Genomic DNA, 57,671 nt, shown 5'->3' with positions numbered 1-57,671 from the left:
GTGTCATTTTAGGAGAAGGCGTTGGCATGGTTCTCGTCAAAACCGTCAGCCAAGCGCTTGAAGACGGAGATTCCATATATGCAGTCATTAAAGCCGCTGCGATTAATAATGACGGAAGAACGGCAGGCCCATCATCTCCGAATCTAGAGGCGCAAAAGGATGTCATGCTGACAGCGCTTGAAAAAAGCGGAAAAAGGACAGAAGAGATCAGCTATCTTGAAGCGAACGGATCGGGGTCGGCAGTAACAGATTTACTTGAATTAAAGGCGATTCAATCCATTTACCGTTCTGAATCAAAGGCTCCGTTAGGGCTGGGATCGGTGAAACCTAACATCGGGCATCCATTATGTGCAGAGGGAATCGCGAGCCTGATTAAAGTAGCTTTAATGCTGAAACATAGACAATTGGTTCCATTCCTGTCTGGTAACGAACATATGCCGTACTTTGATATAGAAAAGACAGATTTGTATTTCTGCAGATCACAAGCCGAATGGAAGGAGACAACGCCTGCTGCGGCAATTAATTGTTTTGCCGATGGCGGAACGAATGCCCATCTCATTGTAGAAGGTTGGAAAGACTCTTCTGAGCGTCCAATTAGAAGAAAACCTCTGCCTTTGCCGGAATTAAATCGACAGCCGATTTTAACAAAACCATTGGCTCAAAACGTGCAGAAAAAAGTGCTTTTAGACACAGGGGCTTCTAACGAAATGTTTTGGAAAACTTTCAAATAAGAGAGGAGTGGGAAAATGATAACTGAACAACTGCACATTTCATTAAAAAATCCAATCATGTCCAACCACAAGGTATATGGACAGGCGTTATTACCCGGCCTTGCTTATATAGATTTGATCTATCAAGTATTCCAAGAACATGGTTATGCATACCAAGAGCTTGAATTAAAAAACCTGACCATTTTTAACCCTTTGATCGCAGATGAGTCATATGACATTGCCCTGACCATTCACGTGTCTGAAAGAAAGGAAGGGACATGGTCCATCACCATCGACGGACAAAAACAGCATGGAGAGTCGCTATCTGACAAGAGACAATATGTGACTGCTGACATGCAGCGTAAAGAGCAAACCGCTTTTGCAGAATCAATAGACCTTAATCAGTGGAAACGTACAGCTGACAGGATTCTGAATTTAGATGAAATATATGAACAATGCCGATCTCAAGAATTAGTGCATACCGGCATGATGAAGGCGGAAGGGCAGATTTATGAGACCAAAGAGGGTGCTTTAATTGATTTAGCAGTCGGACAGGAGGCGCTGCGCCATTCTGATGCTTTTCTGTTTCATCCCACGCTCATTGACGGGAGTGGTATAGGGTCAAGCTGCCTGCTCTCAGATCAAACGATGTATCTGCCATTGTGTTATGAATCGTTTTCAGCTTCAGAACGATTGCAAAAAGGATGTACAGCACGGATTCTCTCCTCATCTGTGCGCCAGAAGAAAGAGCTCACTTATATGACGATTGAATATTTTAATTCATCAGGACAAAAAGTGGCCGAGCTGAGACAGTTTGCAGGCAAGTCTGTACGGAATGGGTCAGCTTTTCACTCTGCAAAAGAAATTCAAGAAGAAAGAGCCGCTGTCTCTCAGCACACCAGTCGAGACTATCACGCATTTGAAACGTATTTGCGTCAATTGCTTGCTGAGCAGCTTGAAAGGCCGGCAGAACAAATGGATATCCACGCTGGGTACTATGAGCTTGGTCTGGATTCACCGTCGTTGCTTACAGTGGTTCAGGAAATTGGAGATAAGGTTGGAGCGGATCTTGCTCCAACACTGCTGTTTGAATTCACAACAATTGCAGAACTGGCTGCACATCTTGCTGATCACTATTCAATTAGAGAGGCGGACGATGCTGTCCGCCAATCTCCTTCACAAAAGAAGGATTATTCAGAAGGTGCTGCCTCTTCAATGAAGCTCGGGGAGGACATTGCCATTATCGGGATGGCAGGCCGCTATCCTAAGGCAAAAAACATTCAGGAATTTTGGGAACATCTTAAAGCTGGTACCGACTGCATCACAGAGATCCCGAACTCACGCTGGGAATGGAAAGAAAACGATGGTCTGGATTCCCCTGCAGGCAAGCCGCTCTCGAAATGGGGCGGGTTTATCGAGGAAGCTGATTGCTTTGATCCTCAATTTTTCAGAATCTCTCCTCGTGAAGCGGAAATGATGGACCCTCAGGAGCGGTTATTTTTAGAGACGTGCTGGGCAGCTATTGAAGATGCGGGTTATACACCTGAGACAATTGCTTCGCCAAAGGGAGAAAATAAAAGGCAGCATGTCGGAGTGTTTGCCGGTGTTATGCATAAGGACTATTCGCTTATAGGGGCGGAAGCTCTATCAGAAAACAATCCATTTCCTTTATCGCTGAATTACGCGCAAATAGCCAACAGGGTCTCTTACTATTGTAATTTCCACGGCCCAAGCATGGCGGTGGATACGGTCTGCTCTTCCTCATTAACTGCGGTTCATTTGGCAATAGAGAGCATCCGGAATGGAGAATGCGAGGCCGCGCTTGCCGGAGGCGTCAATTTGTCACTGCATCCGGCTAAATATATCAGCTATGGCAGTGTAGGGATGCACTCAAGTGACGGTTATTGCCATACTTTTGGCAAAGGCGGGGATGGCTACGTATCTGGAGAAGGTGTCGGCACAGTATTGCTAAAGCCGCTTCGAAAAGCTGAACAAGACGGTGACCGAATCTATGCTGTCATCAAAGGCAGTGCGATAAATCATGTAGGAAAAGTAAGCGGAATTACAGTACCGAGCCCGGTAGCCCAAGCTGATGTGATTGAAGCATGCCTAGAAAAAACAGGAATTGATCCGCGCACCATCAGCTATGTTGAAGCCCATGGCACGGGCACCTCATTGGGAGATCCGATTGAAATACAAGGATTAGTAAAAGCTTTCAGCCGCAATACGCAGGACAAGCAATTCTGTTCAATCGGTTCTGTGAAATCAAATATTGGCCATGCTGAAGCGGCAGCCGGCATTAGCGGTTTAACGAAGACAGTCCTGCAGCTGCATCATAAAACATTGGTGCCGTCATTACACTCAGAAGAGCTGAATCCTTATTTGCAGCTCGATCAAACCCCATTTTTTGTTCAGCATGAAACAAAGGAATGGGAGCAGCCATCTTTTGAAGAAAACGGGATGGACATCACATTTCCCCGCCGCGCAGGTTTAAGTTCGTTTGGTGCTTCAGGATCAAATGCGCATCTTATTTTGGAAGAATATATTCCTGCAGAGAGCCATTCAGAGACGATTTTAACGAAAAATGAAGGAATAGTGATACCTTTGTCCGCTAGAAACAAAGATCGTCTGCAGGCTTACGCTCTTAAACTTCTGGATTTTCTTAGCGAGGACGTCAATCTTATAGCGTTAGCTTATACCATGCAGACAGGACGGGTTGAAATGGAGGAGCGCGCAGCTTTCTTCGCAAAAGACAAAAAAGATTTAGCTGCTAAACTTCAGGCGTTTGCCAATGGCGAAGAAAAGATCGAGGGCTGCTGGACCGGACAAGCCAAGGAAGATCAAATGGCGGCTGGACCAACGTCGGTGAATGCGCTGAAAAACAATTTGATCACAGACAGTGAAATGAAGGAAATGGCGAAATCATGGGTTCAAGGAAAGCGGGTCACCTGGGACGATCTATACGGCGATCGCAAGCCGTTTAAAATCAGTGCTCCGACCTATCCGTTTGCAAGGGAACGCTACTGGATCCCAGCTCCTGAAACGAAAACCAGCTCTGTGAATCACATCTTACATCCGCTGGTGCACCGCAATACATCAGACTTTACTGAGCAGCGCTTTAGCTCTGTATTTACAGGCAAGGAATTTTTCCTGTCTGATCATGTTGTACAGGGACAGAAGATTTTGCCTGGCGTTGCCTATTTAGAAATGGCAAGGGAAGCAGCGGAAAAAGCTGCAGGCGACCTGGACAGCGAACAAAGAATTGTGTCGCTTAAAGACATTGTGTGGATACGCCCTATCACGATAGAAAATGACCCAAAAGAAATACATATTGGCCTTTATCCTGAGGATAACGGAGACATTTCCTTTGACATTTACAGCAGCTCTGAGCAAGAGAAAACCATGACGATATACTGCCAAGGCCGCGCAGTCATTTCAGATGAAGCGGATACTTCTGTTTTAAACCTATCATCAATACAGACAGAATGCAGTCTGGACACAGTGACGTCAGAACAATGCTATGCAGCGTTTCGAAAGATTGGGCTTGACTATGGAAAGGGCTATCAAGGGATTGAAAAAATCTATGTCGGCAAAGATCAATTGCTTGCAAAAATCTCGCTACCCGCTTTTCTAAAAAACGATAAGCAGCATTTTGCGCTCCACCCGAGTTTAATGGATTCCGCATTCCATGCCACAGTCGGTTTTATCGTTAGCTCAGTCAATGCCGCTGGACAAGCACAGACGCTGTCTCTTCCATTTGCGTTGCAGGAGGTTGATATTTTCAGCCCGTGTCCAGAGGAGATATGGTCTTATATTCGATACAGTTCAGACAGTAAAGCGGAGGACAACGTCAGAAAGTATGATATTGATTTATGCGATGAGAACGGCAATGTTTGTGTGCGAATGAAGGGTGCCTCAATGCGGGCGCTTGATGGAGAGCGGCATTTAAGGCCTCAAATAGTAACTGCTTCTCAGCTGACCGGGCATACGATGATGATCCCCGTCTGGGAACCAGTCTCTCCAGAAGCGGAGGATAATGCTTCGTTTGCTGGTACAAGAGCTGTTTTATGCGGAGTTGCTGAAGCTGATCGGACTTTCATAAAGCAGCATTATCCGCAAATTTCCTTTGTCGATATCCGCCCTGCAGATGACATTGAGGCAATAGCGGACAAACTGCAAACGTACGGAAGAATTGACCATGTCTTGTGGATTGCCCCGTCAGACCTGGAGAATAGTGATAGACAAGGAGAAGCTGTTCTTCACTTATTTAAACTTGTGAAAGCCTGCCTGCAATTAGGCTATGGCGAGAAACAACTTGAATGGTCTCTTGTGACAATCCAAGCGCAGCCGGTTACGCAACATGAGACAGTACAACCCGCTCATGCAAGCATTCATGGACTTGCCGGCACAATGGCAAAGGAATATCCTCATTGGAAAATCCGCCTTCTTGATCTGGAAAAAGACTGCACATGGCCGGTATATCAAATGTTTACGCTCCCTGCTGACCGTCTCGGACACGCTTGGGCCTATCGGAATCAGCAATGGCATCAGCAGCAATTGATCCCGTATCGGCACTCACCGGCAAATGACACGCTTTATCGAAAAGGCGGGGTGTATGTGGTCATTGGAGGCGCCGGGTACATTGGAGAGGCATGGAGTGAGTACATGATCCGCCGCTACCAGGCGCAAATTGTTTGGATTGGACGCAGTCAAATCAATGCTGCCATCCAGTCGAAAATAGACCGTCTTTCGGCGCTTGGCCCTGAGCCTTTCTATATTGCAGCCGATGCTGCCGATAAGCATTCATTGCAGCAGGCATATGATCAAGTGAAAAAACGCCATCCTCATATTCACGGGATTGTTCACTCTGCGATGGTTTTATTTGAACAAAGCCTGGAAAATATGACGTTTGAAGAATTCACCGCCGGACTGGCGGCGAAGATCGATGTCAGTATTCGGATGGCCCAAGTGTTCCGCCGGGAGAATGTAGATTTTGTTTTATTTTTCTCTTCGCTTGTGGCACATATCAAAAATGTGAAGCAAAGCCATTATGCCTCTGGCTGTACATTTGCAGATGCTTTTGCTCACCAGCTTTCCCAGAGCTGGGCATGCCCTGTAAAAGTCATGAACTGGGGATATTGGGGGAATAGTGAAGCGGCTGAGGATGAACATTATGTACAGCTTATGAATCAAATCGGCTTAGGTTTAATTGAGCCTGCGGAAGCTATGAAGGCGCTGGAAGCACTGCTTTCTGGGCCAGTCGGCCAAACGGCTTTCATTCATACGACAAAGCCTGTAGCAGTCGAAGGCGTGAATCAGAATGAATGCATCACTCTATATCCCGAGCAACCTTCAGCAGATGCAGAGAGCCTGATGGAGCGTCTGCCGAAAACGGGACGAATACAAAGAGCAACACATGAAGAACTAGACGATCTTCTTTACAGGCTGTTGTTAGGACAGCTGCAAAAGGCTGAACTGTTTGATGGCCATACATTATCGGTTGAACGTCTTCGACAATACAAAACTCGTGAATTTTATGAAAAATGGCTTCGGCAAAGCAGCGAATTTCTTTTGCAGCATGGCTATCTTAAGAAAGATGGAGATTCATTGGTGGGGAAGGTTCAAGCAGAGGATATCGAGCTGCTTTGGCAAGAATGGAACGCCAAAAAAGAAAAGTGGCTGAAAGACAGCGAGACAAAGGCGATGGTTGTCTTAGCAGAGGCCATGCTAAAAGCACTACCGGATATTTTGACAGGGAAAGTCCCGGCAACAGATATCATGTTCCCGCAATCCTCGATGGAATTGGTGGAAGGCATTTATAAGCATAACCAAGTGGCAGACTATTTTAATGAAGTGCTTGCCGATACATTATTAGCTTATCTGGATGAACGTCTGAAGCAAGATCCTGAGGCATCAATTCGCATTATGGAAATAGGTGCAGGCACAGGCGGCACGAGTGCCGGAATCTTTGAAAAACTGAAACCATATCAAAAGCATATCAACGAATACTGCTATACAGATCTGTCGAAAGCATTTTTGCTGCATGCAGAAAAGGAATATGGGGCGGAAAATCCGTATCTGACGTATCAGCTATTTGACGTGGAAAAAACGGTTGACCAGCAGGAAATCGAGGCTGGCGGCTATGATGTCGTCATTGCGGCTAATGTCCTTCACGCGACAAAAAATATCCGTCAAACCCTGCGGCATACAAAAGCAGTGATGAAAAACAACGGAATGCTGCTGCTGAATGAAATGGCGGGAAACAGCCTGTTTCCTCACATCACCTTTGGTCTTTTGGAAGGCTGGTGGCTGTATGAAGATCCTGCAGTGCGGATTCCCGGCTGTCCAGGCTTACATCCTGACAGCTGGAAAGCGGCACTCGAAAGCGAAGGCTTTGAATCTGTCTTTTTCCCGGCCGAGGCGGCTCATAATCTGAGTCACCAAATCGTCGCAGCCTCAAGCAACGGGCTGGTTCGCCGTATAATGAAAAATGAGCTCTTGCCGGAGAAGGATGTTTCACAAGCGTCTAATCAGGAGCCAGCCTGCATTCAATCCATAGATTCAGAGGGATCAGGACAATCTAAACATGCTCTCCTAAGAGAAAAAAGCACAGATTATATGAAAAAACTAATCGGAGAAACGTTGAAAATTCCTGCAGGTAAGATTGATTCATCTGAACCGCTTGAAAAGTACGGTATTGATTCTATCGTTGTTGTCCAGCTGACGAATACATTGCGTAAAGAATTTGACCATGTAAGCAGCACTCTATTTTTCGAGTACCAGACCATTGACGCATTAGTGGAGCATTTCATCAAAACAAAAACAGAAGCGCTGATGAAATTAACAGGTCTTGACCGTCAAGTTCAACAACAGACACCGGCCGAAAGCAGAACCCAATCTTCACAGAAACCTGATGGGGCCGCTAAAAGAACACGGCGATATCGCAAGCTTGGCTTCAGCAGGGAAAAAGAAACACCGACAAACGCTCTTCCAAGCCGTGACGTTGCCATTATCGGCATTTCTGGACGCTATCCTCAGGCGGAAACAGCAGAAGACTTTTGGAACAACCTAAAAGAAGGAAGAAATTGTATTGAGGAAATTCCGAAAGAACGCTGGGATTGGAAAGCTTATTACGATAAAGAAAAAGGAAAAGAAGGATCGATTTATACGAAATGGGGCGGATTTATCAAGGATATGGACAAGTTTGACCCATTATTCTTTCAGATTTCGCCGCTTGAAGCAGAACGAATGGACCCTCAGGAGCGATTATTTCTGCAAACCGCTTATGCAAGTATTGAAGACGCGGGATACACGCCTGACTCGCTCAGTTCAAGCAGAAAAATCGGCGTCTTTGCCGGAGTTATGAACAAAAATTATCCGACAGGCTACGGCTATTGGTCTATCGCCAACAGAATATCCTATTTGCTGAATTTCCAAGGCCCGAGCCTTGCCGTCGATACAGCCTGCTCATCCTCTCTGACAGCGATTCATTTAGCGCTGGAAAGCATTTATAGCGGATCGAGTGATTGCGCCATTGCCGGTGGTGTCAATTTAGTCGTCGACCCGGTTCACTATCAGAACTTATCTGTCATGAATATGCTCTCTTCTAGTGATACATGTAAATCATTCGGAGATGACGCAGATGGATTTGTCGATGGTGAAGGCGTAGGCGCGATTGTGTTAAAGCCGCTGCAGCAAGCAATAGCGGACGGCGACCATATTTACGGTGTGATAAAGGCAAGTGCCGTTAACAGCGGAGGAAAAACAAATGGATACACGGTTCCAAATCCTCATGCGCAGGCACAGGTGATTAAAGATGCAATGGAGCGCGCCAACATTCCTGCCCGAACCATCAGTTATGTGGAGGCGCATGGAACAGGCACAGCATTAGGAGATCCGATTGAGATAGCGGGGTTAACAAAAGCATTTGAGGAAGATACGCAGGAGAAACAGTTTTGCGCGATCGGCTCCAGCAAATCAAACATCGGTCATTGTGAAAGTGCAGCCGGAATTGCAGGGCTGACAAAAATACTTTTTCAGTTTAAATATGGCCAAATTGCGCCATCATTGCATGCTCAGCGGCTGAATCCGAACATTGAGTTCAGCCATACTCCATTTGTCCTTCAGCAGCAGCTTGGTGAATGGAAACGCCCGGTGATTGGCGGACAAGAGGTGCCTAGGCGCGCCGGATTGAGCAGTTTTGGCGCCGGAGGGTCCAATGCCCATATCATTCTGGAAGAATATATTCCGAGAATGGGAGCGCAAACGCCGGAAGACCATCCCCCAGCGCTGATTGTGCTGTCGGCCAAAAACATGGAACGTTTGCAAGAAAGAGCGGAACAGCTGCTCACAGCCATCAAACAAAAAAGGTACCGTGAAGCAGATCTGATCAGAATCGCCTATACCTTGCAAACGGGACGTGAAGCAATGGAGGAACGGCTGGCCTTTATAGCGGAATCACTAGAGGATCTTGAGAGAAAGCTGAACGATTTTATCGAAAACAAAGCAGGTAGCCTGTATCTGGATCGCATTGATGATAGCAAAAAAGCATTAGCAGTCTTATCAGCGGATGAGGATACGGAAAAAATCATAGAAGCATGGATGAGCAAAGGGAAATTCACAAAACTGCTGGATCTTTGGGTGAAAGGCTTGTCTTTCGACTGGGATATGCTGTACGGCACCCAAACGCCTGTCCGGATCAGTCTCCCGGCATATCCATTTGCAAAAGAACGATATTGGGCACCAGGCTCGGCAAAGGCCCCGGCGCCTATAGAAAAAAATCTTGATCAGCAAAGAGAAGAACCTTTCGAGGTTATGACGTTTCAAGAAGTGTGGAAAGAAGAGCCGGCAACCCACGCTCCGAAACGTATCAAAACGATCATCTGTTTTCTGACTGAAAGAGAAAAGCAAAACGCATTTGATTCAGCCCTGAAAAACGTTGATCAAGACACCAAGCTCATTTTTATATCACAGGGCGAAGTGTACAGCAAACAGTCTGAATATAGCTACCAGATTGTGCGGCAAGAACCCGTTAATTTTGAAAAGGCCTTCCAGAGCATTAAAGAAGAACATGGAGAGCCAGATGCAATTCTCTATATGTGGCCTGCGGAAGACAAGAGCTGTATAAAGGACCATTCCTGTATTGTCTATCTATTACAAGGTATGTCCGCAGCAAAGCTGCATCCTTTACGGCTGATGCTGGCAGGATGTTTTGAAAATGGCCTTGACCGAAGCTATCTGGAATCATGGATTGGATTCGAACGATCGCTCGGGCTTGTCCTTCCGCACACAAAAGTGACTGGAATCTTTCAGCCGGCAGATCAAGGATCGATGGATAATTGGGCACGTAATATGTGGTCAGAATTACAGGCTTCAATAGAACAAACCGTTTTGTATCAAAATGGGAAACGATATGTAAGTCACATAGAACGGACAACGTTACAACCGAACAACAGCAAATTAAAATCTAGCGGAACTTATCTGATTACAGGCGGGTTAGGAGGGCTCGGCTATTTATTCGCCAAGCATTTGGCTAAAAACTATGCCGCAAACCTGATTTTGACAGGGCGATCGCCTTTCAATGAAGAAAAGCAAAAGAAAATAAAAGAATTAAAGAATCTAGGCGGCGAAGCGATGTATGCAGAAGCAGATGTATCTGACCCTATCGCGATGGGAGACTGCGTAAAAAGAGGGAAAGACCGATTCGGTGAAATCAACGGTGTTATTCATGCAGCCGGAATTGAGAGCGACTCTGCTATTTTTGACAAAAAGATCGAAAGCTTCCAGCGCGTCATTGAACCGAAAATCAACGGCACGATAGCGCTTGATGAATGGCTTAAAAATGAAGCCCTTGATTTTATGTGTTATTTTTCTTCTTCTTCGGCGGTTTTGGGGGATTTTGGATGTTGTGATTATGCGATTGGCAACCGATTTCAGATGGCTTATGCACAATACAGAAACCAGCTGCATAGCGGCAAAACGTTTGTCATCAACTGGCCTGTATGGAAAGATGGCGGAATGAAAATCGGTGATGAAGAAACAACTGATATGTACCTGAAATCAAGCGGCCAACGCTTCCTAGAAGCCGAGGAAGGCATCCGTATGTTTGAGCATATTCTAGCTCAGCAGGATGCTCAGCACCTCGTGATAGCCGGTCAACCAAGCCGTGTCAGCCGATTTTTAGGAATGACTGAACCAGTAATTCCAGAACCGGCCACTCAAGTCCCTGTCGTACAAGAAAAAAACAATGAGGTAAAAACACTAAGCGTTGAAAAGCGGTTAGAACACGATTTGAAAGAGTATATCCACACATTGCTTAAGATTTCAAAGGACAAGCTGAATGTGAACAAAAATTGGGCTGACTTCGGATTTGATTCAATCTATTTGGCTAAATTTTCGAATGTGTTATCAAAGCATTTCAACATTGAAGTAACACCGGCTTTATTTTTCGGCTATTCGACTTTACAGGAATTGATCGGCTTTTTCTTAACGGATCATAAAGAGCTGATTGAAGCATTTTACCGGGATGATGCATCTGAGTCGCAAAAGTCCATAGAAGCTCCTGCTGCAAATTCTGTAGTTCCCGAAGCAGAAACCAGTAAAAAAAGCAACGGACAGGGTCACAATGAGCCGATCGCCATTATCGGCATGAGCGGCAGGTTCCCTCAAGCTGATTCGGTCTATGAGCTGTGGGATAATCTGCAAAACGGAAAAACGTGTATCTCTGACATCCCGGACGAACGCATGGACTGTGGGGGATCGAACGGAGATCCAGAAAAAGCAGTGCCAAGGTGGGGCGCATTTTTGAAGGACATAGACCGGTTTGATCCGCTGTTTTTTCAAATATCGCCTAAAGAAGCCAAAAGCATGGATCCGCGCCAGCGCATTTTTTTAGAGGAAGCATGGCGCACGTTTGAAGACGCCGGCTATATGGGAGACCGGATAAAAGGAAAATCCTGCGGTGTCTATGTAGGTGTGGAAGAAGGAGAATATGCGCATTTAACAGGAGATACGGATTACATTAATGGGACACAAAACGCCACATTATCTGCGAGAATTGCGTACGCATTGGATTTAAAAGGGCCTAATATGGCGTTGACAGCAGCATGTTCATCTGGACTTGTGGCGATTCACCAGGCATGTTCAGCTCTGCGTCAGGGGGATTGTGAAATGGCTTTAGCCGGTGGCGTCAGCTTGAATATTTCTCACATGTCTTTTGAGGCGCTGACAAGAGCCGAAATGCTGTCTCCGAATGGACAATGCAAAGTATTTGACGAGAAAGCCAATGGTCTTGTGCCAGGTGAAGCGGTGGCTGCTGTTCTCTTGAAACCATTATCAAAGGCAATTGAAGATAAAGACCATATTTATGGCTGCATCAAGGCCAGCGGCGTGAATTACGATGGTAAAACCAACGGCATTACTGCGCCAAATCCTTTTAGCCAGGCAGAATTGATCGAAAACATTTATGAAAAAAATGAAATCAATCCGCTCGATATTCAATATGTGATGGCGCACAGTACCGGCTCGAATATTGGTGATCCGCTTGAGGTCCAGGCTTTAACGAACGTATTCAGCAAATATACGAAGCAGAAGCAATTCTGTATGATCAGCTCAATTAAACCTTTAATCGGACACACATTTGCAGCGTCAGGAACGGTAGCTTTAATCAGTATGCTGATGGCTATGAAAAACCAGATCATCCCGGCTACTCATCACTGTGAATCGGAAAACCCGTATATTCCGTTTAAAGAAAGCCCGTTTGTGCTTTGCAAAGAGAACCGTCCATGGATCAGGAAAAATCAGAAGCCGAGGATGGGAACGATCAGCACGACGGGAATCAGCGGCACCAATGCGCATGCAGTCATTGAAGAATACATCCAAGATGATCAGCCGTTCACGCAGCGGCGTAATGAGTCACCGCAGGTCATCGTGCTTTCAGCCCAAAACGACGATCGGCTTCAGGATGCTGCCTGCCGCATGATTGCGTATCTGGAGCAGAATCACAACCTTTCTTTACCTGATGTAGCATATACGCTTCAGGTTGGGAGGAAAGCCATGGAAGCAAGGCTCGCGATCGTTGTAAACAATCAGGAGCAATTGGTGCGAAAATTGAAGGAATATGCAGAAGCAATGAAGAATGGTGGGGTATCGGGCCAACAGAGATCCCTTTATACAGGATATACAGAAGGGATATTAGAAGAACAGGAAGCTCTGCAAGCTCTCGCAAAAGAAAGAAATTTGGAAAACATTGCGGAACGCTGGGTGAAAGGATATCAGATTCCTTGGGAACTCCTTCATGATGGCGATGGCGTACGGATGGTTTCTTTACCTGGTTATCCATTTGCAAGGGAGCGGTATTGGGTTTCGTCAGGCACACAGCAATCAGAGGCCGTTAAACAGCGTTCACAATATATGAGTGGGGAAACCCATATTCAAAAGATCATTGTTCAATTTTTAGCACGAGAGTTGGACATATCTGAGGATCGAATCAATTTTAATAGAAATTTTCTGGATTATGGGATGGATTCAATTCTTGGCCGAAAATTGATGAGGCATATCGAAAAAACCACACAGCTGAAGATGACCGGCCGAGAAATCCTTGAATGTCAGACAGTGCAAGCTCTATCTAACCATTTGGCCTCAAAGGCTGAAAAACAAAATCATAGCGCAGCACATCAAACAACGGGCACGTATACAGACGAGCAAATCATCGGATTGATGCAAGAGGTGGCGCAAGGGAAATTGGATTTTAAGAGTGTGCAAAACATCATAGAAGGGAGTAAATCGTATGAATCATAAAGAAATTCTTGATGCCTTCAGATCAGGAGAATTAACCATTTCTGAGGTGGAAGAACGTCTTAAAGGCATGAAGCGGCAGTTGAAAAGTCCGCTTTCAGAAGGGCAAAAAGGGCTGTGGATGCTTCAAAAAATGTCTCCTGGGATGAGTGCATATAATATTCCTTTATGCTTTCGTTTCAGCAAGCCAATACATGCACAAACGTTCAAGAAGGCCCTTCTGTTTGTACAGAGACAATATCCTGTCTTAGCCAGTGTGATTCAAGAAGAGGATGGCATTCCATTTCAAACGGTTCAGTTATCAGAGAATCTTTATTTTGTGGAAGAGGATATATCAGCAATGAAATCAGCAGATATCTTGCCTTTTCTAAAAGAAAAAGCAAAAGAACCTTTCCATTTGGAAGCTGATCCGTTAATGCGCACACATCTTTTTCATCGATCGAAAGAAGAATGCATTGTTCTTATAACGATTCACCATATCATATTCGATGGTGTGTCGATGCTGACATTGATGGCGGCGCTATTTGAAGCGTATCAACAATTGCTGAATGGGATTGAGCCCGCGCAGCAGCCAATAACAGCTGATTATTACGATTTTGTCGCTTGGGAAAACCGGATGCTGAATGGCAGAGAAGGGGAAGAGCATCTCGCTTACTGGAAAGAACGGTTGTCTGGGAGTCTGCCAGTTCTTGATCTGCCAGCTGACCGTCCGCGGTCTTCAGCACGAAAATTCAAGGGACAAGCTTATAAAAGCTTGCTCCCTCATCACCTGAGAAATCAAATTAAATCGTTTGCCCGCACTTATCATGTGAATGAATCTGTTGTGTTTCTCGCCATTTATAAAGTACTGCTGCATCATTATACAAAACAAAAGGATCTCATTGTCGGCGTTCCGACAATGGGTCGGCATGAAGATAGCTTTGAAACCCTAATCGGTTATTTTATCAATATGATGGCTGTTCGGAGCAAGAATATCGGAGCTCAGCCATTAACAGCATTTATTCGGGAACTGCAGCTGACAATGGCTGACGGTCTGGATCATGCGGCGTATCCGTTCCCTGCATTGGTAAGAGAGCTGAATGTAGACCGATCGTCCGCGGATTCTCCGGTTTTTCAAACAGCCTTTCTGTACCAAAACTTTTTTCAGGCAACAGGCTTGCAAAAAGTGCTCGAACCGTATCAAACGCTTGGCATCGAATATATTGAAGACATTCGGCAAGAGGGTGAATTTGAGCTGGCACTCGAGATATATGAGAAAGAAAATGAAACAGTGCTTCATCTTTTGTTTAACCCTGATTTGTATGATGTGTCCTCCATTGAAAGCATGATGGAGAACTATATGAAGCTTGCGCAGCATATGATGGAGGACCCGTCTTTGCCGCTTGAGGCCTACTCTTTGCAATTAAATCAAGAACAAACTAGTTTGCTGGAACAATGGAATGCGACAGGGACAAACATCGCAAATGACAAGTGTATACATGAAGTGTTTGAGGAAAAAGCGAAACAAAACCCAGACGCGGTTGCTGTGATGTTTGAAGACAGATCACTTACATACAAAGAGGTAGATGAAAAAAGCACATCTGTGGCAGTCTACCTTCAACATCAGGGGGTTGGACCAGAACAGCCAGTTGGCATTTGTGCAGAGCGTTCATTTGATATGATCATCGGAATTTTAGGAATACTGAAAGCCGGCGGAGCATATGTGCCGTTAGATCCAAGCTTTCCGCAAGAACGATTAGAGTACATGCTCCAAGACAGTCAGGCATCCGTTGTCCTCACCCAATCTAACGTTCATGATAGGATCATCGGATTAACTGGCAGCCATGTAAAAGCGATCAATATCGAGTTAGCTTGCCGAAACGGTTATCCTGACCAGCAAAGCAGCGGTTTAAAGCGGGAAGTAAAACCGGAACACCTCGCTTATATTATTTATACATCGGGAAGCACCGGAGAGCCTAAAGGGGTTATGGTAGAGCATCGGAGCATTATGAATACCCTGAATTTTCTTGAATCTCACTATCCTGTAACGGCTGAGGATGCATATTTATTGAAGACGAACTATGTGTTTGATGTATCGATCTCAGAATTATTCGGATGGTTTATTGGAGATGGCCGTCTAGTGATTCTTCCGCCTAATGGGGAGAAATCACCGCAGCTTTGCATGGATTATATTGAAACATATAAAGTGACTCACATTAATTTTGTGCCGGCCATGCTGCATGTTTTTTTAGAAATGGCGAAAGACAACAAACGATTTACAGAGGATGGACCATTGAAGTATATGATGGTTGCAGGTGAAGCCTTCCCTAAAGAATTAGTGAAAAAGGCGGTATCGCTCTTTCCAAACTGCCGTGTTGAAAATATATACGGACCGACGGAAGCCTCCATTTACGCTGCCTATTTCGGGTGCGGAAAAGGAGATATTGCAAGTCACCATACACCGATTGGAAAGCCTGTCTCCAACACGAAAATTTATATTGTGGATGAGCATTTGAAGCTTGTGCCAATTGGAAAGCCTGGAGAGCTTTGCATCGCTGGAGCCGGCTTGGCAAGAGGCTACTATAATAAGCAGGGGCTTACGGCTGAAAAATTTATTGATAATCCCTTTGTACCAGGGACGAAGCTATATAAATCGGGTGATTTAGCCAGATGGCTTCCTGATGGCAACATAGAATACTTGGGACGGATGGACAGCCAAGTGAAAATACGCGGTTTTCGCGTCGAGCTGGGCGCAATAGAAACAAAGCTGAGTGAATACCCGAGCATTTTAGATCAGGCTGTAGTGGTAAAGCAGCTGGAGGGCCATCAACAGCTTGCTGCTTATTATACAGAGGAAAGCGGACATTCTCCTGCCGATCCGAAAGATTTGCGCTGCCATTTAAAGTCCAGTCTGCCGGAATATATGATACCTTCACACTTTATCCGCTTGGATGAGCTTCCATTATCGCCCAGCGGAAAAGTGAACCGTAAAGAACTGGAAAAACGTGAGATTGTTTTCAATAGAAGGGAACCAAATCACTTGCAGGTAACGGAAATAGAGGATCAGGTGCTACGCATTTGGGAGGAAACCCTCCATGTCAGCGGATTTGGGCCGGAAGACGGATTTTTCGATGCGGGCGGCGATTCGCTTCTGGCTGTAACTGTGGCTGAACGAATCAAAAAAGAATTCGATTGTGAGTTTAGTGTTACTGAGCTGTTTGAGTATTCCACGATCCGTGCAATCAGTGAATACATTTTGGAGATGAAAAACTCAGATCTAGCCGTGACGCAAAATGAAGATGATCATGATGACAAAAAAGATGGAAAATACACGCAACAGACGATTCCCCCTTATTTTGACGACAGTGTTGCGATTGTGGGGATATCGTGCCAGTTCCCAGGCGCGAAAAATCATCATGACTTCTGGAACCACATCAAAGAAGGCAAAGAAAGCATACGATTCTTTTCTGAAGAAGAACTACGCGCAAATGGAGTTCCCGAAGAATTGATACAGCACCCTGACTATGTGCCAGTGCAATCTGTGATCGAAGGGAAAGACTTATTCGATCCCGGATTCTTTCAAATTTCGCCAAAAGATGCTGAGTATATGGATCCTCAGCTCCGCCTCTTATTGCTGCATTCCTGGAAAGCGATTGAAGATGCAGGATATGTGGCTAAGGAGATTCCGGCAACAAGTGTATATATGTCTGCAAGCAGCAATTCATATAGAACGTTATTGCCGAAGGAAACAACAGATGGACATGAATCACCTGATGGCTATGTTTCATGGGTGTTAGCCCAAAGCGGAACCATTCCGACAATGATTTCGCATAAGCTCGGATTAAAAGGGCCAAGCTACTTTGTTCATTCTAACTGCTCCTCATCACTAGTTGGTTTATATCAAGCATACAAAAGCCTGACATCAGGCGAATCAGAATATGCGCTTGTCGGAGGCGCAACATTGCACGCACAATCAGCGATCGGCTATGTGCACCAAAACGGGTTGAATTTTTCAAGCGACGGGCATGTAAAGGCGTTCGATGCTTCGGCGGATGGAATGGCTGGGGGCGAAGGTGTTGCGGTCATCCTGCTGAAAAAAGCTGTGGATGCCGTAAAAGACGGAGACCATATTTATGCCATTATGCGCGGAATAGGCATCAATAATGATGGGGCAGAAAAGGCCGGCTTCTATGCGCCAAGTGTAAAAGGCCAAACAGAGGTGATACAGCATGTATTGGATACAACCAAGATCCATCCTGAAACGGTCAGTTATATTGAAGCGCACGGGACGGGAACGAAATTAGGCGATCCTATTGAAATGTCTGCGCTAAATAAAGTGTACAAGCAATACACCGACAAAACACAATTTTGCGGAATTGGTTCAGTGAAAACGAATATCGGCCATTTGGATACAGCTGCGGGGTTAGCTGGATGCATTAAAGTTGCGATGAGCTTATACCATAATGAACTTGCACCGACCATCAACTGCACGGAGCCAAATCCGAATATAAAGTTTGAAAGCTCTCCTTTTTATGTGGTCCGTGAACGAAAATCGTTAGAGAAACACGCAGGTGTCCATCGGGCGGCTTTGAGCTCATTCGGGCTAGGCGGAACTAACGCTCATGCTATATTTGAGCAATATGAAAACAATACTGATGCAGGTACCGAAAACGAAGGCAATCAGCCTTACATCATTCCGATATCAGCAAAAAATAGAGAACGGCTCCATGTATACGCGAAGGAAATGCTGTCTTATATCAGTCAAGACGAGAAAAAGAATTTCTCTTTAAAAGATATTGCCTATACCTTTCAGGTCGGCCGTGAAGCAATGGATAACAGGATCGTTTTTATGGCGAGTGATCCGGAACAATGGAAACAGCAGCTGGAAGCTTTTGTGAATGGGGAGACGCTTCCAGAGGGCTGTATCCAAGGAGAAAGAACGAAAATGACATCTACTGAACAGCTGCTTGGAAATGCTGAGGCAGAAGATATGGCTTCATCACGGATATCAAAAGAAGAAGTGAGAAAGCTTGCCGAGATGTGGGCAAAAGGCTTTCACGTTGAATGGCGCAGGCTCTATCCTGATGCAAAGCCGCGCCGCATCAGCTTGCCGACATACCCTTTTGCCGAAGAACGATACTGGCCTGAAAGCAATACCATCGCAGCAATTGAACCGGCGCGTTTGCATCCTTTAGTGCACCATAATACATCGGTTCTGTCAGAGCAACGTTTCAGCTCCATTTTCACAGGACAAGAGTATTTTATTGCCGAGCATATCATTAAAGGCATGGCCATTTTGCCGGCGGCAGTCACGCTTGAAATGGCAAGAGCCGCTATAGAACAAGGAATTGGCGGATTGGAGGATCATAATACTGGAATCAGGCTGAAAAATGTCGTATGGATTCGTCCGGTTGTAGCAGGAAGTGAGCCGGTTCAGGTAAATATCGGACTTTACGATGAAGATGGCGGACAAATCGCTTATCGGATGTATGGTGAGACGGAATCCGCTGATGCAGAACCAGTTGTATATAACCAAGGTACAGCGGAATTGATTCAGTTAAAGCAAGAAAAAGCACTGGATCTTTCTGAGATCAAGAAACAATGTGATCAAAGCAGAATGGATGCTGTCTCGTTTTATGAAAGCATGATCGGCGCCGATTACGGTCCGGGTTACAAGAGCATAGAGGCCGTATATAAAGGCGACGGACAGCTGCTTGCCAAATTATCACTGCCGGAATCTGTCACACATACGTTGGACGATTATGTTCTTCATCCGAGTGTATTGGACGGAGCGTTACAGGCGGCTGAATATTTGCAAAATGTCGTCAGAGCGGAACTTTCAGACACGGAAGACTTTAAGGCAGCACTGCCATTTGCCTTAGAGGAACTTGAGGTCTTTCGTCAGTGCGTTTCTGACATGTGGGTTTATGTTCAATTCAACTCGAAAAACAAACCAGGAGATGTGATACAGAAAGTCGATATTCATCTATGCGATGAGCATGGCATGATTTGCGTGCGGCTGAAAGGATTTTCGGCGAGAGTCATGGAAGCAGATGTACAAACCGAACCATCAAACACCAACAGCGAAACTTTATTGCTTGAGCCCGTTTGGCAGGAAAAGGCAGACGGCGGCTTAGCTGCAAAAAAATATGCAGAGCATCTCGTATTCCTATGTGAATATGATCATGTGACGAGACAACAAATTGAAGCAGCCATCGGGGATGTCCGTGTATACAGCCTGGAAGCAAGGCCCTCTTCAGTGGAGGGACGTTTCCATTCTTATACAGAACAAGTGTTTAAAAAGGTACAAGAGATCATTCGTACGAAACCGAAAGACGGCATTCTCATTCAGATCGTAACCTCTGCAGAGGGAGAACAGCAATTGTTTTCAGGATTGACAGGACTGCTGAAAACAGCTTGTCAGGAAAATGCCAAACTAACCGGCCAAATGATTGAAGTCAGCAGTGAAGAAAGCGGAGAAAGCATTGCCAGCAAACTATTAGAAAATCAATTGAGCAAAGATTCATATGTCAAATATCAAAACGGGACACGGTATATTGCTGACTGGCGCGAAGTCAAACAGGCAAAAGGAGACGTCAGCAAACCGTGGAAAGACAATGGCGTTTATCTCGTTACAGGAGGCGCCGGCGGACTAGGACATATTTTTGCAAAGGAAATCGCGGAACAAACGAAGAATGCGACAATCATTCTGACGGGCCGATCCTCTCTTAGCGAAAGCAAAAGCAAAAAGCTGAAAGAGCTTCATAGCAAGGGGGCTGACATCACCTACAGGCAAACAGATGTTACCAATAAAATTGAAGTCTATCAGCTCATTGACGACATTCAAAAAAAATATGGCCGCCTGAACGGTATTCTTCACAGCGCGGGAATCATCAAGGACAGCTACATGGTCAATAAACAGGCAGAAGATCTGCACGATGTACTGGCGCCTAAAGTAAAAGGGCTTGTTTATCTAGACGAGGCAAGCAAGGATTTGCCTTTGGATTTCTTTATTCTCTTTTCATCTCTTTCAGGAAGTTTAGGAAGCATCGGTCAGTCTGACTATGCGGCAGCCAATGTTTTTATGGATATGTATGCGGGCTATCGAAATAGGCTTGCCGACCTCAGCCAGCGGCATGGGAAGACGCTTTCTGTAAACTGGCCTTTATGGAGAGATGGAGGCATGCAGGTCGAACAAGAAACTGAGAAAAGGCTTGTACAAGTAGCCGGTATTGTTCCTATGAGGGCAGAAAAGGGAATTCAGGCATTATATCAAGCGCTTCATTCAGAGGCAAACCAAGTAATGGTGATCGAGGGCGATGGGCAGAAAATAAAACAAAACATGCTGGCAAAAACCGCCTCAGCACCTATGGAAAAGAAGGAAGCAAAAGACATGACTGAACAAGTAAATAGCATTGATACAGACAGTTTGCTGGATAAAGTAAAGGCGATGTTAAAGCGAGAGGTTGCCAAGCTGTTAAAGGTTAAGCTTGAAACGATTGATGATCATGCCGAGATGACGGTGTATGGTTTTGATTCAATCTCAATGACTGAATTCACCAACCATATCAATCGCGCCTATAAGTTAGAACTAACGCCAACCGTATTTTTTGACCATCCGACGATACATGCGTTTGGCAAGCATTTGTCAGAAGAATATCAATCGGTATTTGCGAAGACATTTGCTGTACGTGCTGCATCGGCTCAGATTCAGCCAGCCGTGAAACAGGAACAAGCCGTTCGCGCCAAAGCTAAAAGACGCCGAAAGCAGCAAGTCATGCAGCCAAACGCCATACAGAGTGATACTGGGCCTGAGCCAATTGCCATCGTAGGCATAAGCGGGATTTTCCCTATGGCGAAAGATATTGAGGCATACTGGAACATCTTAAAAGAGGGCAAAGACTGCATGACGGAAATTCCGAAAGAACGCTGGGATTGGCGTGAATATGAAGGTGATCCGGCGAAGGAAGTCAATAAAACGAACGTAAAATGGGGCGGTTTTATTGACGGAATAGCAGATTTTGATCCATTATTCTTTGGCATTTCTCCGCGTGAAGCTGAACAAATGGAACCTCAGCAGCGCTTACTGCTGACTTACGCCTGGAAAGCGATCGAAGATGCAGGATATTCGGCGAAAAGGTTGTCAGGCACAAAGACCGGCGTTTTCATCGGAACAGGAAATACAGGATACAGCTCTCTTCTATCTAAAGCGAACTCGGCAATAGAAGGATCAGCGGCAGCCAATACGAGCCCTTCAGTCGGTCCAAACCGGGTCAGTTATTTCCTTAATCTGCACGGACCGAGCGAACCGATTGATACAGCGTGCTCAAGTTCACTAGTGGCGATCCACCATGCCATCTCTTCCATTGAGGAAGGCACTTGTGACATGGCGTTAGCTGGCGGTGTAAATACGATTATCCTTCCTGAAGTGTATATCAGCTTTGATAAGGCAGGTGCGCTGAGCAAAGAAGGAAAATGCAAGACGTTTTCAAATCAAGCCGATGGTTTTGCGCATGGGGAAGGTGCCGGCATACTGTTCCTGAAAAAATTAAAAGCGGCTGAAGAAGCGGGAGACCATATTTACGGAGTCATCAAAGGCAGTGCAATCAATCACGGCGGACGTGCAGCCTCTTTAACGACTCCTAATCCGAAGGCGCAGGCAGATGTTATTCAGTCGGCATATCAAAAAGCGGGAATCGATCCGAAAACCGTGACCTACATTGAAGCCCACGGAACCGGAACGGAGCTTGGCGATCCGGTTGAAATTAACGGTTTAAAATCAGCTTTTAAAGCATTGGAGGTAAATGAAGGAGACACATCAGCCAATCCTTACTGCGGATTAGGATCTGTAAAGACAAACATCGGCCACTTATCGCTGGCAGCCGGTGCAGCAGGAGTTATTAAAATATTATTGCAGCTTAAGCATAAAACCTTAGTGAAAAGTCTTCATTGCGAAACCGTGAATCCATACATTCAGCTAAAAAACAGTCCGTTCTATATCGTACGGGAAACGGGAGAATGGAAAGCGCTGAAAAATGAACGGGGAGAAGAACTTCCTCGCCGGGCGGGTGTCAGTTCATTTGGAATCGGGGGCGTAAACGCCCACGTGGTTATTGAGGAATATATTCCAGAAGCAGCTGATGAGAATATACCATCTATCACGCCGGAACATCCGGGTATCTTCGTTTTATCTGCTAAAAATGAAGCGCGGTTAAAAGAATACGCACAGCAGCTGGCAGATGCGCTTGATAAGGAAGCATACAGAGACGCTAATCTCACCCGGATCGCTTATACACTGCAAGCCGGACGGGACGCGATGGAAGAACGTCTTGGGATCATTTCTGGTTCCGTTGAGGATTTGCGGCAAAAATTAAAAGACTTCGCAGCAGGCAAAAACGATGTGGAGGATGTATTTAGAGGCAGGATTGATAAAGGCACACTGCAAATGCTGACAGAGGACGAAGAAATTCAAGAAGCCGTCAAGAAATGGATGGAACGGGGAAAGTATGCAAAATTGCTTGAATTATGGGTAAAGGGGCTTGATGTAGACTGGACGAACATGTATGGCGAGACTATGCCTAAGCGCATGAGCTTGCCGACGTATCCGTTCGCAAAAGACCGTTATTGGATCTCTGATCATATTGAAGAAAGCGGCAGCACGAATGTAAATAAAGCAGCCTCCAGCCTTGGCGGAGCTGTGTTGCATCCATTGATGCAGCAAAACACATCGAACCTCTCAGAACAAAGGTTTAGCTCTATCTATACAGGAGAAGAGTTTTTCCTTGCTGATCATGTTGTGAAAGGCCAACGGATCTTGCCGGGAGTGGCTCATCTTGAATTGGCGCGGGCAGCTGTTGAGCAGGCCGCAGAGGTACAAGGTGTTCCGTGCACCATAAAGCTAAAGAACGCGGTGTGGGTGCGGCCAATTGTCGTAGAAGACCAGCCGATACAAGTACACATCAGGCTTTCACCAGAGGAAAGTGGTGAAATTTCTTATGAAATCTATGGTCATTCAGACGTTGCAGGTGAACAGTCAATCGTCTTCAGTCAAGGCAGCGCGGTATTGAACCCTGCTGAAAATCTGCCGGCGGTTGATTTGCCATCCCTGCTGGAGCAGTGTAAGGAAAGCCATTTCAGCGTAAACGAAGTATACGACACGTATCGAATGATTGGCTTTGAATATGGTCCTGCTTATCGCGGAGTGAAAAAAATCTATACAGCTGAACAATTTGTTTTGGCAAAATTGTCATTGCATCCGTCAGCTGCAGATACGCTCAGCCAATACAACATGCACCCTGGGCTGATGGATTCTGCTTTGCAGGCGTCAAGCATTTTGACAGGCGCCGGGGATAACCAGCTGACACTGCCTTTTGCGGTCCAGGAGCTTGAAGTCTTCGGAGCATGTTCGTCGGAAATGTGGGTATACGCACGATACAGCCAAGGCAGCAAGGCAACTGATAAGGTGCAAAAACGGGATATTGATATTTTAGATGTGAACGGCAATGTTTGTGTTCGGATGAAAGGATTGTCATTCAGGGCAGCGGAAGGCGGCTTTGGATCGGCGGAACCTGATCAAACGCTGGAAACCCTGATGTTTGAAGAACAATGGGTGCCTAAGGCTTGTGTAAAAGAAAGTCCTGAGCCTCAATATGAACGGCACATTGTCATGCTTTGCGACATGAATGGCCTCTCAAAAGATAGCATTGAATCAAGATTGACAGGAGCGGAATGCATCGTTTTGGAGTCATTCCGCGAAGGACTTGCAGAGAGGTTCCAAGATTATGCCGAACAAGCGCTTGAGACGGTCCAGGGTCTTCTCAAAAGCAGACCTCAGGGCAATGTTCTGATCCAGCTGCTTACCTCTGCACAAAGAAAGCAGTACTCATTCTCAGGGCTATCGGCGCTCCTTAAAACTGCCGGCTTGGAGAATAAAAAACTAATCGGCCAGACGATTGAAATCGATTCACATGAAAATATTGAAAGTGTGATAGAAAAACTGAAAGAGAATAAAAGGCACACAGAAGATCAGCACATCAAATATGAAAAAGGCAAACGGTACATCAATGATCTGGATGAAATGCAAATAGATGATCGGGAAATAAGCATGCCGTGGAGAGATAAAGGTGTTTACCTCATCACGGGCGGCGCAGGAGGACTTGGGTTTATTTTTGCAAAAGAGATTGCTCGTCAAGCCGAACAGCCTGTGCTCATTCTGACAGGCAGATCCGAGTTGAATGCGGATCAGCAGGCGGAGCTTAACGAACTTCAGCAATTAGGGGCTCGCGCAGAATACAGGCAGGTTGACGTGACACAAACGGAAGCAGCCTCAGAGCTTATCACAAGCATTACGTCTGATTACGAAGACTTGAATGGTGTCATTCACAGCGCTGGGCTGATTAAAGATAACTATCTGATGAGCAAAACCAATGAAGAGCTGACACAAGTTCTCGCTCCTAAGGTGAAAGGGCTTGTGAATGTGGATGAGGCAACCGAGCATCTTGCGTTAGATTTCTTTATCCTCTTTTCTTCAATATCAAGTGTTGCCGGCAGCGCGGGACAGGCCGATTATGCAATGGCTAATGCATTTATGGACAGTTATGCTGCTTATCGAAATGCGCTTGTAACCGCCATGTACAGGCACGGACAAACGTTGTCAATCAATTGGCCGCTCTGGAAAGAAGGCGGCATGCGCGCGAATAAAAAAATTGAAAACATGACGTTGAAAAACACAGGTGTGACGCCAATGCGGACTAAGACTGGCATTCAAGCACTGTATACAGCTTTGGCATTTGGCAAGGATCAAGTCATCGTCATGGAAGGAATCGAAGACATGATGAGGGAAAAGCTGGCTCAAAAGCCGTCTTCTGTTGATGTTCCAACGAAAACAGTGCAAGTACCGGTGATATCTGAAACAAGAATGGACCAAGACAGTTTGTTCGACCACATTCAAGAAGCGTTAAAGCAAGCAATCTCTCAATTGCTCAAAATCAAACCTGAAGAGATTGACCCGGACATGGAGTTTAATCAATATGGATTTGATTCGATTACCTTAACTGAATTCGCGAATACACTGAATGAGAAGTACAAGCTGGATCTCACGCCGACGATCTTCTTTGAGCACGCAACGGTTTATGCATTTGCAGGGTATCTGTCAGAAGAATATCCAAATGCTTTTGCAGCTCAAACGCCTGCCAAAGCTGAGGTGCGGATGCAGCCTGTCGAACAGAATATAAAAAATATGACGTTTTCGACTGAAAACCGCTTTGCAAAACGCTCGGTAACACCAAAGCAAAAGGAAGCTGATCATAAGCCTGAGCCTATTGCGATTGTGGGGATGAGCGGCGTTTTCCCAAAGGCAAAGGACGTCGAGGAATATTGGAAGAACCTGTCATCGGGCACAGATTGTATTACAGAGGTTCCAAAAGACCGCTGGGATTGGCAGGAGTATTACGGAGACCCTCTGAAAGAAGCGAATAAAACAAACGTCAAATGGGGCGGTTTTATTGATGAAGTAGCTGACTTTGATCCATTGTTCTTCGGCATATCTCCATTGGAGGCTGAGCAGATGGAGCCTCAGCAGCGCCTGTTAATGACCTATGCGTGGAAGGCGGTAGAAGAAGCGGGACATTCAGCGAGAAGCCTGGCAGGAACCAAAACGGGCATCTTCATTGGGACAGGAAACACAGGGTACAGTTCGCTTCTGTCTAATGTAGACATCGAAGGCTCAGCGGCTGCGAATATGAGTCCTTCTGCCGGGCCGAATAGAGTCAGTTATTTCCTGAACATTCATGGACCGAGTGAACCGATCGACACTGCATGCTCAAGCTCTTTAGTCGCCATTCATCATGCGGTCTGCGCCATTGAAAATGGAAACTGTGACATGGCGATTGCGGGAGGAGTCAACACGGTCGTAACTCCGCAAGGTCATATCGCTTATGATAAGGCCGGAGCGCTGAGCAAAGAAGGAAGATGCAAAACATTTTCTGACAAAGCCGATGGTTTCGCAGTCAGTGAAGGTGCCGGCATGCTCTTCCTGAAAAAGCTGACAGCGGCTGAACGGGACGGTGATCATATTTACGGTGTCATTAAAGGAAGTGCGGTAAACCACGGAGGCCGCGCAAATTCTCTAACGACTCCTAATCCGAAAGCCCAGGCGGATGTCGTAAAAACAGCATATGAAAAAGCGGGAATTGATCCAAGAACCGTAACTTATATTGAAGCGCATGGGACTGGAACAGAACTGGGTGATCCAGTAGAAATCAACGGCTTAAAAGCGGCATTTAAAGAGCTGTATAAAAAAACGGGGGACCCGGCTGTTCATGGCAGCCATTGCGGACTTGGCTCTGCGAAAACAAACATCGGTCACTTATCGCTGGCGGCCGGTGTGGCGGGTGTCATTAAAGTGTTATTACAGCTTAAGCATAAAACTCTTGTCAAAAGTCTGTATAGTGAAACCATTAATCCATATATCAGACTGGATGACAGCCCGTTTTATATTGTGCAGAAATCGAGAGAATGGCAGACGCTTCGTGATGAAGCCGGCCGAGAGCTGCCGCGCCGCGCAGGTATCAGTTCATTTGGGATAGGCGGCGTCAATGCCCACGTAGTCATTGAGGAATATATTCCGAAAGAAACAACCCACCCTGCACAAGCACCAGCTGTGACAGCACAGCACCCGGGCATCTTTATTTTGTCGGCAAAGGATGAAGATCGTCTGAAAGACCAAGCCCGGCAATTAGCAGATTTTATTAGCAAGCAATCTATCACGGCTCATGACCTCACTGATATTGCTTATACACTCCAAGAGGGGCGTGATGCAATGGAGGAGAGATTAGGGATCATCGCTGTCTCGACTGGGGACTTGCTGGAAAAACTGAACCTCTTTATAGAAGGGGGCACCTATGCGAAATACATGTACAGAGGCAGGGCAGAAAAAGGCATTGTACAAACATTGAGATCAGATGATGAAGTACAGAAAACGCTCGAAAATAGCTGGGAGCCTCACATATATGAAAAATTGGTTGATTTATGGGTGAAAGGCATGGAGATAGGCTGGAGTAAGCTGTATGACGGCAAACAGCCGAAGCGCATCAGCCTGCCTACCTATCCATTTGCGAAAGAACGTTACTGGATAACGGATACGAAAGGGGAAGCAACTGCCCATCAAACAGCTCTAAAAACTGTCGAACCAGCAGCTTTGCACCCATTGGTACAGGTCAATACTTCAGATTTATCAGAGCAGCGTTTCAGCTCCACCTTTACAGGCGCTGAGTTCTTTTTCGCCGATCATAGGGTGAAGGGAAAACCGGTTATGCCGGGGGTGGCATATCTTGAGATGGTACATGCTGCCGTTACAAGAGCAGTGAGAGGAACCGAAGATCAACAATCTGTTATTCACATCCAAAATGTTGTGTGGGTGCAGCCGGTTGTGGCGGACGGCCAGCCTGTTCAAGTGGATATCAGTCTACATCCCCAGCAGGACGGTGAGATTGCTTTTACCATCTATACAGAGGCAGAGGATGCACACAATAAGCGAAAGATACATTGTCAAGGCAGTGCTTCAATCCGCGGGGCAGGAGACCTGCCAGTCCAGGATATCAGCGTGCTTCGAGACCAGTGCAGTTTAAGCACACTCTCACACGACCAATGTTATGAATTGTTTAAGGCGATCGGCATTGACTACGGCCCTGGTTTTCAAGGGATAGATCGGCTTTACATCGGCCGCAATCAAGCCTTGGCAGAGCTTTCCCTGCCTGCCGGTGTAACTCACACAATGAATGAATTCGTTCTGCATCCAAGTATGGCGGACTCTGCTTTACAAGCGTCGATCGGGCTGAAGCTGAATTCCGGTGACGAGCAGCTTTCTCTGCCTTTTGCGCTGCAAGAGCTAGAAATATTCAGCCCGTGTACAAATAAAATGTGGGTGTCTGTGACATCTCGCCCAAATGAGGACAAAATACAGAGACTGGATATTGATTTGTGTGATGAGCAAGGCCGAGTGTGTGTAAGAATCAAGGGGATTTCCTCAAGGGTGCTGGAAGAAGGTATACAACCGCCAGACGAGCCGACATCACTAAACTCCAAAGCAACTCTTGACGGAGCGCTTCTTATGGCGCCGATATGGGATCAAGTGCAGCTGGAGAAGAAGATCATTTCACCTGCTGATGAGCGTGTTGTCATCCTCGGAGGGGATGACAACAGCAGAAAAGCTGTTCAAAGGCAGTTCCCGTTGTCCAAGGAGCTGAACATTGAGCCGAACGCATCAATTCAGAGAATTGCAGATGAGCTTGAAGCACTTGGATCGTTTGATCATATTGTGTGGATGTCTTCATCTCGTGTGCCAGATTGTGAAGTCGGCGATGAAATGATTGAAGCCCAAGATCAAGGCGTCATTCAATTGTATAGGCTTATTAAGGCAATGCTTTCTTTAGGCTATGCACGGAAGGAGATCAGCTGGACGGTCGTGACGGTGAACACACAATATGTTGATCAGCAAGATATTGTCAACCCGGTCGATGCCGGGGTGCACGGCCTGATTGGTTCAATGGCAAAAGAATATCCAAATTGGCAGACAAAGCTGATCGATGTTAAAGAGCACGAAGACTTGCCGTTATCTCAACTCCTTTCCTTGCCTTTTGATCAAGAAGGGAATACGTGGGCCTATCGAGACAGGATTTGGCATAAGCTTCGTCTGATTCCAGTACACAACAATCAACCGGTGCACACGAAGTATAAGCACGGAGGCGTTTATGTTGTCATAGGCGGAGCTGGCGGTATTGGTGAGGCCTGGAGTGAATATATGATCAGAACATATCAGGCGCAGATCGTTTGGATTGGCAGAAGGAAAAAGGATGCAGCCATCCAAAGCAAGCTGGACAGACTTGCGCGTCTAGGGCCAGCCCCATATTACATTCAAGCTGATGCGGCTAACCGAGAGGAATTAGAACGCGCTTATGAAACAATGAAACAAACGCATCGTGAAATCAACGGCATCATTCATTCTGCGATTGTCTTACAAGACCAAAGCCTGATGAATATGAGTGAAGAATGTTTCAGAAACGTTCTTGCGGCAAAGGTTGATGTAAGCGTGCGAATGGCACAAGTTTTCCGGTATGAACCACTGGATTTTGTTTTGTTTTTCTCTTCCGTCCAATCGTTTGCAAGAGCTTCCGGACAAAGCAATTACGCTGCGGGCTGCAGTTTTAAGGATGCTTTTGCACAGCGGCTATCTCACATATGGCCTTGTACAGTGGCCGTGATGAATTGGAGTTATTGGGGTAGCATTGGTGTTGTTTCATCACCTGAATATCAAAAGAGAATGGCTCAGGCAGGCATTGGCTCTATTGAAGCCCCTGAAGCAATGGAAGCTTTGGAATTGCTGCTCGGGGGACCGCTGAAGCAGCTAGTGATGATGAAAATGGCAAACAAAACGAATGATGAATCGGAACATTCAGAAGAAACAATTGAAGTGTACCCGGAAACTCACGGCTCCGCCATTCAAAAGCTGCGAAGCTATCACCCGGGTGACAGCACAAAGATTCAACAACTGTTATAGGAGGGGAAGCGCCAATGCTGAATACAGAAGACATTCTCTGTAAAATGCTTTTTGCACAATTGCAGTCCATAGGTTTTTTCACTGAAAGTAAATCTCAGCCGGTATTGGAGAATTTCTATGGCAGATGGTTCGAAGAAAGCCAATCCATTTTAGAACGGCAGCAATACCTGAAGCGAACGGAGAACGGATATATTCCCACATGCTCAATGGAGAATATAGATGAACTATGGAAGGAATGGAATCAACAAAAATCAAACCTGCTTCAAGATGATAATATGAAAGCCATGGTGACATTGGTGGAGACAGCACTTAAAGCCTTGCCGGAGATTTTGACCGGCAAGGCGTCTGCCACCGATATCCTGTTTCCGGATTCATCTATGGATTTAGTAGAAGGGGTCTATAAAAACAATCAAGTCGCAGACTATTTTAATGAGGTGCTGGCGGATACGTTAACAGCCTATCTGCAGGAACGCCTGAAGCAAGAGCCTGGGGCGAAGATTCGAATATTAGAAATCGGTGCCGGAACCGGCGGGACAAGCGCGGCAGTTTTTCAAAAATTGAAAGCCTGGCAGACACATATAAAAGAATATTGTTATACAGATCTGTCTAAAGCTTTTTTAATGCACGCAGAAAATAAGTACGGCCCGGACAATCCTTATTTGACATATAAACGATTTAATGTCGAGGAGCCGGCGTCTGAACAGCATATTGACGCGGGAGGCTACGACGCAGTTATCGCGGCAAATGTGCTTCATGCCACAAAAAATATCCGGCAGACATTGCGAAATGCAAAAGCAGTTTTGAAAAAGAACGGGCTGCTCCTTTTAAATGAAATAAGTAATCATAATATATATTCGCATTTGACGTTTGGCCTTTTAGAGGGCTGGTGGCTGTATGAGGACCCTGATCTCCGCATACCGGGCTGCCCGGGTTTGTATCCAGACACTTGGAAAATGGTGCTTGAGAGTGAGGGATTTCGCTATGTTTCCTTTATGGCTGAACAATCTCATCAGCTCGGCCAGCAGGTCATTGCCGCTGAAAGTAACGGAGTCGTCCGGCAAAAGAAGAGAACGGAGACGGGGGCAGATCAAAGCCATATACAAATAAATGCTGAAAAAGCTCATTCACAGAAAAGCAATTCTCTCATCGAACAAACGACTCAATTTGTAAAGCATACCTTGGCAAAATCGATCAAACTATCACCAGAACGTATTCATGAAGATACGACATTCGAGAAGTATGGAATTGATTCGATTTTGCAGGTGAATTTTATCCGTGAATTAGAAAAGGTGACGGGGGAGCTTCCAAAAACCATTTTATTTGAACATAACAATACAAAAGAACTCGTCGATTATTTGGTAAAAGGGCATGAAAATAAGCTCCGCACAGCATTGTTAGAGGAAAAAACGCAGCCTGCAAAAAATGAAGCTCCTCTTCAAACAGAGCGTAAATCCCCTAATCAGCCATTTGCTCTTAATACACGCCGCTTTGTTTTAGAGCAGCAAGTCACTGAAACTCAGCTAGCAAATACCGAACCGTCAAAAAAAGAAAAGACAAGTAATTTGCAAGGAACACATGTAAATGATCCTCGTACAGAAGATATCGCAATAATCGGGGTAAGCGGGCGCTATCCGATGTCTAACAGTTTAGAAGAGCTTTGGGGGCATTTAATCGCTGGAGACAATTGTATAACAGAGGCACCGGAATCCAGATGGCGCACATCTTTATTGAAAACATTATCAAAGGATCCAAAAAAGCCGTCGAATAAGAAGCACTATGGCGGATTTTTACAAGATATAGAGGCATTTGACCATCAGCTTTTTGAGGTGGAGCAAAACCGGGTCATGGAAATGACACCGGAACTCCGTTTATGTTTAGAAACCGTCTGGGAAACGTTTGAGGACGGCGGCTATACGCGAACCCGTCTGGATAAATTGCGGGATGATGACGGAGTAGGTGTTTTTATAGGGAATATGTATAACCAGTATTTTTGGAATATCCCATCTTTAGAGCAGGCAGTCCTCAGCTCAAATGGGGGAGACTGGCACATTGCAAATCGGGTTTCCCACTTTTTTAACCTGACCGGACCGAGTATCGCGGTCAGCTCAGCATGCTCCAGTTCATTAAACGCCATACATCTTGCATGTGAAAGCCTGAAATTGAAAAGCTGCTCAATGGCGATTGCTGGAGGTGTCAATTTAACTCTCGATCTCTCTAAATATGATTCTTTGGAGCGTGCCAATCTGCTGGGAAGCGGCAATCAAAGCAAAAGTTTTGGCACAGGAAACGGGCTTATTCCCGGGGAAGGCGTCGGTGCTGTCCTGTTAAAACCGCTATCGAAGGCAATTGAGGATCAGGATCATATTTACGCTGTGATCAAAAGCAGTTTTGCCAACCATAGCGGCGGAAGACAGATGTATACAGCTCCGGACCCGAAGCAGCAAGCGAAATTAATTGCCAAATCAATTCAGCAGTCCGGCATTGATCCAGAGACTATCGGCTATATTGAATCGGCGGCAAATGGCTCGGCACTTGGCGATCCTATTGAAGTAATTGCCTTAACAAACGCGTTTCAGCAATATACAAACAAGAAACAGTTTTGTGCGATAGGCTCTGTCAAATCCAATCTGGGGCATTTAGAGGCGGCTTCAGGCATTTCTCAGCTGACAAAAGTTTTGCTGCAGATGAAGAATGGGACACTGGTGCCGACAATTAATGCGACGCCTGTCAATCCAAATATTAAGCTGGAAAACACGGCTTTCTATCTTCAGGAACAAACAGAGCCATGGCATCGTTTGAATGATCCTGGCACTGGAAAGCAGTTGCCGCGCAGAAGCATGATCAATTCCTTCGGGGCGGGGGGAGCCTATGCCAATCTCATTATAGAAGAATATATAGAAACAGCTGAGAAAAACCATATCGCTTCCCGCCAGCAGGAATTCACTGCCGTTTTTTCAGCCAAAACCAAATGGAGCCTGCTTAGCTACCTTGAAAACATGGAATTGTTTTTAGGGAAGGAAGCGTCTCTGGATATTGAACCCGTTGTACAGGCTTTACACCGGATCAACCACAATTTAGAGCATAGGGCTGCATTTACAGTGACATCGACTCAGGAGCTGATCGAAAAACTAAGGATGTTCCGAACATCAGAAAAAAGCTCACTCCAGCAAGGCATTTATACATCGTTCGATTTACAGCCATGTGCCGAATCAGCAACTAATGATAGAGAAATAAGCGCAGCAGAGCAGTGGGTACAAGGGGGATCGATTGCTTTTCAAGAAGCTACAGGAACAGGCTGGGTTCATCTGCCTCACTATGCCTTTGACCATAATACATCATTTCATTTCGATGTAACGCCGATCAATGAGAATTCGCCAGCTGTTGAAGGCGATATCCATCAGCCGGTCATACAGGATCAATTCACTTATGATGAGCCTTATGTTCAAGGACATATCTTCAACAATGAACGGGTGCTTGTCGGTGCCACTTATGGCAGTCTGGCCATTGAAGCGTTTTTTAACTTGTTCCCTGAGGAAAACAGCGGCCGTATCAGCAAATTGAGCTATATCAATCCAATTGTCATCAAACAAGGCGAGACCATTGAACTGCAGGCAAAGCCGCTGCAAAAAGATCATGTCATAGAACTGCAAATCATGTATCGTGAGCCGGCTTCTCGTTCGTGGAAGCCTGCCGCAATCGGACAATGCGAAATCGGTTCTTTTAAGCCGAAAAAAGTAAATATCGAGAACGTTAAGCATTCATTAACCAAGCTTCATCACATTGATCGGATGTATAAAACCGAAAACGGCCCTGAATGGGGGGCGTTATTTAAGACAATTACTCATCTCTACAGAGATCACAAGTCTATACTGGCAAAAATTCGCCTGCCTCAAAACGGGCTGGCAAACGATCATCACTACACTGTAAGCCCATTGGTGACAAACAGCGCCTACTTGGCCATCCTCAGCTTCTTAGAGCAGTTTGACATGACGGGAGGGTACCTGCCATTTGGAATCAATGATATCCAGTTTACAAAGCAAACGATAAAAGAGGATTGCTGGCTTTTAATTACAATGGTGAAAAATACAGGTGACATGCTTCTGTTTGATGTAGATGTGATCAATGAGTCGTCAGAAACAGTCCTCCACTATTCAGGCTACTCGTTGAAGCAGCTTCGTATTTCGAATCAAGGAGGAATTGAAAATACGGCCATCAAGGACAGCAATCTGAAAGAACGTATCAGAAGCTATGTAATAGATAAACTGTCAGTCAACATGGCCGATCCATCAAAATTGTCTCTTGCAAAAGCGCATATCATGGATTTTGGAATCGATTCTTCTCAGTTGGTTGCACTGACAAGGGAGATGGAGTCAGAGACAAAGATCGAATTAAATCCGACACTGTTTTTTGAATATCCGACTGTTGATGAGCTGACCGAATTTTTTGAAGCCAAACATGAAACATCATTTGTGCGGCTGTTTGGCCAAACTGATCAACAGAAACGCCCAGCTCAATCCGAAATCAAAATGAAGCAGATTCCGGCTTTTGAGATGAAGACAGATAAAACAACCCACAACACAGCTGACGGCATAGCCATTATCGGCATGTCGGGACAGTTTCCGAAAGCAAACAGCGTAACGGAATTTTGGAATAACATGATTCAAGGAAAGAACTGTGTCTCTGAAGTGCCGAAAGAACGCTGGGACTGGCGAAAATATGCCTCAGCCGATAAGGAAGGGCAATCAAGCCTTCAATGGGGCTGTTTTATAGAAGGAATAGGTGAGTTTGATCCCCTGTTTTTTGGCATATCGCCTAACGAAGCGGCGAATATGGATCCACAGGAGTTTCTGCTCTTGATACATGCATGGAAGGCGATGGAAGACGCAGGCTTAACTGGACAGGCCTTATCAAGCCGCCCGACAGGAGTATTTGTCGCAGCCGGCAATACGGATACAACTGTGATTCCTTCCTTAATTCCAAACCGCATATCCTATGCGCTTGATGTAAAAGGGCCAAGTGAATATTATGAAGCTGCCTGTTCCTCAGCTCTAGTGGCTTTGCACAGAGCTATACAATCCATTCGAAACGGCGAATGTGAGCAAGCCATTGTCGGGGCTGTGAATTTGCTGCTTTCACCAAAAGGCTTTATTGGCTTCGACTCAATGGGCTATTTGAGTAAGAAAGGACAGGCCAAATCCTTTCAAGCAGATGCAAATGGCTTTGTCAGAAGTGAAGGAGCAGGAGTTCTCATTATTAAACCTTTGCAAAAAGCCATTGATGATTCTGATCATATTTATTCGGTTATTAAGGGTTCGGGTGTATCGCATGGCGGCAGGGGAATGTCGCTTCACGCGCCAAATCCGGCCGGTATGAAGGATGCAATGAAGAAGGCTTATCAAGGAGCACAAATTGATCCCAAAACGGTGACCTATATAGAAGCGCATGGGATCGCCTCTCCATTGGCAGACGCGATAGAATTGGAGGCGTTAAAGTCAGGATGCAGTCAGATGGAACTTCAGGAAGTACAGGAGGAAGCGCCATGTTATATCAGCAGCTTAAAGCCGAGCATCGGACACGGTGAACTCGTCTCCGGCATGGCTGCTATTATGAAGGTCAGCATGGCGATGAAGCATCAAACAATACCAGGCATATCCGGATTTTCATCTTTGAATGACCAGGTGTCAATAAAGGGCACCCGCTTCCGAGTGACTGCCGAGAACCAGCCATGGGGAGATTTACATGACGATGCAGGCAACAAAATTCCTCGCAGAGCGAGTATCAACAGCTATAGCTTTGGAGGCGTAAATGCGCACGTCATTTTAGAAGAATATATTCCTTTACCAAAACCACCGGTTAGTATGAATGAGCATGATCCCCACATTGTGGTTCTTTCCGCAAAGAATCAGGACAGGCTAAAAGCAGTTGTTCAACAGCAGCTTGACTATGTGAATAAACAACAAGTACTGTCATTACAAGATTATGCTTATACACTCCAAACCGGCCGAGAGGAGATGGGGGACCGCCTGGCACTGGTTGTCCGCAATAAAGAAGAACTGGTAAACGGCCTGCAAGCCTGCTTGGCTGAGAAAAAAGGCGATAAGCCGAAAAACGCTGTACCTGTCTTTAGCGGAAATGAAGAAAATGGCACGTCAGATATCGAAACATTGCTTGATGGACCATTAAGAGAAATGGTGATCGAGTCTTTGTTGTCCGGAAACAACCTTGAAAAGATCGCGTTTTGCTGGACAAAAGGGGTGCAAATCCCGTGGGAGAAGCTTTATAAAGGAAAAGGTGCCCGCAGAATACCTTTGCCAACCTATCCATTTGAAAAGAGAAGCTGCTGGAACGGCTTTCAAGCAGTAGAGAATACGCCTTCTGTTTCACAGGATGAGCATATCAACAACAGCGGCGATCCTCACATATTAGCAAATGTATTAGGGATGGCTCCAGATGAACTGCAGCCTCAAAAGCCATTGCAGCAGTACGGGTTTGATTCGATTTCTTGCATACAGTTATTACAGCAATTGCAATCAAAGGTAAACCCTCACATAGTCTTGACGGAGCTTCAAGCATGTCATACGGTTCAGGACATGACGGACTTGATCACAAAGAAACAGGAGGATACATCCTTGCAAAATGATCACGCTCGCACGTTTCCGGAATTGATACCGTTAAATGACGGGAAGCGGGGGCGTCCTGTCTTTTGGTTCCATGGCGGAGTAGGAGGGGTTGAAATCTATCAGCAATTTGCACAAAAGAGCCAGCGCCCTTTTTACGGCATTCAGGCCAGAGGATTCATGACTGATTATGCTCCTTTGCACGGAATTGAACAAATCGCTTCCTATTATATAGAGATCATTCGATCCATACAGCCTGAAGGCCCTTATGATGTAGGCGGATATTCATTAGGCGGGATGATTGCATATGAAGTCACACGCCAGCTGCAAAGCCAAGGCCTTTCTGTCAAAAGCATGGTGATGATTGACTCCCCATATCGTTCTGAGACAAAAGAGTATGAGGCATCTATGAAAACGTCAATGCTGCAAACAATTAATATGATGCTGGCACCGATTGCGAAACGGGATAAGCTTACTGATGTCCTCATCAGCCGTGAAGAGGTGGACATAAGCTTAGAGGATGAAGAATTCCTGTCTGTGTTGATTGAACTGGCAAAAGAACGAGGGCTAAACAAACCAGAGAAGCAAATACGTTCACAGGCTCAGCAAATGATGAAAACACAGTGCGCCTATGATTTGGAATCGTATACTGTTAAGCCTCTCTCTGACCCTGAGGCGGTAAAATGTTATTATTTCCGCAACAAAAGCAGGTCTTTCTTTGGTGATTTAGACATTTATTTCACTTTATCAAATGAAAAAGAACCGTTTGATCAAGCTGCCTATTGGGAGGAATGGGGGCGGCAAATTCCCCATTTCCATCTGGTAGATGTCGATTCAAGCAACCACTTCATGATATTAACCGAACCGAAAGCATCAGCAGCCATGTTAGAATTTTGCGAAAAACTCTATTCAAATAAGGGAGTAGTAAATGCGAATTTCCTTAAGGCTTTCAGGAAAAAACATGAAGCGAAAAAAGAAGATGAATTGGTGAAGCGCTGAGAAACACAAACGCCCCCTCTTTTGAAGGGGGCGTTTTGAATGTTATTTTGAAAGTGAAACAGGGAGACTTTCTAATCCTCTTAAAAAGACATTTTTTCTCCATTGAATGTCATCAGGCATCGCGAGTTCAATATCAGGAAACCTCTTCAGAAGTGCGTTAAATGCAATGTGGCCTTCCAGCCTGGCAAGAGGCGCTCCTAAGCAGAAATGAATGCCAAAACCGAAAGAAATATGTCTGTTAGGCGACCGATTTATATTTAAAATTTCGGGGTTTTCAAAAAAGTTCGGATCGCGATTGGCAGATCCGATGCCTATAAAAATCATGTCTCCTCTTTTGATCGAATGCCCTTTGTATGTAAAGTCTTCGATGGCCCACCGATTTGCCATCATAACGACAGGTGAGGTGTATCGCAGCAATTCTTCAACCGCTGTAGCAATCATTTCGGGATGCTGCTTGAGCTTCTCACATTCCTTCTTGTGCTGCAGCAATGCGAGGGTGCCGGAGCCGAGTAAGTTTACAGTCGTTTCAAGGCCCGCTACAACGAGCAAGAACAGCATGGAATAAAGCTCTTTTTCGCTTAATTTGCTGCCGTTTTCCTCAGCATGCACAAGTTTGCTGATTAAATCGTCTTTTGGCTTTATCCTTCTGTCATGGATCAGCTTGGCGATATACTCCTTAAATTCACGAAGAGCCTGATTTGTCAGCTCTCTGTTACCTTCAGACGTATCAACCATCGCATTGGTCCAGATTTGAAACTGTGTTCGATCTTCTTTAGGAATTCCCATCAATTCAGATATAACAATAAAAGGCAAAGGGGAAGCGAAGGATTTCATGATATCCGCTTTATTTTCTTTTTCCATTTCATCTAAAAGCTGTTCAGAAATTTGTTCGATGCTGCCGCGCAGATTTTCAATGGTTCGGGGAGTAAATGCTTGATGAACAAGCGATCTCAAGCGGGTATGGTCAGGTGTGTCTTTTGCCAGCATATGATCGGAAACAAAATCGATATCTTCACTAACGTTGAGCATTTTGATTTGTTCTTGGCTCATCACATTTTTCACGTCTCTTGTAATTCGAGTGTCTTTTAAAAAGGCCATACAATCATCGTATCGGGTTATTAGCCAAGCCGGATATGTGCCTCCGAACCGTTTTAATTCAAATCGGTGAATGGGATCTTCCTCTCTAAATCGTCCTAAAGCTGAAAAAGGGTTATCATGAAACTCTTTACCATGCGGATGAAACATCAATTTTTCCATTTGCATTCTCCTCGCCTAATAGGGTAAATAGATGAATCAAATTGCTGAACTCGTATACAAAAAACAGAATGATTTGAAATGTAATCCTGTCTCTAAAACTATATATCTATTATAGGCGTCATTCAATAGGATGAAGAACGAAAAAGCAAAAAAAGGGCTTGATGTAAAGCAGCGCCTTTGAGCGAATGCTCTAAGGCGCTAAGCTGCATTATTTCGATGAAAGTGAGAATCAGCTGTGCTGGATATCAATTGTATATACTGCACGATCTGTTACGACCTTCAATCCTTCGTTTTCTTGGTGAATATGAATATCACCTAATAAAGGAATCTCATAGGCATTTTGCGGAAGCGGCACGTTTCCGTCCTCAGTGAAGGTTGTTCCTTCACCTTCTAAAACGAGCTCTTCTTTCGCTACATAGTCATCAGGGTGACTCGTGCTTCGTATAGCCACTTTTTGAAGGTGGAGAACAATCTGATCCAAGTCTGATATCTCTTCATCATGGGTCAATTCACCTTTTCTAATATCAAGTGTCTGGCCGACTTTTGATTCCAGCCATTGGGAAAGCTGTGTATTCGTGTGTGCCATCAATATTCCTCCTTTTGATCTACACGATACTATTCCCAATTGCTGCATCTTTTACACGGAAAAGAGCCGCCTCACCCCTTATGTATGAAACAATTCGCTGTTCAAAGCCTTGATATAACGTATGGCAGAACACTGGACAGCTTCGCCGGCATTTTCTTTGACAACTTTAGAAAAAGCATTGTAAAGCCGGTTGAATTGAAGCGGTTTCACTTTGGCTGCTATTTCTTCAACTTTGGATGCGGGAAGGGGAATGAGATTTGGGTAGCTGTACATAAAGCTGACCCAGTTTTGATCCGCCGTAACCGTAATGATATCTCCAGTCAATAGACATCCTTTCCCTTTATTGCCGTTGCTCCAATGAAGAACAGCACCGCCTTTAAAATGTCCGCCCAGTCGGTAAAGGTCCAGCCCCGGCTTCATGCTGAGCGTTTCCCCTGACCAGAAGTGAATGTGATTGCTTGGTCTTGTCACCCATTTTTTGTCATCTTCATGGATATAGATCGGGGCCTGAAATGCTTCAGCCCACTCAACCTGAGTAGAGTAATAATGTGGATGAGACAAAGCGATGGCTTGAATACCGCCTAATTCGTTGATTTGGTCAATTGTCCTTTGGTCAAGATATGAAATGCAATCCCACAGCACATTAAAGCCCTTATGCTGGATCAGATGGGCTGTTTGTCCAATCGCAAACGCTGGTTCAGTTTTGATGCTGTAAAGATGGTCTTCTTCCTTTTTGAGAATGTTTTGAAGGTTTTCTTTCTCACGCATGTCTTCAAGAGTTGTCCAAGTTTGTCCATCAGGATGAATATACTGTCTTTCATCTTCACAAATCAGACACGAGTTGGGCGGATCTACAGTCTGTGCATGCTGCACACCGCATGTGTTGCAGATATAATATGGCACTTTCTTCACTTCCTTCATCCATTTCCCATTATTTTACCTTATGATTATGAATATTCAAACAAAAATCCGGCAGTTCTGCTGAGAGAAAATTGCCGGATTTTTGATGCTGTTTATTGGCCGGGAACAGAATTTTCCGCGTTGACAGCGCCCGCTCCGTACACATTCGGATCTTCATCTTTCCATTTGTCCGTGCCGTTTTTCAAAAGCTCTTTCACTTCATCGGGTGAAAGATCGGGGTTTTGCTGAAGAATTAAAGCTGCGATTCCTGCGCAAATTGGTGTTGCCATCGAGGTTCCTGACATTGTGAAGTACTGAGATCCTACACGGCTTGACTTTTGAAGCTTATCAATATAGGAATTCGGAGAGCGAAGGGAAATAATATTAACACCCGGCGCTAAAATATCGGGCTTTTCTTTCCCGTATACTGTCGGACCGCGGCTTGAGAAGGAAGCGACCGTATCATCATCGCTGCTTGCAGTATCGTTATCGTCAAGCGCACCTACTGTAATCACCTTTTCGCTCACGCCCGGGCTTGCAATGGTCTGCGAATCAGGGCCTGAGTTTCCGGCAGCGACACAGACGACAATCCCTGCGTTCCACGCTTCTTCAACCGCTCTGACTAACGGATCTTCCTGTTCATTATCATATCTAAGGGCATCGCCCCCGAGCGACATACTCATAATATCAATCGGCTCATCAGGGTTGTCCTCATTGTATTGAATACACCACTCGACACCCTCTATAATATCTGCTAACGTTCCTGAACCCTGCTTGTTTAATACCTTTACGCCGATGAGATTGGCTTCCGGTGCAGGTCCGCGGTATTTTCCGGAAGAGGATGCGCCGCTGCTTGCGATATCACCTGCACAATGTGTGCCATGACCATTATCATCGTATGGCTCTGTTTTTTGATTGACCATGTCCGCGAACCCGATAATCCTGCCTTCTAAATCAGGATGCGGGTAGATTCCTGTATCGACAACAGCGACAGTAACGCCTTTTCCTGTCAGGGTTTGCCCGTTTCGGACGACTTCCCTCGCATGGCTTGCTTCAGTTGCCGTGTCTAAAAGCGCTTTGACTTCGCGGTTTAAATACACTTTACGGATATTGCTGCATTCAGAAAGAAGAGAATGTAATGCTGAGGGGGTAACCTCCGCACTGCAGCAGTTGATTTTGTTGAAGCGGGTTTTTAGCTTACTGCGTTTTTCTTTTTGCAGTACCTCCCCAGCCATTTGAATGCCGGTCTCGTGACAGCCTTCCTCAAATTCAATAATGACTGACATTCTTTTTCTGTTTTTCAATTTGGTTTCGAAAAAATTATGCAAGAAGCAAGGAGTCCATTTGAATGGCTTGTAAAGCTGCAATACGGTTTCCCGTAACGGCCAATCTAGCTTATGAGCATTTGCTCTCACCATTTGTACCATAGAGTACCCAAACATGTATTTTCCTCCTATTATAAGGTTCTCTGTATACTCTATGAACAGATGATAGGTTTGGTAAGTTTGTTTGTCCTTTATAAGAGGCGGATAAGAGTTTGTTTTTATGAATCTTTCGTATTAGATACGATGGATGAGAGGTTGAGGAAATCATTGGGGATTGAAAAGGAACATTTGTTCTTATTATAATGTGGTCATATCAAACTGGAAGGGGAGAGCGGCTGTATGAATTTCTACTTACATCGATCTTTGGAAAGCCAAATGCCAATCAGCATTATATATATGAAGAAAGACGGAACAATTAGTAAAAGAACGATTATTGTAAGGCAGAAAAGCAAAACGAAAATCAAAGCATTTTGTTTTTCGAAACAACAGATCAGAACATTTTTATTGGACTCTATCCTCTCCTGTGACTTTGTGAGAACAAATAAGAAAAATCTTTATTTTGCAGGCCAGTAACAGGCGTTCGTCTAAGCAAACGGACAGCCTGTTACGAAAACCCTCCTTAAACCTATATACATTTATTTGCCAAGTGAGGTTGTTCCTACCTTTTTTGGCTTTCCTCTCAACCTTTTTTCACTCTTATTTGAAATGAACCGCTAATAACCGTGACAATCAATTGATTTTTTGAAACCGGGAACTTTTTCACTGATGATATCGTGTATACAATGGTAAGATAAAACCTATTGGCTAAACCTCATATAATGAACCGTGCCATTCTTATGAAAGGAGTTAAACATGAGAAGATTTTTACTAAATGTCATATTAGTCTTAGCCATTGTCTTGTTCTTGAGATATGTTCATTACTCATTAGAACCTGAACCATCAAATCAGCCAGATACATATTCAAATTTCAGCAGCTTGGCAGAGAATGAGAGTCCAGCCGATTACGATATTTCATATAATGAGAAAAAAGGAAGCAAAGTCTTAATTATGTCTCCGCATGGCGGTAGAATTGAAGGCGGAGTAAGTGAGCTTGTTCGGTATTTCAATCATGAATACTCTACATACCTGTTTGAAGGGCTGAAGTCCCATGATAACCAAACGCTGCATATTACAAGCACCAATTTTGATGAGCCATTAGCTAAAAAGAAAATCAAGGAGCATCAATATGTGGTGGCTTTTCACGGATATAAAGGGGAGAACAAAAATACCCTTGTAGGGGGAACGGATCGAAAGCGGGCAAAAATGATTGTGAGAGCTCTTGAGCGGAGAGGTTTTTCCGCTGAGTTAGCGTCGTCTAAAAGCGGTCTCGCTGGATTGAATGCCGAAAACATTAACAACCAAGGAGAAACGGGGCTAAGTATACAGCTGGAAATCAGCCGCGAGCAGAGAGAAGCATTTTTTGATGATTTTTATTATAAAAATAGAAAATACACAAAGAACAGTGAATTTTATGCTTTTGTCAGTGCGATCAAAGGTGTCCTGGAAAAAGAGTATTCGTAACAAGCAGATCAAGAGACAAAATACGAGAAGATCAGTAGACTGAAATAGGATGAAAAAGGAGGCAAAACAATGGCAGATCATCATTTTTATTTAAAAGCGAACTGGCCGGGTAAACGCAATGATGTCGGTACGATTGAAAGCGGTAACCTGATCACATCGATTTCCATCCCTAAAGAAATGGATGGGCCGGGAGAAGGGACCAACCCTGATGAAATGCTTCTCGGTGCGGCAGCGACCTGTTACATTATTATACTTGCAGCGATGATGGAAAGAAGCGGTCTGGAAAAAGAAGACTTGCAGATGGAGTCAGAAGGTATTGTCGACGTCACAAAAGGAGTCTTTACATACAAAAAGATCATTCACCGTCCCTCTGTTGTGCTTAAACATGATGCTTCACAAGACGACATCGCATTGGCGCACAAGCTTTGTGAAAAAGCGGAGTCGTCATGCATGATTTCGCGCGCGATTCAAGGGAATGTTGAGCTGCAGCTTAAAGCCTCTGTAAAAGCGGGGGGAGAATAATGAAAACAGACGGTTACTCACAGACCGTCTGTTTTTTATCTTCAGCGTGGGCTTTCGACTGATTTAGCACGACCACGCCCGCAATGACAAGCGTGAGACCGGATATTCCCTTTAAACTGATGGTTTCGCCAAAAAGCAAAAAACCGACAATGGCTGTAAGCGCGGTACCAACGCCCGACCATGTTGCATACGCGCTTGATAAGTCAATTGTTTTTAAAGAAAAGCTTAGAAAAGTAAAAGCGGAAAGAAATCCGACTACGACTCCGGCAATGGGCCAGGCCTGTGTAAATCCTTCTGAAAGCTTCAGCATGGTGCTTCCAAACACTTCAGATAAAATGGCGAGAGCCAAATAAAGCAATCCTTTCATCATCCTCACTCCTTTACTGCCAGTTAAGTAACACGACCCCTGATATTAATAAAAGAATCCCGAAAAGCCCTTTCGCATTCAGTTCTTCCTTGAACCATTTCACTCCGATTATTGTCGTCAGCACCGTTCCCGCCCCGCTCCAAGTCGCATAGGAGAGGCTTAGGGGAATATGGTTTAACGTCAGTGACAGCATATAAAAGGCGAGGGAATAGCCAATGACGACCAAGGCACTCGGCTTCCACTTTTTGAAGCCATCAGATACTTTCAGCATGGCTGCCCCTATCGATTCCGAACATATGGCAATCGTGAGGAATATATATCCTATTAACATCTTAAATTCTCCTCACTATATTTTTAGATTAGAAAAGAGCTTCAGCTAGAAAAATATTAGTGTATGCCTATGTATGAGTCAAGAGATTCATTTTTACACGCTTAAAAAGACCCCTTTTTAAGGGGTCTTTTGCGATTAATAATAATAAGGGAACGGGGCATACGGATAATAGGGGTATCCGCCATACAAATAAGGATTAAATAAAGCGCTTCCTATAAGCCCGCCTGCAAGGCCGCCGATAAACGGACCTCCAAAAAATCCGAATGGCCGGCCAAACCCAAATCCATAGCCAAATCCGGGTCTTCCAAACCCGTAACCGAATCCGAAAGGTCTTCCAAATCCAAATGGTCTCCCGAATCCAAAAGGTCTTCCAAATATTCTTGTATCTTCAGGACTGAAATTCTCTAACTCGTTCATGTTTTCTTTCCTCCTGTAATAAAGTGTAGATGATGCAGTGTATTCAGCCTGCCCGGATGTGATTGGGCGAATTAAGGAAAAAAGAGGATGTGAACACATTGGGCCTGTATCAGTCTGACTGGTCGAAAACACCGCCCCACGCACATGCTTATCATGTCAAAACATCGAGGGAACAGGGCCATTATCATCTGATTGAAGGGTTTACTCAGCCCGCAAACGGATCAAATACCGATCAGCACACACATTACTATACAGGGATCACTTCATTTGAAAACGGCCATTTTCATCGGTATTACGGAATCTCAGGACCGGCGATTCCTTTAGCAGATGGCACACATTATCATGAAATCGAAGAAACGACGTATCTGGCCTATAACAAGCCGGTTGAGATCCAGTACGGAGGGGTTGTTTATGCTCCCGGAGATGACGAAAGAAAAACACACCGTCATACCCTGAAAGGACAGACGAGAGAAATTGTCGGCAATGAGCCGATCGGCTGGTAGAAGGATGTTTACCGATGCAAAAAAAGGGCAAAATGGATAGGTGGTTGTCCATGTTGAATGCTATAATGGGGGGAGATTTATAAAAGAGAGTGATACATATTGAATAATACGAAGCAGCCCGTTGTCATTTTAGTCGGACCGACGGCAGTGGGGAAAACCAATTTAAGTATTCAGCTAGCCAAATCTTTAAACGCGGAAATTATCAGCGGAGATTCAATGCAGATTTATAAAGGGATGGATATTGGAACAGCTAAAATTACCGAACAGGAGATGGAGGGAGTGCCCCATCATCTGATTGACATTTTAGATCCCCAAGACTCTTTCTCTACTGCCGATTATCAAAGCTTAGTAAGAAATAAAATCAGCGAGATTGCAAATAGAGGAAAGCTTCCGATGATTGTCGGCGGTACAGGGCTTTATATACAATCTGTGCTTTACGATTATACATTTACGGAAGAGGCAAATGATCCCGTGTTTCGAGAGAGCATGCAAATGGCCGCTGAGCGGGAAGGCGCTGACTTTCTTCATGCCAAACTTGCTGCAGCAGATCCCGAGGCAGCAGCTGCGATTCATCCGAATAATACAAGAAGAGTCATTCGCGCACTGGAAATTTTACATACGTCCGGAAAAACGATGTCCCAGCATTTGAAGGAACAAAAACGAGAACTTCTGTACAATGCAGTGTTAATTGGCTTGACAATGGATAGAGACACGCTTTACGAAAGAATTAATCAGCGGGTCGATTTGATGATGCAGTCAGGCCTTCTTCCGGAAGTGAAACGCTTATACGACAAGAACGTGAGAGACTGTCAATCAATACAGGCGATAGGCTATAAAGAGCTGTATGCATATTTTGACGGTTTTGTGACACTTTCCGATGCTGTCGAACAGCTAAAGCAGAACTCGAGGCGGTATGCGAAACGCCAGCTGACGTGGTTTCGCAACAAAATGCAGGTCACATGGTTCGATATGACACCGCCTGTTGATATGGAGCTGAAAAAAAAGGAAATTTTCACACATATAGCAGGAAAACTCGAACTTTAATCGAAACTGTATGATATAGAGAATCAAGGAGGACGAAACATGAAACCGATTAATATTCAGGATCAGTTTTTGAATCAAATCCGGAAAGAAAATACGTATGTCACTGTTTTTTTGCTGAACGGCTTTCAGTTGCGGGGCCAGGTGAAAGGCTTTGATAACTTTACCGTATTGTTGGAATCGGAAGGTAAGCAGCAGCTTATATATAAACATGCGATCTCAACGTTTGCGCCGCAAAAAAACGTCCAGCTTGAACTCGAATAGATCAAAAAATGCCATGTCAAGACATGAGGAAAGGCTGCCGGGGGTTCCCGGCGGCCATTTTTAACATGAATCCACTTTTGCTCCAAGCTTTTTGTGTAAGCTGACCATGCCAAGGCACGGTCTTTTTTTATGAGAACAACATACGGAAGTAAAAATGGTATATTATGTATAAAATGAATTTGGGGGTGATCGACCTTGTTTGAAAGTGAAGCAGAACTGAGACGAATCAGGATTGCACTTGTATGGATAGCTGTCTTTTTACTGTTCGGGGCGTGCGGGAATCAAGATACCATCATTGAAACAGACAGCGGCAATTCAGACTATGAAACGCCTCAGCCAACCTCGTTTCCGCTTGAACATAATCATTTTGGCGTGATGGAGGACGGCTATATCAAAATTTATGAGTATAATGAGTCCCGCAATGAGGTAAAGCTGAAGAAAGAATACGCGGATGACGAGCTTGAATAAAATTCACAAGCATTCGAATTTACAAAGCGGATGCCAGCCGCTAAACTAAATACAGACACAGATCAAACAGAGGGTGAAAAAATGAAGCATAAAGTGATCGTGAATCATTGGGAAGAAATTTGCGAAGATGATTCTTGCTATGAATACGGAACAAGTATCATTGTGAACGGAAAAGAATTAATCAGAGAAGCGTCAATTATCACTGCTTTGAAGGCGGTTTTAGAAGAGATCGGCGCGGATGTTGAAATAGAAGAAACAGTAGAGAGCGAAAAATGCTGTGATAGCTTAAGAAAAAAAAATCTAGACTACTAAGCAGTTTTTTTTCATGTTATGATAAACATCGGCTAAAAAACGACACCCCGAGTAGGACGAGAGATGATTCTCGTTCTGCTCTCTTTTTTGGGCCCTAATGAGTCTGTCTATTTGCCTGATTTGATCAAAATATGAATTTTTCATAAAAACGAATCTATATATTGTGTTTTTACTAGAGGGTAGTATACTATATATAGTGTTAGTGATGAGAGATTCATATTTTTTGATAGGTCGTGATAAAACGTGGTACAAATCATATTTGATTCGAAAACAGGGAATGTTCAGCGGTTTGTGAATAAAATAGGCTTTCAGCAGATACGCAAGGTGGACGAAATAGACCACGTGGACACTCCGTTTGTTTTGGTCACCTACACGACAAACTTCGGTCAGGTACCGGCATCAACACAATCATTTCTCGAAAAATACGCCCATCTCTTATTAGGAGTCGCTGCGAGCGGCAATAAAGTATGGGGCGATAACTTTGCAAAAAGCGCCGATACCATTTCTAGACAATATCAGGTGCCGATCTTGCACAAATTTGAACTCAGCGGCACATCTAAAGACGTTGAATTGTTTACTCAGGAGGTAGAAAGAGTTGTCACAAAATCAAGTGCCAAAATGGATCCAGTTAAATAACGAAATCATGATCCAAAAAGATGGAAAATTCCAGTTTGATAAGGATAAAGAGGCTGTACATAGCTATTTTGTAGACTATATCAATCAAAACACAGTTTTCTTTCACGATTTAAAAGAGAAGCTGGATTATTTGATTGAAAACCAATACTACGAAGAGGAATTCTTAAGCCTTTATTCTTTTGAAGACATTAAAGAAGTGTTTAAGACAGCTTACGCTAAGAAGTTTCGTTTTCCTTCCTTCATGAGTGCGTTTAAATTCTATAATGACTATGCTTTGAAAACGAATGACAAGAAAAAAATCCTCGAGCGTTATGAGGACCGGATCTCAATTGTTGCGCTGTTCTTCGCCAACGGCGACACTGAGAAAGCAAAAGAATATGTGAACCTGATGATCAATCAGGAATATCAGCCGAGCACACCGACATTTTTGAATGCCGGCAGAAAACGCCGCGGAGAACTTGTCAGCTGCTTCTTGCTGGAAGTCAATGATTCCTTAAACGATATCTCAAGAGCGATCGATATCTCCATGCAGCTTTCTAAGCTGGGCGGCGGGGTTTCTCTTAACCTGTCCAAGCTCCGTGCGAAAGGTGAAGCCATTAAAGATGTTGAAAATGCGACAAAAGGCGTTGTAGGCGTCATGAAGCTTCTTGATAACGCGTTCCGTTACGCTGACCAAATGGGGCAAAGACAAGGGTCCGGCGCGGCGTACTTAAACATTTTCCACCGCGATATCAATGATTTTCTTGATACGAAAAAGATTTCTGCGGATGAAGATGTGCGTGTCAAAACGCTTTCTATCGGTGTTGTCATTCCGGATAAGTTCGTTGAGCTTGCACGTGAGGACAAAGCGGCTTATGTATTCTATCCGCACACGATTTATAAAGAGTACGGCCAGCACATGGATGAGATGGACATGAACGAAATGTACGACAAATTTGTCGACAACCCTCGGGTCAAAAAGGAAAAAATCAACCCGCGGAAACTGCTTGAAAAACTGGCGATGCTTCGTTCTGAATCAGGCTATCCATACATCATGTTCCAAGATAACGTGAACAAAGTGCATGCGAATAACCATATTTCCAAGGTGAAATTTTCTAACCTTTGCTCTGAAGTGCTGCAGGCATCTCAAGTTTCTTCATACACAGACTATGATGAAGAAGATGAAATCGGTTTGGATATTTCCTGTAACCTAGGCTCACTTAACATCCTCAACGTTATGGAGCATAAGTCAATCGAAAAAACAGTCAAGCTTGCGACAGACTCTTTAACACATGTGTCTGAAACGACTGACATCCGTAATGCGCCTGCTGTAAGACGGGCAAACAAAGCGATGAAATCAATCGGTCTAGGCGCTATGAACCTTCACGGCTACCTTGCGCAAAACGGTATTGCATATGAAAGCCCGGAAGCGCGTGACTTTGCAAACACGTTCTTTATGATGGTGAACTTCTACTCCATCCAGCGTTCTGCGGAAATTGCAAAAGAGAAAGGCGAAACGTTTGATCAATATGAAGGCTCAACCTATGCAACGGGTGAATACTTCGACAAATACGTTTCCGCTGATTTCTCGCCGAAATACGAAAAAATCGCCAATCTGTTTGAAGGGATGCATATCCCGACGACAGAGGATTGGAAACAGCTAAAAGCATTTGTCGCTGAACACGGTATGTATCACAGCTACAGATTATGCATTGCGCCGACAGGCTCTATCTCATACGTGCAATCAAGTACGGCGTCTGTTATGCCGATTATGGAACGAATTGAAGAAAGAACATACGGCAACTCAAAAACGTATTACCCAATGCCTGGGCTTGCATCTAATAACTGGTTCTTCTATAAAGAAGCCTACGATATGGACATGTTCAAGGTTGTGGATATGATCGCGACTATCCAACAGCACATTGATCAGGGCATCAGCTTCACATTGTTCTTAAAAGACACAATGACGACCCGTGATTTAAACCGAATCGATCTGTATGCACATCATAGAGGAATTAAAACCATTTACTATGCAAGAACGAAAGATACTGGGCAAGACAGCTGCCTTTCTTGTGTTGTTTGATTAAAGGAGAGTTTATAGTGACAAAAATTTATGACGCAGCAAACTGGTCAAAGCATGAAGACGATTTTACCCAAATGTTCTATAACCAAAACGTGAAACAGTTCTGGCTTCCGGAAGAGATTGCTTTAAACGGCGATCTCCTCACATGGAAGTACCTCGGAAAAAATGAGCAGGACACTTATATGAAGGTACTTGCAGGACTTACGCTTCTTGATACAGAGCAGGGGAATACGGGGATGCCGATCGTGGCTGAACACGTAGACGGCCACCAGCGGAAAGCGGTGCTGAACTTTATGGCGATGATGGAGAACGCTGTCCATGCGAAATCGTACTCTAATATCTTCATGACCCTTGCACCGACTGAAACGATCAACGAAGTATTCGAATGGGTTAAACAAAATAAATATTTGCAGAAAAAAGCGCAAATGATTGTCGGGCTTTACAAAGCCATTCAAAAAGATGATGAAATATCACTGTTCAAAGCGATGGTTGCTTCCGTCTATTTGGAAAGCTTCCTTTTCTACAGCGGCTTCTATTATCCGTTATATTTCTACGGACAAGGAAAACTGATGCAAAGCGGTGAGATCATTAACCTGATTCTTCGTGATGAAGCGATTCACGGCGTATATGTCGGTCTCCTAGCTCAGGAAATTTATAATAAACAGACAGAAGAGAAAAAAGCAGAGCTTCGTGAATTTGCGATCGACCTTCTGAATGAGTTATATGAAAATGAGCTTGAGTATACAGAGGACTTGTACGATCAAGTCGGACTCTCACACGATGTAAAGAAATTCATCCGCTATAATGCAAATAAAGCGCTCATGAACCTTGGATTTGATCCATACTTCGAAGAGGAAGACATTAATCCGATCGTTTTAAACGGATTAAATACAAAAACAAAATCGCATGACTTCTTCTCCATGAAGGGGAACGGTTATAAAAAAGCGACAGTTGAGCCGCTCAAAGATGATGACTTTTATTTTGAAGATGAAAAAGAGCAGATATAATATCTGCTCTTTTCGGCTTGAAGGTTAAATGAGGAGGACGCAGTACCCATGGGAAAAATGGACGAAATGATTTTAGTCGCCCCGCGTGATGATGTGTTTAAGAAAGAAAGCTTAACCTTCCAGGGCGTGTACAGTGAAGATAGCAGAGTAGCAGAAATCATGGCTCAGATTGAAGCAGCCTATCGTGAAATGAGAAGAGGGGACGCAGAAGAAGATCCGCGTTTCAAGCAGCCGATACCTTATGTCGTCATCAAGCGCGAAGATGAAGTCTTCCTTTACGAGCGGCTGGCCGGCGGTGGTGAATCACGCCTGCACAACAGGCTTTCTCTCGGCTTTGGCGGCCATATGAACGCCATCGAAGAGGCAGCTTCATTTGCTGAAGTCTTAAAGCTGAACACAGACCGTGAGCTTGAGGAAGAACTGCAAATAAATGAAGAAGATAAACAGGCGATTGTCACACTGGGATTGATCAATGATGATGAAAACAGTGTCGGTAAAGTGCATATCGGTATTCTTTCTGCGCTTCAATTGAAGCCCGGCGCACAAGTGGAAGTGAAGGAGAAAGACCAAATTGCGGGTAAATGGATGAAAGTTTCTGAATTAAAACAGAGTGATATCTATAACCGTCTGGAAACATGGTCACAGTTTGTTGTTGATATTCTCGTATAAAAAAACCCGGTTTCTCGTGATGAGGAGCCGGGTTTTTTTATGAGGCGCTCGTCCCTGTCTCGACTATGATTCCAGAATCACAATAGCGTCAAAGCCGGCATTTCTCGCTCTGGCAGCGAGAGTGTCCGCATTGTCTTTGGATGAAAATGCGCCAATCTGCACTTTGTATAATCCATCCTTTAAAAGGACAATCGAGTCAAACCCTTTAGCTTCGGCGCTCCTTGCCAGCGAGTCCGCATTCGCTTTGACTTTAAATGCACCGATTTGAACCTTATATAACCCTGTGCTGGAAGTCTTTTTAAGGTTAAAGGCTTGCTCCAGCCCGTTTGCATGCCCTCTTGCTAAGCTTTGAATAAAGCTGCTTGTTTTCAGTTTGTTTGCATCGGCAACGGTATCAAGGAAGCCGTTTTCGGTCAATAGGGCAGGCATGGCCGACTCCCTTAGGACGTGGAAGTTGGCTGTTTTTTTGCCGCGATCGGCAAAGTCGACAGCTTGTATCACTTCAGAGTGAATTGACGATTGATAAGACGTCGTTGGGGCACCTACACCTGGATAAATATAGCTTTCAAAACCTGTGCCTCCACCGGAATTAACGTGAATGGACAAAAAGAAATCTGCTCCCCAGTTATTTGCGGCAGATGTGCGGTCATTTAAGCTGACATATTGGTCGCTTGTCCGGCTCAGCAGCAAAGAAATACCTTCATATTCATTAGTCAATATCGTACGTAAGGCAAAAGCGATTTGCAGAGTTACCGTTTTTTCTTGAAGGCCATTTCCTGTTGCGCCAGGATCAGACCCGCCATGGCCAGGATCAATAAAAATTTTAACCATTCTTCATCACCTCATTACAGGATATGAAAAAACACGGCTTCTGCTTGTACGATTATCATTTATCTGAAAAATGAGGAAATACCCCTTCAACATCCGGAAATTATTTCTCGGGAAAGCGCACAATTCAACATGAAGCGACAACTGATACGGTCTGAAATGAAATATGTGCATATGTCAGATGTTAGTGAGTATTATGGGTTCGATTCTATCTGCACTGATTCCTGCTGGTTTTAAGCTGTGCTTTCATTTTAAAAGCATGCATTTAGATATGAGAGCGCCGTTCATTTTGAAAAAAGGAACGGTCATGAAAGATATCATTAGAAGAAAAGGAAAACACCTTCGCAGGGATCTTCGGCCGGATGATGCGCTTTGCACAAAAAACAGCCCGTGTTTCTCAACGTGAAGGGAGAAAAGTATATATTACTCTAATAAAATGATTAAAAACAAAATCTCATGGTTTGTCCACCCCATGTCCGTGAATACAATAAGAAATAAAGTATTTCTCGGGAAAGCGCAGGATTCCTTATCGTTCCCGAAAAAAGCAATTGATTCGACACATGATAGGCGTTTGTCACAATCGGCATCCGCTTGAATATCATATAGAGAGAACAGAGAGGTGAAGATGTTGGAGCGCGCTGTGACTTATAAAAACAACGGACAGATCAACATTATTCTGAACGGGCAAAAGCAGGTGCTGACGAATGCTGAGGCAGAGGCGGAATATCAGGCTGCATTGCAAAAAAACGAAGCAAAGCACGGCATTTTGAAGGAAATTGAAAAAGAGATGAGCGCATTAGTTGGCATGGAGGAAATGAAACGCAACATCAAGGAAATATACGCCTGGATTTTTGTGAACCAAAAACGCGCGGAGCAAGGCTTGAAGGTGGGAAAACAAGCGCTGCACATGATGTTTAAAGGAAATCCGGGAACGGGAAAAACGACGGTTGCACGGCTGATCGGCAAGCTTTTCTTTGAAATGAATGTCCTCTCAAAAGGCCACTTAATCGAAGCAGAGCGGGCTGATCTGGTCGGGGAATATATTGGACACACCGCCCAAAAGACGAGAGATTTAATCAAAAAGTCATTAGGCGGCATTTTGTTTATAGACGAAGCCTACTCGCTGGCAAGAGGCGGCGAAAAGGACTTTGGAAAAGAAGCGATCGACACACTTGTAAAACATATGGAAGACAAACAGCATGAGTTTATTTTGATACTCGCCGGATATTCTCGGGAAATGGATCATTTCCTCTCGCTAAACCCGGGTCTCCAATCAAGATTTCCCATCTCCATTGATTTTCCGGATTATTCTGTGACCCAGCTCATGGAGATTGCGAAACGAATGATTGATGAAAGGGAATACCAGCTCAGTCAAGAAGCGGAATGGAAATTAAAAGATTACTTAATGACAGTGAAAAGCACGACAAGTCCCATTAAATTCAGCAATGGACGTTTTGTCAGAAATGTGATCGAAAAATCGATCAGAGCACAAGCCATGAGGCTTTTAATGGGAGACCAATACTTAAAAAGCGACTTGATGACAATCAAAAGCCAAGATCTTTCCATTAAAGAAGAAGCATCTGGATCTGCATAGACCTCTCAGTTTTTGAGAGGTCTGTTTTTTGCTTGTATTTCTGCTTTTCAAAGCAATCGATTTGTGGTATACACATGCAGGGTTTGGTATGATAATACTACTGCCCAATATGCAAAAGAAAGGAACATCCATTTGAACGAACAAGAAACGATTCAGGAGAAAGCCATTTTAGTCGGATGTCAGCTGCCGCATATCACGGATGAGCATTTTGAAAATTCTATGGAAGAGCTAGCCTCTCTGACAAAAACAGCAGACGGAAAAGTGTTGACCAGCGTCACGCAAAAACGGAACAGGGCTGACGCCGCTACATATATAGGAAAAGGGAAGGTAGAAGAGCTGAAGGCGCTGGTGGAAGAGCTTGAAGCTGATCTCCTCATTTTTAATGATGAACTGTCGCCAAGCCAGCTAAAGTCATTGGCAACAGCAATCGAAGTGAAGATGATTGACCGCACGCAATTGATATTAGATATTTTCGCAAAGCGGGCGAGAACAAGAGAAGGCAAACTTCAAATTGAGCTGGCTCAGCTGCAATATGCACTGCCGCGTCTGACGGGACAAGGGATCAACCTCTCCCGGCAAGGCGGAGGAATTGGTGCCAGAGGTCCCGGGGAAACGAAATTGGAGACCGACCGCCGCCATATCAGAAATCGCATTCATGAAATCAACACACAGCTTTCAACTGTCATTCGTCATAGAAGCCGATACCGAGAAAGAAGAAAGAAAAACGGTGTGCTTCAAATTGCGCTTGTCGGCTATACAAACGCGGGGAAATCAACATGGTTCAACCGCCTGACGAGTGCTGACAGCTATGAAGAAGACCTCCTGTTTGCCACGCTGGACCCGATGACCAGAAAAATGGTCCTGCCAAGCGGCTACAGTGTTCTTCTTTCAGATACAGTAGGATTTATTCAGGATCTTCCAACGACATTGATTGCTGCATTCCGGTCAACGCTTGAGGAAGTAAAAGAAGCGGATTTGATCCTGCATTTAATTGATTCTTCAAATGAGGATTATGTGGGACATGAAAAAACAGTCCTTCGTCTGCTTGAGGAACTTGAAGCAGACGATATCCCGATGCTCACGGCTTACAATAAACGTGATCAAAGACTGCCTGATTTTATACCGTCCGCCGGAAGGGATCATATTATGGTCAGTGCGAAATTTGAGGACGACGCTGAAACCTTTAAAGAAGCGCTTCAGCGCTATTTGCGCAAAGAGCTGTTAACGTCTTTTGAAGCACATGTGCCGGCAGGTGAAGGGAAGCTCCTTTCCAGAATCAAATCGGAAACGATGGTAGACCGCTTCTATTTTAATGAAGAAAATGAACGGTATGACATATCGGGCTATGTCCAAGAAGAGCAAAGTATCATCGGTGAATTAAAGAAGTATATGTAGGAAGGAAATATAAAGACATGTTTGACACATTAACACACGGAGAATTACTGAAAAAAACGGCAATGGAAGTGGAAGCGGACATTGCCGGCGTTCATAAACAAATAGAAGAAATCAGCGAGCGCAATGAATGGAGAGTGCTTCAAAGCTATAGAAAACACAAAGTAAGCGACACTCATTTCACGCCGTCTACTGGATACGGCTACGATGATATCGGAAGAGACACGCTTGAAAGCATATATGCGGATGTGTTTGGCGGAGAAGCGGGGCTTGTAAGGCCGCAAATCATTTCAGGCACACATGCCATCTCGATTGCTTTGTTCGGTGTCCTCAGACCGGGGGACGAGCTCCTTTATATAACGGGCAAGCCGTATGATACGCTAGAGGAAATTGTGGGCGTCAGAGGCGGAGAAAACGCTGGATCATTAAAGGATTTTCAAATCGGCTACAATGCGGTTGATCTGACGGAAGACGGAAGGGTAGACTACGATGCAGTCGCCGCTGCGATCAATCCGAAGACTAAAGTAATCGGCATTCAGCGCTCAAAAGGGTATGCGAATCGCCCTTCTTTCTTAATTAGTGAAATAAAAGAAATGATCCGTTTTGTAAAAGAAATCAATGAAAACTTGATCGTCTTTGTGGACAACTGTTACGGAGAATTTGTGGAAGAGCTTGAGCCTTGCCATGTCGGAGCCGACCTGATGGCTGGATCTCTTATTAAAAATCCCGGCGGCGGTCTTGCGAAAACAGGCGGTTACCTTGTTGGAAAAGCGAAATGGATTGAAGCTTGCTCATACCGTATGACGTCACCTGGCATCGGCAGAGAAGCAGGGGCGTCTCTTTACTCGCTCCAAGAAATGTATCAAGGATTCTTTTTGGCCCCTCACGTTGTGTCTCAAAGTCTAAAGGGAGCGGTGTTTACAGCGAGATTTCTTGAAAAACTCGGCTTCACTTCAAACCCGAAATGGGATGCGAAAAGAACGGATTTAATACAATCCGTTGAGTTTTCTGACAGAGAAAAGATGATTGCTTTTTGCCAGGCTATTCAATTTGCATCGCCAATCAATGCCCATGTGACGCCTTATCCGGCCTATATGCCGGGATACGAGGATGATGTCATTATGGCAGCAGGCACATTTATTCAAGGAGCAAGCATCGAATTATCAGCTGATGGCCCTATTCGCCCGCCGTATGTAGCGTATGTTCAGGGAGGATTAACCTATTCGCATGTGAAGAATGCCATATGCAGTGCGGTAGACTCATTGATGGAAAAGCAATTAATTTAAATTTTTTAAAAATTTCTCTTAATTTGATGTTAAGAATCCTTACATCGTATTGACACAAAATATAACATCACCTATAATGAAACTAAGTTAAGAAAAGGAGGAAATTGAGATGAGTGATAATATTCGCCGCTCAATGCCTTTATTTCCAATAGGAATTGTCATGCAGTTAACGGAGTTATCAGCAAGACAAATTCGATATTATGAGGAAAATGGACTGATATTTCCAGCCAGAAGTGAAGGGAATAGACGATTATTTTCATTTCATGATGTAGATAAACTGTTAGAAATCAAGCACCTGATAGAACAAGGTGTAAACATGGCAGGAATTAAACAGATTCTGGCGAAGGCGGAAGCCGAGCCGGAGAAGAAACAAAATGAGAAGACGAAAAAACCAATGAAACATGATCTGTCTGATGACGAACTGAGACAGCTCCTGAAAAACGAGCTTATGCAAGCCGGCCGTTTTCAAAGAGGGAATACATTCCGTCAAGGCGACATGTCCCGCTTCTTTCATTAATCCGTTAGCAACTGTTTTGCTATATACATTTACCTTTTAAGAGGAGGAATTTTACCAAATGGCAAAGTACACTAGAGAAGATATCGAAACATTAGTAAAAGAAGAAAACGTGAAGTATATCCGTCTTCAATTTACTGACATTCTTGGAACAATCAAGAATGTTGAGATTCCT

At 44.6% G+C, this 57,671-nt stretch carries 29 protein-coding genes (2 of these 29 cut by a window edge); 21 read left to right on the top strand and 8 right to left on the bottom strand.

Annotated elements, in window-relative coordinates; all coding sequences use genetic code 11:
• The 4 genes from QA442_RS13275 to QA442_RS13260 all read left to right on the top strand — a co-directional run.
• Positions 1 to 731 carry the 3' portion of a type I polyketide synthase gene (locus QA442_RS13275; protein WP_279473170.1) on the top strand. Its footprint begins 12,895 nt before the window's first position, so 731 of the gene's 13,626 nt are visible here — the last part of the coding sequence; the start codon falls outside the window, past its left edge; it ends in the stop codon at positions 729 to 731.
• Positions 732 to 746: 15 nt separating this feature from the next.
• Positions 747 to 13,508 carry an SDR family NAD(P)-dependent oxidoreductase gene (locus QA442_RS13270; protein WP_279473169.1) on the top strand — a complete coding sequence of 4,254 codons (12,762 nt, stop codon included), beginning with the start codon at positions 747 to 749 and terminating at the stop codon, positions 13,506 to 13,508.
• Between the two features lie 67 nt (positions 13,509 to 13,575).
• Positions 13,576 to 30,039, top strand: a complete 16,464-nt coding sequence (locus tag QA442_RS13265; protein ID WP_279474503.1) for a non-ribosomal peptide synthetase — start codon at positions 13,576 to 13,578, stop codon at positions 30,037 to 30,039.
• Between the two features lie 14 nt (positions 30,040 to 30,053).
• On the top strand, positions 30,054 to 37,655 hold the full coding sequence (locus tag QA442_RS13260; RefSeq protein WP_279473168.1) for a beta-ketoacyl synthase N-terminal-like domain-containing protein: 7,602 nt from the start codon (positions 30,054 to 30,056) through the stop codon (positions 37,653 to 37,655).
• 42 nt (positions 37,656 to 37,697) lie between these two features.
• On the opposite strand, the gene QA442_RS13255 is transcribed toward QA442_RS13260, so the two are convergent.
• The 4 genes from QA442_RS13255 to aprX all read right to left on the bottom strand — a co-directional run bounded on the left by QA442_RS13255 (position 37,698) and on the right by aprX (position 41,840).
• A complete protein-coding gene (locus QA442_RS13255; protein WP_279473167.1) occupies positions 37,698 to 38,912 on the bottom strand; it encodes a cytochrome P450 family protein in 1,215 nt (404 codons plus the stop codon).
• Between the two features lie 229 nt (positions 38,913 to 39,141).
• Complete coding sequence (gene ymzB / locus QA442_RS13250; protein WP_014664051.1) at positions 39,142 to 39,498, bottom strand: protein YmzB; 357 nt, start codon at positions 39,496 to 39,498, stop codon at positions 39,142 to 39,144.
• 78 nt (positions 39,499 to 39,576) lie between these two features.
• Entirely contained in the window at positions 39,577 to 40,401 is an 825-nt protein-coding gene (locus QA442_RS13245; protein ID WP_095432814.1) for an MBL fold metallo-hydrolase, read from the bottom strand.
• Between the two features lie 110 nt (positions 40,402 to 40,511).
• Positions 40,512 to 41,840 carry a serine protease AprX gene (gene aprX, locus QA442_RS13240; RefSeq protein WP_095432815.1) on the bottom strand — a complete coding sequence of 443 codons (1,329 nt, stop codon included), beginning with the start codon at positions 41,838 to 41,840 and terminating at the stop codon, positions 40,512 to 40,514.
• A 222-nt stretch (positions 41,841 to 42,062) separates the two neighbouring features.
• Between aprX and QA442_RS13235 the strand changes: the two genes are divergently transcribed.
• From QA442_RS13235 to QA442_RS13225, 3 genes are all read left to right on the top strand, one after another.
• A complete protein-coding gene (locus QA442_RS13235; RefSeq protein ID WP_014664054.1) occupies positions 42,063 to 42,296 on the top strand; it encodes a hypothetical protein in 234 nt (77 codons plus the stop codon).
• A 279-nt stretch (positions 42,297 to 42,575) separates the two neighbouring features.
• Positions 42,576 to 43,283: a poly-gamma-glutamate hydrolase family protein gene (locus QA442_RS13230; RefSeq protein ID WP_071582075.1), complete on the top strand. Its 708-nt coding sequence runs from the start codon at positions 42,576 to 42,578 to the stop codon at positions 43,281 to 43,283.
• A gap of 69 nt (positions 43,284 to 43,352) precedes the next feature.
• A complete protein-coding gene (locus QA442_RS13225) occupies positions 43,353 to 43,805 on the top strand; it encodes an OsmC family protein (RefSeq protein ID WP_279473166.1) in 453 nt (150 codons plus the stop codon).
• Between the two features lie 13 nt (positions 43,806 to 43,818).
• On the opposite strand, the gene ebrB is transcribed toward QA442_RS13225, so the two are convergent.
• The 3 genes from ebrB to QA442_RS13210 form a co-directional block, all read right to left on the bottom strand.
• Complete coding sequence (gene ebrB / locus QA442_RS13220) at positions 43,819 to 44,172, bottom strand: multidrug efflux SMR transporter subunit EbrB (RefSeq protein ID WP_095432817.1); 354 nt, start codon at positions 44,170 to 44,172, stop codon at positions 43,819 to 43,821.
• 13 nt (positions 44,173 to 44,185) lie between these two features.
• Positions 44,186 to 44,503: a multidrug efflux SMR transporter subunit EbrA gene (gene ebrA / locus QA442_RS13215; RefSeq protein WP_095432818.1), complete on the bottom strand. Its 318-nt coding sequence runs from the start codon at positions 44,501 to 44,503 to the stop codon at positions 44,186 to 44,188.
• A 135-nt stretch (positions 44,504 to 44,638) separates the two neighbouring features.
• On the bottom strand, positions 44,639 to 44,920 hold the full coding sequence (locus tag QA442_RS13210) for a hypothetical protein (RefSeq protein WP_014664059.1): 282 nt from the start codon (positions 44,918 to 44,920) through the stop codon (positions 44,639 to 44,641).
• An 89-nt stretch (positions 44,921 to 45,009) separates the two neighbouring features.
• On the opposite strand from QA442_RS13210, the gene QA442_RS13205 reads away from it, so the two are divergent.
• From QA442_RS13205 to QA442_RS13165, 9 genes are all read left to right on the top strand, one after another.
• Positions 45,010 to 45,423 (top strand): YmaF family protein, encoded by a 414-nt coding sequence (locus tag QA442_RS13205; RefSeq protein ID WP_095432819.1) that lies wholly within the window; start codon positions 45,010 to 45,012, stop codon positions 45,421 to 45,423.
• Positions 45,424 to 45,522: 99 nt separating this feature from the next.
• Positions 45,523 to 46,467, top strand: a complete 945-nt coding sequence (gene miaA, locus QA442_RS13200) for a tRNA (adenosine(37)-N6)-dimethylallyltransferase MiaA (protein WP_003245569.1) — start codon at positions 45,523 to 45,525, stop codon at positions 46,465 to 46,467.
• 39 nt (positions 46,468 to 46,506) lie between these two features.
• Positions 46,507 to 46,728: an RNA chaperone Hfq gene (gene hfq / locus QA442_RS13195; RefSeq protein ID WP_003221097.1), complete on the top strand. Its 222-nt coding sequence runs from the start codon at positions 46,507 to 46,509 to the stop codon at positions 46,726 to 46,728.
• Positions 46,729 to 46,923: 195 nt separating this feature from the next.
• Complete coding sequence (locus tag QA442_RS13190) at positions 46,924 to 47,196, top strand: YmzC family protein (protein WP_014479841.1); 273 nt, start codon at positions 46,924 to 46,926, stop codon at positions 47,194 to 47,196.
• Positions 47,197 to 47,277: 81 nt separating this feature from the next.
• On the top strand, positions 47,278 to 47,508 hold the full coding sequence (locus QA442_RS13185) for a hypothetical protein (RefSeq protein ID WP_003245262.1): 231 nt from the start codon (positions 47,278 to 47,280) through the stop codon (positions 47,506 to 47,508).
• 243 nt (positions 47,509 to 47,751) lie between these two features.
• Complete coding sequence (gene nrdI, locus QA442_RS13180; RefSeq protein ID WP_040083097.1) at positions 47,752 to 48,144, top strand: class Ib ribonucleoside-diphosphate reductase assembly flavoprotein NrdI; 393 nt, start codon at positions 47,752 to 47,754, stop codon at positions 48,142 to 48,144.
• Positions 48,104 to 50,206 carry a class 1b ribonucleoside-diphosphate reductase subunit alpha gene (nrdE, locus tag QA442_RS13175; RefSeq protein ID WP_095432820.1) on the top strand — a complete coding sequence of 701 codons (2,103 nt, stop codon included), beginning with the start codon at positions 48,104 to 48,106 and terminating at the stop codon, positions 50,204 to 50,206. Before nrdI ends, nrdE begins: the two co-directional genes overlap by 41 nt.
• Positions 50,207 to 50,223: 17 nt before the next feature.
• Positions 50,224 to 51,213, top strand: a complete 990-nt coding sequence (nrdF, locus tag QA442_RS13170) for a class 1b ribonucleoside-diphosphate reductase subunit beta (RefSeq protein ID WP_014664066.1) — start codon at positions 50,224 to 50,226, stop codon at positions 51,211 to 51,213.
• Between the two features lie 48 nt (positions 51,214 to 51,261).
• On the top strand, positions 51,262 to 51,882 hold the full coding sequence (locus QA442_RS13165; RefSeq protein WP_095432821.1) for a hypothetical protein: 621 nt from the start codon (positions 51,262 to 51,264) through the stop codon (positions 51,880 to 51,882).
• A 63-nt stretch (positions 51,883 to 51,945) separates the two neighbouring features.
• On the opposite strand, the gene cwlC is transcribed toward QA442_RS13165, so the two are convergent.
• Positions 51,946 to 52,713, bottom strand: coding sequence for a sporulation-specific N-acetylmuramoyl-L-alanine amidase (gene cwlC / locus QA442_RS13160; RefSeq protein WP_095432822.1), 768 nt, complete (start codon positions 52,711 to 52,713; stop codon positions 51,946 to 51,948).
• 622 nt (positions 52,714 to 53,335) lie between these two features.
• On the opposite strand from cwlC, the gene spoVK reads away from it, so the two are divergent.
• The 5 genes from spoVK to glnA all read left to right on the top strand — a co-directional run.
• Positions 53,336 to 54,304 carry a stage V sporulation protein K gene (gene spoVK / locus QA442_RS13155; RefSeq protein ID WP_003231746.1) on the top strand — a complete coding sequence of 323 codons (969 nt, stop codon included), beginning with the start codon at positions 53,336 to 53,338 and terminating at the stop codon, positions 54,302 to 54,304.
• Positions 54,305 to 54,436: 132 nt separating this feature from the next.
• Positions 54,437 to 55,699 carry a GTPase HflX gene (gene hflX / locus QA442_RS13150; RefSeq protein WP_095432824.1) on the top strand — a complete coding sequence of 421 codons (1,263 nt, stop codon included), beginning with the start codon at positions 54,437 to 54,439 and terminating at the stop codon, positions 55,697 to 55,699.
• Between the two features lie 17 nt (positions 55,700 to 55,716).
• A complete protein-coding gene (locus tag QA442_RS13145; protein WP_095432825.1) occupies positions 55,717 to 56,982 on the top strand; it encodes a methionine gamma-lyase family protein in 1,266 nt (421 codons plus the stop codon).
• 109 nt (positions 56,983 to 57,091) lie between these two features.
• The gene (glnR, locus tag QA442_RS13140; protein WP_014664075.1) at positions 57,092 to 57,499 is read left to right on the top strand and encodes a transcriptional repressor GlnR; all 408 of its coding nucleotides are present in this window, start codon (positions 57,092 to 57,094) and stop codon (positions 57,497 to 57,499) included.
• A gap of 58 nt (positions 57,500 to 57,557) precedes the next feature.
• Positions 57,558 to 57,671: the 5' portion of a type I glutamate--ammonia ligase gene (glnA, locus tag QA442_RS13135; RefSeq protein WP_014664076.1), read on the top strand. 1,221 nt of this gene lie beyond the right edge of the window; 114 of the gene's 1,335 nt are visible here — the first part of the coding sequence; the start codon lies at positions 57,558 to 57,560; the stop codon falls past the right edge of the window.

The organism is Bacillus stercoris (genome assembly GCF_029772985.1).
Taxonomy (GTDB): Bacteria; Bacillota; Bacilli; order Bacillales; family Bacillaceae; genus Bacillus; species Bacillus stercoris.
The sequence above is the reverse complement of the archived record's forward strand: the minus strand, read 5'-3'. Positions and strand labels throughout refer to the sequence as shown.

What these genes read in the sequence shown, in the direction of transcription:
- QA442_RS13270 (WP_279473169.1), top strand. Translation starts at nt 747, where the DNA reads ATGATAACTGAACAACTGCACATTTCATTAAAAAATCCAATCATGTCC.
- QA442_RS13265 (WP_279474503.1), top strand. Translation starts at nt 13,576, where the DNA reads ATGAAGCGGCAGTTGAAAAGTCCGCTTTCAGAAGGGCAAAAAGGGCTG.
- QA442_RS13260 (WP_279473168.1), top strand. Translation starts at nt 30,054, where the DNA reads ATGCTGAATACAGAAGACATTCTCTGTAAAATGCTTTTTGCACAATTG.
- QA442_RS13255 (WP_279473167.1), bottom strand. Translation starts at nt 38,912, where the DNA reads ATGGAAAAATTGATGTTTCATCCGCATGGTAAAGAGTTTCATGATAAC.
- ymzB (WP_014664051.1), bottom strand. Translation starts at nt 39,498, where the DNA reads ATGGCACACACGAATACACAGCTTTCCCAATGGCTGGAATCAAAAGTC.
- aprX (WP_095432815.1), bottom strand. Translation starts at nt 41,840, where the DNA reads ATGTTTGGGTACTCTATGGTACAAATGGTGAGAGCAAATGCTCATAAG.
- QA442_RS13235 (WP_014664054.1), top strand. Translation starts at nt 42,063, where the DNA reads ATGAATTTCTACTTACATCGATCTTTGGAAAGCCAAATGCCAATCAGC.
- QA442_RS13230 (WP_071582075.1), top strand. Translation starts at nt 42,576, where the DNA reads ATGAGAAGATTTTTACTAAATGTCATATTAGTCTTAGCCATTGTCTTG.
- QA442_RS13225 (WP_279473166.1), top strand. Translation starts at nt 43,353, where the DNA reads ATGGCAGATCATCATTTTTATTTAAAAGCGAACTGGCCGGGTAAACGC.
- ebrB (WP_095432817.1), bottom strand. Translation starts at nt 44,172, where the DNA reads ATGAAAGGATTGCTTTATTTGGCTCTCGCCATTTTATCTGAAGTGTTT.
- ebrA (WP_095432818.1), bottom strand. Translation starts at nt 44,503, where the DNA reads ATGTTAATAGGATATATATTCCTCACGATTGCCATATGTTCGGAATCG.
- QA442_RS13210 (WP_014664059.1), bottom strand. Translation starts at nt 44,920, where the DNA reads ATGAACGAGTTAGAGAATTTCAGTCCTGAAGATACAAGAATATTTGGA.
- hfq (WP_003221097.1), top strand. Translation starts at nt 46,507, where the DNA reads ATGAAACCGATTAATATTCAGGATCAGTTTTTGAATCAAATCCGGAAA.
- QA442_RS13185 (WP_003245262.1), top strand. Translation starts at nt 47,278, where the DNA reads ATGAAGCATAAAGTGATCGTGAATCATTGGGAAGAAATTTGCGAAGAT.
- QA442_RS13165 (WP_095432821.1), top strand. Translation starts at nt 51,262, where the DNA reads ATGGGAAAAATGGACGAAATGATTTTAGTCGCCCCGCGTGATGATGTG.
- cwlC (WP_095432822.1), bottom strand. Translation starts at nt 52,713, where the DNA reads ATGGTTAAAATTTTTATTGATCCTGGCCATGGCGGGTCTGATCCTGGC.
- spoVK (WP_003231746.1), top strand. Translation starts at nt 53,336, where the DNA reads ATGTTGGAGCGCGCTGTGACTTATAAAAACAACGGACAGATCAACATT.
- QA442_RS13145 (WP_095432825.1), top strand. Translation starts at nt 55,717, where the DNA reads ATGTTTGACACATTAACACACGGAGAATTACTGAAAAAAACGGCAATG.
- glnR (WP_014664075.1), top strand. Translation starts at nt 57,092, where the DNA reads ATGAGTGATAATATTCGCCGCTCAATGCCTTTATTTCCAATAGGAATT.